Source organism: Paenibacillus cineris (assembly GCF_018333335.1).
In the GTDB taxonomy this organism is placed as follows: Bacteria; Bacillota; Bacilli; order Paenibacillales; family Paenibacillaceae; genus Paenibacillus_AQ; species Paenibacillus_AQ favisporus.
The window spans coordinates 57,672-115,342 of record NZ_BORU01000004.1; the positions used below are offsets into that span (position 1 = coordinate 57,672).

Here is a 57,671-nt window from a genome sequence, read left to right on the forward strand (position 1 = left end):
CGGCATAACTTCGGTCCAGCGTAGACAGCAGTTCGTTAACGATACTTTGGCTTTTGCCTAAATTCAAATTGGCCTTCTGCAAGTCTTTCTTCTGCAAGCTGTCGATCCCGGCACGGACGAAGCGGATCGCTCCATCATACAGCATCAGAAGCAGCTGCCCTGGCGTAGAGGTTTGAACGGATGACTGACGGTATTTTTCATAAGGAGATGTAATCAAGTGTCTTCACCCTTTACTAAAAAATTATTGGGTAGTTCCGAACAGACTGGACGACTGGGACTGCAGTTGGTTCATGGCCGTTTCCATCGCGCTAAATTGCTTGTAATACCGGTCTTCCTGATCATCTAGCCGCTTAATTAAATCACTGATGCGCGACGTATATTCCTTCATTTGTTTCCCCATGACACTCTCGTCTTTAAAAGCTGCGCTAAGATCCCCACTGAAGCGGTTCGTACCGGCACGGTCGGAGAACTTTTGGAGGGTGCTTGTCATGGTCGTGGACAGTTTGTTGACAATTCCATCTGAGCCTTGAAATACGTTTGATAGCTGTTGCGGGTTGCTCTGTAATGCTTGCTTCAGCTTGTCCTCGTCCAGATAGAGCTTGCCGCCTTCATAGTATTGGCCTGTTGTGATGCCCATAGAACTCAATTGGCCGATGCTGTTGTTAATGACCGAACGCATAGCGTTAATGGTTTCTTTAAGGATGTCATCATTTTTCAGCAGACCACTCTTCGCCTTGGCTTCCCACGCTGTGATCTCGGTTTCTTTCATGGCCGATCTTTGCTCGTCGGTCAGCGGCGGGAAGTCGCGATATTTCTCCTCGTCTACCTTGGTGTTCATGGTGTTGAGCAGGTCATTGTAGGTGTCGATGAAGGATTTGATTGTGTCAACAGCCTTGGTTGTATCGATAGTTGTCGTTACGGTAGCTGGAGTAGATCCCGTTTCTTTCAACAACGTTAAGCTAATTCCATTGACCTTTAAAGTATTATCAGTGGTTGTAAATTTATTAGTACCTATAACGGTACCGCTAGAATTCAAAGTGTTGATTTCTACTTCTCCATTCTCGCCATCCTGCACCGGAGCTCCTTTAAGATTCAGCAATCCTAATAAGCTAGAAGTCTTCGTACCGGAATTTCCGTAGTCACTCTCGCTAATGTTAACTTTCTTATCCGTTCCGTAATCTTTTGCAGTAATCGAAAACTTACCACTGACCTCGTCAAATGCTGCCACAACGTTGGCACTGGAATTATTGATTTTGCTAAGTACATTGGAAATCGTGTCTTTTGTTGAAAAGTTAAACTCTACGTCATTGACCTTAATTTGAAAGGTTTCCGGTTTATCATCGGTTGGTGCCGGATTTGTATCCGGCGTATATCCATTTAATTGGCCGATCGTAGTATTGAGGTTTGCTTTTGTAGCTGTTGTAGAACCAGAGGCAGGTTTAATATCAATTTCGCCTGTGGATTGCACAGTAGTCTTGGTAGCCAACTTCTTCACGGTCACACTCATCGGAACGCTTGAGGCATTAGCGGATGCTTCTGCTTTGATCGCATCCTTGTTCCCATCAACCACAGCGGTTTGAGCTGTCATGTTGCTTGTCTTACCAAAGAGATCCGCGGCAGATAGTTTGGTTTTAAAAGCAAACACCTTGCTATTCATTTCTCTATAGCTATCACGCTGCCAGGAAAGGTATGTTTTCTGCTGATTTAATTTATCTAGTGGAGCACGTTTAGCAGTCATTAGTTCCTTGACCATGCTGTCGATATCCATGCCCGAAAAACCGTTAATACGAAGTGTCACTTTGAGAACTCCTCCTTACACTTTAGCGTCAATCATAATGCCCGCCAGTTCCATCATCTTGGCAACCAAATCCAAGGTTTTCTCCGGCGGAACTTCTCGGATCACTTCTCCTGTTTCTTTATTGAGGACTTTGACCATGATTTCATGAGTTTTATCGTGAATACTGATATCTAAGGTTGTCTCCGGCCCTTGAAGAGATTTTACGGCCCGGTCAATGTTCCGGATCAGCTGCTCCTCCCCAATCGAAACCGAAAGGCCCTGCTTTTCTTTCAATGCCAAATCTTCGCCGTTTCGGATCATGGATACTGCTCCGTTCATGGATGCGACGGAATCTGTCTTGTTCTGAGATGACGTACTCGCAGTCAAGGAAAATTGCACATTCATCCTGGCTACCTCCGACAAAAGGATATATATACTATTATCGGCTTCTATTGCTTGGAGGTTTAGTTGATGTTGCATAATTGTAGAAAATAAAAAAAGAGCCCCGGGAAAATCCCAGAACTCTTAATGAATATTTTAAAATTAACGGAGCAATTGCAGAACACCTTGTGGCTGTTGGTTGGCTTGAGCCAACATAGCTTGTGCAGCTTGAGCCAGGATGTTGTTCTTCGTTTGTTCCATCATTTCTTTCGCCATATCAACGTCACGGATACGGGATTCAGCAGCTGTCAGGTTCTCGGAAGCTGTTCCCAAGTTGTTGATCGTGTGCTCCAGACGGTTTTGAACGGCACCCAGTTTAGAACGTGCGCTGGAAACGGTTTGAGTAGCTTTGTCCAGAACTGCGATTGCTTTAGAAGCATCTTCAGCAGTAGAGATATTCAGGGCAGCTTCGGTTTTCACGTCGTTCGTTCCGTTAGTAACGGAGTTTTCTTTCGTGAAACCAGCTTGACCAGCGTTACCAGTGATTCCAAGAGCCGCGGCACGCATGTCGTCAATTGTCAGAGACATCGATTGACCTGTGTTCGCACCGATTTGGAATTTCGTGTTGAAGCCAGATCCTTGTGCGCCAGGTCCGACAACTTGTTCGACGTTTTTGACTGCAGAAAGGTCACCACCACCAGCTGTTCCAGTAAATCCTACAGCAGCAAGAGGTCCATTTGTTCCATCAGTCAACTTAATATCTTTACCACTCTCGGAAATAAATTGGATCTCATTGTCTTTGGACAGAGAAGCAGTTACTTTACCATCCAATCCAGCTTTTTGGAGAGCAGCATTTAAGTCTTTCACAAGATCAGCAGCGGCTGCATTAGCTACATTAACATCTGTGTTTTGCGTGTCATATTTCTTGGCATCTGGACCCAAGTTAATTTCAACAGCACTTTCTGTTCCTACTTGAATTTTAAAAGTAGCATCAGCGCCAATGGAGATATCTCCTGCAGTAACTTTGTTTGTAGCTTGCAAACCTGCACGCTCAACTGTAGCTGGGGAACCAGAAACCACTCCATCACCAGCTCCAGATGTGTTCAAGTTAGCTGCTGTATCAACAGAGAAGAAGTTTGCAACCTTATCTTTATCTGCGCCTGTGCCAGCATCGATAGAGATTGTGCTGCTTGTTCCTTGAGATTTAGCGGTGATTTTCAAGTCACCATCCGCATTTTTCTCAATATTAACAACATCAGAAAGCTTTACGCCACCAGAAGTAACATTTTTCAATTCGTTAATAAAGTCATCAGCGGTACCTGCTGTACCGCCACCTTTGTAATCCGTCGACCAGTTCTGCTGAAGAACTTTCGAAATGTCAAATGACTGGCCATCAACTGTGATTTTTGCGCCAGCAGCATCTGCGATATCAGCAACAGCAAAAGCTTGGTAGTTCGTTGCACTTGTAGCAACTTCAAAAGTTGCACTAGTAGCTTTAGTAATTTTCGCTCCGTCTTGGGAAGCAATACCACCATTCAGCAACTTCTGAGTATTGAACTCAGTTGTGTTACCGATACGGTTGATTTCGGAAGTCAATTGGTTCATTTCGTCTTGCAGAGCTTGACGATCTGTATCCGTGTTCGTTCCGTTCGCGGATTGGTTGGAGATTTCGCGCATACGTTGCAGGATGCTGTGAGTTTCGTTCAGAGCGCCCTCAGCTGTTTGGATCAAAGAGATGCCGTCTTGAGCGTTACGGGAAGCTTGGTCCAAACCGCGGATTTGGCCGCGCATTTTTTCGGAGATTGCCAGGCCGGCAGCGTCATCGCCCGCACGGTTGATGCGAAGACCGGAAGACAGTTTCTCGATATTTTTGTTTGTGTTTGCTGTGTTAATGGACAGCTGGCGGTGAGTGTTCAACGCCGCAATGTTGTGATTGATAATCATTGGGTATTTCCTCCCTGAAATATAGTTAGTACCACGTCCATGTGGTAACGCTGCCTCTTTAAGGTCGGCCGCCCCGCCAAAGCAGCGTCTAAACTATATATCGACACAGCGAACAGCTCTTTTTAGACTTTTCTCGTGATTTTTTTATTTTTTATTCGGATCACGCAATTTTCCGAGGAGTGCTTCCAGCATGGCCGGTGCGGGTGCCGCCGACTCCTGGTTGCTCTCTTTGATCGAGAGGTAGATCTCTTTGCGTAAAATATCAATATGCGGCGGAGCGGAAATGCCGACTCTCACCGTATCTCCCTCCACGCTCAATATCGTGATTTCGATTTGATCCTGAATGACGATGGACTCATTTTTCTTACGAGATAATACCAGCACGATTATTCACCCGCCTTTGCTGAGGGTTGGGAGCCGTTTTCGCTCCAAAGTGGATGCCGCGTCTGATATGGAGAATGATGCAGCACTACCTGTTTGCCTAGGTTCTTCTCAGGGTTCAGCACTACCGGCGCCAGCAGGTTCATGGTAGACTGCTCAATTTGTTCTTTTAACGAGATAATGCAGCGAATCACGACCTGGGATTGAATATCAAGCTCCTCTGTATCCGCCTCCGGCAGGTCGAACTCGTACTGTGGAAAATATACAAACGGGTCACCCAGCAGGAAAGCAAAGCCCGGCTCCTTCGTCGACTGCAAATAATCAAACGGGCCGTCCTCCAGCGAAATCAGCGCGAACTCCGTTTCCTCCTCGAATCCCGGCATGCCTTTTGGAAACCGATAAATTTGCTCCTCGGCGATGTCGAGCTCTCCCCAGGATGCGGTCTGTATAATCATGGCGGTCACTCCTTGTTCATCGATTGAAATTTCTGTACCATAACTCAGGGCAAGTACGTAAAATGTCCCTACGATCACTCTTGTTTTCGGATTTCTGATTTATAAAACCAATGTAAGGTAGCAATCCGAAAGCCAAATGTGACCGCTTCGCTTCTTCGGAATCACTTTACTCCCCTGCTTGCATCGTATTCTCCAGTTCAACTTATCTCAAAATAAAAAGAAAACTATAGAAGGCGATCAAGAATCCCCCTCTATAGTCTACTCTATCATTTCATACCTGCCTAACATCAGCGCTGGGTATCAATCTCCGGCGGGATATACTGCACGGACGCGTACTGCTTCATATAAATGTCCAGCTTGCCCCGGGTATATTCGATCTCCGGCCGGTTCACCTGCACCTGGATATCCGTATGTGCCTTCCGGAACTCGATATCCGGCGGACGTGTGTCGATCTGGATGTCGACGTTATCGATGGAAGCTGGCGTGCGCGTCTCCGGAAAAGGAACCGGCTGCCAGTCCTCGCCATAAATATTCGCGATCGTGTTGCTGGCATTATGAATGGCCGCGGCGCGGTTACCTTCCTCGACCCTTCGGGCAATCCCCTGCAGGTACAGCTGCTGAAAACCTGAATAGATCCGGCTGTTCATATCGATAAAGTTGCCGCCGGTGAAGGCCGAAAATGCCTTGGACTGATCCACATGAAGCTCCGGCTTGTACTGGTGAATTTCCAGCTCCGACGGCGTAGTGTTCATGGTCACGTCAGCCTTAGGCTGGCGAATGGAATACTGACCCAGGTCGGCATCAATCCCAAGCTGGGCCCGGGTCTGACGGATTTGCAGAATAGGCTGTACCATACCTTCCTCCTACAAACGATACTATCTCAGAAAATCAACCAGGGACGGTTGAATGATTTTGGAGCCGGCAGACAGCGAGGCGTTATAAATGTTCTCCTGGATTTTGGAGTTCATGATCAGCTCCGCATAGTCGGCGTCTTCGGTTTTAGCCTGAAGATCTGTCAGGTTGATGTTAAGATCGGACAACCGGTCCTGCATCAGCTCGATCCGGTTCGTTTTGGCACCAAGCTCCGCGCGGGACGTGAGCATTTTCTCGGTGCGGCTGTCGATCAGTTCAAGCTGGGAAGACAGGCCGGCAAAGTTGCCGTCATCCAGATTTTTGGTGATATTTTCGATAATGTTAAAAATGTTATCCGGATCGCTCCCGTTCCCGAATACATCTGTACCGGTCATGTTAATCGGGAGCTTCACGCTTTCGCCAACGCTGAAATTGATCAGACCCTTATCCGTCACGATATCGGCAATCCCCATACCATTGGAGGACCCGTCCGCGTTCAAGCCGGTCGTGTTGGAGGTACCGTCATCGTTTTTCGGAAAATCGTACGGCTTCTTGTCATACGCTTCCCCGTTAAAAACATACTTCCCGTTCAGCTTGCTGTTTGCAATATCGATCAGTTGTTCCTTCAGCTGGGACACTTCCTGCTTGATACTGTCCAGGGCAGATTGCGGATTCGTGCCGTTCGCCGCTTTGGTTGTCAGCTCGCGCAAACGCTGCACGACATCTCCAGCTTCGCTGAGCACCGTATCATTAAAATCCAGCCAGGACAGCGCGCTGTCCACGTTGGATGTATATTGGTCATTGGAAGCCAGCTCCGAACGGTAGCGCAGCGAGTAAGTAATGCCCACGGGATCGTCCGAAGGACGATTCAGCTTACGGCCGGTGGCCAGCTGGTTCTGCGTGTTGTTCATCTCGCGCGCGTTGCGGTTCAAGTTCAGGAGCAGCTGGGAGTTCATCATATTGGAAGTCACTCTAAGCATTTCGTTAACCCACCTTTACCGTTATCTTCCTACAGTTCCTGTAGAGTTGATCAGTTTGTCCAGCAGCTGGTCGAACGTGGTCATAAAACGCGCGGACGCGCCATACGCATGCTGGAACTTGATCAGGTTCGCCATCTCCTCGTCCAGAGAAACGCCGCTGACCGACTGACGCTGGCTCTCGACCTGCTGTACCAGAATGTCCGAGTTTTGCGTCTGCCGGCTCGCTTCCTGGGCTTGTACCCCCAGCTGTCCCACCATCGAGCTGTAATAGCCGTCGATCGTCGTGGAACGGGTGCCGTCCGGCGAAGTAAAGTTGGTCTGCTTCATATTGGCCATGAGCAGGGCTAGCGTATTGCTTCCTTTGACAACCTTCTCGTCCGTTCCCGAACCTTCGGTTCGCATTGAGGTAGCAATCAGGGTGGGATCTTCCGCAATCTTCGTGTTCAGGCGGATATTCCCCGCCGAAATCGGACCACCGTCGCTAGATTCAAAGAAAGGCAGACCGCCCGTGGTGGTACCATCCATCGTATATCCCAGCTGGTGCAGGCCGTTCAGGCCTTTGACGGTTACGACCGTATCCTGATCGACCACCCGCCCGGTAATGCCCGGGAGGGTGACGCCGGCCGGCAATACGCTGCCTTTAGGAATCGTGATCTGGATATCGCCGTTCGCCAAGGTGTTGGCCAAGTCATTGAGCTGCTTCTGGTAATCCTTCACGTAGCCTTCGCGGGACGCAATGATGCCGTAAACCTCTCCGCCCTGCAAATTTCCTGACGCGTAGGCTGCTTCAAGAAAAGCACCCCGGTCATCCGGACCCGTACCATCCACATCCGCACTCACGGCAAACCCTTCGACGAGGGCTTGTCCGCCCATCGAAATGTTATAACCCTGGTCGGTGTCCTGGACCGTGATGTTAATGATTTTGGACAGCTTGTCCGTCAGCAGGTCGCGTTGGTCTCTAAGGTCATTGGCGTTATCCCCAAGTCCCTCAATCCGCGTGATCGACTGATTCAGGTCCGCGATGGAGTTCAGGTAGTTTTGAACCTCGCTGGCTTTGACGCCGACGTTGGCGGTCAAATCCTGGCTCATTTTATCCAATTGGCCGCTCATGTAGTTCATTGCATCCGTCAGGGCCGTTGCATTTTCCTTGACGACTTTGCGCGCCGCGGCGCTTTCCGGATCTTTGCTCAAGTTGGACCAGGAGTTCCAGAAGTTGCCGAGCACCTTGCTGATGCCCGTGTCCGACGGCTCGTTAAAAATACCCTGCAGCTTGTCCAATGTGTCCGATTTGATCGTCCAGCTGCCGTTGGCGTTGCTTTCGCTGCGGAACTGCGTATCGAGAAAGCTCTCGCGGATCCGTTCAACCGACTGGTATTCAACCCCCGTGCCCAGCTGTCCAGGCGCAGTGGAGCGGTTCATGCCGTAAGCCTCAATCGGACGGGATGCCTGCATTTTTACAGTTTGCCGGCTGAAGCCCTCTGTATTGGCGTTGGCGATGTTATGGCCGGTCGTACCCAGTGCAGCTGTCTGCGTAAACAGACTTCGCTTCGCCGTCTCGATGGAATGGAATGTGGATGTCATGCTACAAAATCCTCCTTCACGTTCGGGGGAGAGCCGGGCTCACCCATGTCTCAATAGCCCCACCTTGTGGGTCTCTGCTTCTTCGTTGGTTCATGTGAAAATCTGCGGGGAGCCCCGACACTCGTAATGCTCATAAGAAAAACAGTTTTCTAAGGTTCTAAGCCCTTGAATCGAAAAGGCCGCTCCGGGCCATGTTCCCGCTCCGATCCGCCGGATGGTGGTAGGTGACATCCTGATTCGGTCGGCCAACCAGAATATCCAGGGACAAATCTATAAACGAAAGCGACTGCTCGATCAGCTTCTGGTTCAGCTCGTTCGCCCTTTTCAGCTTCTGCAGGGTCTCCGACAGCTTCTCCTGAATGGCAAGCAGCCGCTTCTTCTCTTCCACGTCAAAAACAAGCCGCGACAGTTCCGTCAGATTCAGGTTCAATTCCGACTTGATGCCGCGTTCGCGTAAATACTGCTGGGCGGAGACCGCGCGCTTCTGTTCGAGAATTTCGATCTGCTTCACCAGCTTGGCTTCCTGGTTCATGATCTTGATGAGTGACTCTACTTCATTGGCAATGATGACTTTCTTCTTCTCCGCAGCCAAGTCCAGCATGTGGTGATGAACCGTATCCAGCTGCTCCAGCAGGTCGATTAAAGTATGAACAGACATATGGGGTCACCTAATTCCTTGGGAACTCTTTAAAATAGGGCATCAGCTTATCGGCCAGTTTACCAGCATCCACTTGATAGGTGCCGGATGCGATTCTCTGCTTCAGATCCTCGAGCTTCTTCGCTCTCTCCGGGTCATTGGCACGGCTCTGGGCCTCAAGCATTTCAATCGCCTCCGAGGAAATGGAAACCTGGTCCTTCTTGCGTGCAGGCTTTTGCGCTTCCTGTCGCTGCGTCTCCATATTCCGTTGATAAGGGTTAACTCCACCAATTCTGCCGGTATCATTAATTTTCATATCTTCCACCTTCTTTCACAATATGCGGGCTGCTCCGCCGGGTACTCACCCGGCCTCCCAAGCCGACACGTCAGCCCGTTCGCATGCAAAATGCAAACAACCGATAATCTTTACTAAGTTTATCGGTCGTCACTGAAACATTATTAATAGCTGCTGCCGTTTTTAGTGCGGCAGTCGGTTATTTGTGGAATTTATCCACGACGCGGTAGGCACCTTCACCCGGTTTTCTAGGACCGGAATCCTGATCCTGGCCTGATTGTGCAGCCTGGCTGAGCTCCCGGGTCAGACGGGTGCGGCAAGAGTCGCACATATGCCCCTCACGGATCAGCGTACCGCATACCTCGCACGGATACATCAAGTTCGGTGCATTCACGACCGAGATCCGGCCTTCACGGACAAAACTCGTAATCTGCTTGACGGAAACACCGGTGGCTTCCGACAGCTCCTGTATATTGGCACCCTTCTGCTCCCGCAGATAATCCACGCAAATCTCGTATTCGCGTTCGATCTCCTTGATGCAGTTCGGGCATATGTCTCTGAAATTGGCAGCAAACAATCTGCCGCAGCGTGGGCAATTCGCAAGTTCCACAATAACTCTCCCCTTATCGAATACCAAATCAAGCCATGATGATATGGTTCTAGATTACCTTATTCCGGCTCCCCTCGTCCATCTTAATTTACGAATTTCGGTAAATCTTGACATGATTTTTTGTCGTTATTACGACCTGGCCCATGTAAGGCTATACACTTCAGCGGCAAGCCCCAATCCTTGGTGCAAAGTATCCCGCAGCACCTCTGCGCACGCATTGATCGTGCTCCCTGTCGTATAAATGTCGTCTATTAAAAGAATTTGCATGGGCAGAAGGGCATCCTGAGCCGTTATAGCATGTCCATGGCTTTCATGACGAGTCATCTCGCTATTACTATGACTTGCTTTAGATGGCATTCCATATGTACGCATATACAACGATAAGGCTGCTGTCACCCCGTCCTCATGTACAGCAAAAACATTCTTCATCGAATGGATCCGCTCCTGACGGGATTTATAGCTCTGCTTGGCGGTGTGCTCCCTGCGGACCAAAAGCGGCATGACGGGAATTCGATGCTTGCTTCCAAGCCCTCTCGCCAACACCTCCGCCTGATTAAATCCCCGCTCCTTCAACCGGACGTCGCTTACGGGGACATAAGTTATCACGTCCGGCTTCCATAAAGCCTGCCCCGATGATTCTCTTAATCTATGGAAAAAGGGAAGCTCTGGCAAAACGGAGCTGACCCTTGAAATTAACTTGGAACTAAGCGTTGAAAAGAATCCGTTCGGGGTATGCGATTGAAACGGCTGATTTGGGGTGTCAGAGGTAAGGCCAAGCATAAACATGCCGAGCTCCTCCTGCATCTGCACAAAAGCTTGACTCAGCATATGGACAATCAGATCCGCGTATTTCTCATGCCCGCGATACTTATACTGGGCCAGCCACTCTCTCATTACCCCGTTATACTGGACGGCACTCCTGTTGCAGACAAAAGACCGCCGCCTCGTCTCTTCCCGCAGACAGTCCGGGCAGCCGATGGCGCGGCCGCAGCAGAGACAGCGGGGCTTATGAATCCAGGGGATCGCCCCCGCACAAGATCGGCAGATGCCCGGCCATTCCCGAACAAGACGGCTAACGCTGCCGCAGGTCAGGCACGTTTCACCGGGTGGAGACAGCAAATACTGCATCATCTGTAACAATGAACTACTGGACTTCAATTTATCATCCCTCCTATCAGCTTATGACTTAGAAGGCTGCTCCTTTAAATATCCGTGCTTGCCGGCAATCCGGTTCATCGCCTTGATCTGGTTTACGGCCAGCTTTTGGGACAACGTCCACTGGGACGAAGCAAAAATGACCCTTCCTGCCGGATCCTCGGAAGACCGTCCGGCCCGGCCGGCCATTTGGACGAGCGACGCCTCGTCGAACAGGCTGCTGTCCGCATCCAGGATATAGACGTCACTGCGGGGAACGGTCACGCCCCGCTCCAGAATGGTTGTCGTGACGAGCAGGCGGATGTCCTTCTTCCGAAAAGCCATGACTTTCTCACCCCGCCCAGAGTCTTCCGAGGATGTCCCTTCAACCGAAATATCTTTGAACTGGCGGCGTAAAATCTCGACGAGCGGTCCGATATGGCGGATCCGGGAGACAAATAAAAAGATCTGCGCTCCCCGGTCGATCGACCGGCGAAGCTCCGCAGCAAGCGGTCCTAGCAGCTTCGGCTGCCGCAGGCAGGTTTCCACGCTGCGCATGGCGATCCGCTTCGGCACTGGCAGCGGGTGGCCGTGATACCGGACGGGCACCTTGGCATGCGGCAGCGTGCCCCGGGATACCTCCCGCTGCAGCGGACGCGGGGGCGTCGCCGACAGATATACAAATTTCCCGTCAGTTTTGCAGGCATGCTGCGCCGCATAGGCCAGCATAGGGTCGTTATGATAGGGAAAAGCGTCGAGCTCATCGATCACTACCAGGTCGAATGCGTGATAGAAACGCATCAGCTGGTGGGTGGTCGCGAGCGTCAAGGCGCCGCTTTCCCAGCGCTCGGCGCTGCCGCCGTACAGGGTAACGATCCGGACACCGCTGAACGCTTTGGCCAGGCGTGGGGCGAGCTCGAGCACCACGTCCCTGCGCGGCGTGGCTACAAGCACGCGCCCGCCCACCGCCAGCACGGAGTCGAGCAGCGGAAAGATCATTTCGGTTTTGCCCGCGCCCGTCACGGCCCACAGGAGAAAGCGGGAGGGCGCGATGCTGGTGCCGCTTCTGCGTGCGGCACTTCGTTTCGGCCGCATCCAGCCGGTGCGGCCGCCTGCCGCGGAGCCACCTCCGGGCGGCTCCGCCAGGAACCCCAGCGCAGCCCAGGCGGCATCGCCCTGGGCTGCGCTCAACCCCCACCGTCCCGCAACGGCGGCGGTGGATTCCCCGGCCGTGCCCCGCACGGCCGGATCCGCTGCTGTGCGAAGCAGCAGCGAGCAGGCGCGGCTGCGCCCGAGCGCGAGGCATGCCTCGCAGTAGGCGCAGGCCGCGAGGCCGCACGCGGCGCATGCCGTGCGGCCCGTGGCTTCGCTGCCGCACCGGCGGCAGCGGGGGGCCTGTCCGCGGCCGGCGCGAAGCGCGCCGCGGGGCCCCTTGCGCGGGCCGGCGGCAGCCACGCCCGCGTCCAGCGCTAGCTGGCCCTGCAGGTAGGCCAGCTGCGCAGCGCTGTGCCAGGCGTCGGCAAGCCCTGGCGCCCGATCGCTCAGCAGCGAGTCAACCTCCGCTGCCAGCAGCGACCTGCCGTGCAGCCTGTCCACCAGCTGCGCGGCCTGCTCCGCAAGTACCCTGAGCACAGCCGGATCCCTTACGTCTCCTGCCCACTGCTCTTCCTCCGGCTGACGCATCAGCTCCTGCCATACGGCAGGAGGTAGCGGCTCGCCAAGCTCCCAGCGCCACATTCCTGAACAGCCATCCCCGACCTTCCTGTCATTGCCTTTTGTGTTGATTCCATCCCGCGCCAATCCTTCATTGCCCTTGGGAGTGAGTCCATTCCGCACAGCTCTGTAGTTGCCCTTGGATTTGATCCCAACCTTCGACGCCCAGTCATAGCCCTTGGTCCTGAGTCCACCCCGTACCGCTCTGTCATGTCCCTTAGCTTTGAATTCATCCTGTATCGACCTGTCATTGCCTTTGGACTTTAGTCCACCCCATGCCGCACCGTCATGGTCCTTGGGTTCGAAACTGTTCCAAACTCCCCTCCCCCGAGCCTTCATTCCCCGCAAACTGCCCTTTGTCCTAGCATCATGTCTTTCCCCGTCAACAGACGTCCACCCATTCTTTTCCGCGTGAGACCTATCACCACCGGTCTGTTCCCGCTCCATCTCCTCCCTCAGCTCCGCCTCCAACCACCCCTTCCACTGCTGTAGCTTCCAGCGCGCCATGTCCGACGTACCCACAAAACCCTTAGCCACCTTGCATGCCCAGCCTAAAGGCATCTCATTTGACAGCAAAACCATCGTTCCATTCACTCCAGCATTCCTGCACACATACTCCCACCATACGATATCAATACGCAGGTCCAGCGAAATCTTCATCCTCCACCGCTGCCCTTGCCGGATGGCATATACGGCCACACGCATGCGCCCGCCTCCTTTCTCCCTTCCCGTTTCGGTGAAACGTAAAAGCCGAATGTCCTGTCCTCTTACGGAAAACCTCAATTTCTTCAAGAATCTTTTCAGCACGAGTGATATGTAAATCTACATAGAACGAAGAAATGAAGAGAAATGAATGTTATAGGCTGCTATTGGGCGATCTAAAAGGAAGTTCAATGCAAAATTTTAGTTCAATCTATACAAGTCCTTAGAATTCATAAATCAGCGACGATTTTTCGCCCAACGCAAAAAAGCACACCCCCGGCTTGTCGCCTTTGGAGTGTGCTTCACTCTGTATTCTGCATTATGCCGCCTCCCGGCATGAACGCAGTTCCCTGCGTATTAGACATAAGGAATGCGCTCCGCTTCATGCGGCTTTCTCAAATCAATCATTTCGGAAATCATGCCGTCAGCCAGCACCAAGGTTCCTTCGATGTCTCCGTTCTCCACGGAGGACTGCATCGGGACGACGGATAATTCCATACCCGCGGTTCCGTGCATTCGGTGGACAATCTCCACGGTCTGATCCGTGGAAGCTGCATCCATCACCGTTAGACGAAGCTTCTTGCCTGAAATGAACGAATACCACCCGAATGCCCGGATGTACCATTCGATCTGTCCTTCATGGTTGGACGTCACCAGCGTATAGTGAACCCAGGGTGAACTTTTGCGCTTCTGCCAAGCATGAAATAAGTGAACCGCCGCAGCCGCCAGCACGTATACCGCCGTGATCCACAAAAGCGGAATCATCATGCAGACTCACCTCCTGTATACCCACACTATATGCGGGTACAAACCGGACGGTGAATGATAAAGGCCGGATCGCCCACACCTCTGACGAAAGGGGCATGAGCGAGCGTACAGTGGAATTTTTCACAAACTTTGGCAAAGGCAAGCAGCCATCCCAAAATTATGGTATTCGTATTAGAGCGTAACCCAACCGTATTTAATCGAGTTGATAACTGCTTGCGTACGGTCGTCGACTTCCATCTTCTGCAGGATGCTGCTGACATGGTTCTTGACCGTTTTCTCGCTTATGAATAAAAACTCTCCGATCATCTTGTTGCTCTTGCCTTCCGCCATCAGGCGCAACACTTCAGCTTCCCGCCGGGTCAGCGGATTGTTCTCGCCGGCCACGAACTTGACGCCTGCTTCGCGGACGCCGCTCTCGGTCATGGCACCCGTTTCGTTCAGGAAGGTCATGCGCCGCAGCTGCTGAATCAGCTTGCCGGTCACTTTAGGATGAATAAATGCATAGCCTTCCTGAACCGAACGGATCGCATTGATCAGCGACTCGGCTTCCATATCCTTGAGCAGGTATCCGTTCGCGCCCTTGCGGAGCGTCTCGAATACGTAACTCTCATCATCATGAATGGATAGAATAATGACCTTTACATCCGGAAACAGCTCGCGGAGCTTCTCCGTGGCCTCCACACCATTTTCCACAGGCATATTAATATCCATCAGGACAATGTCGGGTTTGATATCGTTGCAAAATTCGAGCACCTGGATACCATCGCCGCATTCCCCGATGACCTCAATGTCTTCCTCCATGTTCAAAATACGCTTCAGACCCTCGCGAAACAGTTGATGATCGTCAGCCAGGAGGACCTTAATGGTTGTTTTGCCGGAATCTCTCGTTTCCATCCAACTACTCCTTTCCCTTTTCCACGTTCGTTGGGATATGGATAATGATCTTCGTACCCTGGTTCTCGGCCGATTCGATCTCCATTCTCCCTTCGAGAAGCTCTACCCTCTCGCGCATTCCGATTAAACCGAAATGATCCTTGCTCTTCTGTTCCAGAAGCTCGACTCGGAATCCAAGTCCATTGTCTTGAACGACAATTTTAACCATCTGCGCTTGATATGTAATCTCAATTAACACATAGGTTGGGTGGGCATGCTTCGCCGCATTGCTCAGTGCTTCCTGGACCAGACGGTAGATCGCCGCCTCCATTGCAGAAGAAAGACGATGCTCTTTCCCTCTCGTTTCGAACATGGTACGGATCTTGGTCTTCTCCTCGTAATCGTGCGCGTATTTGCGCAGCGTCGGGATCAGTCCCAAATCATCGAGTGCCATAGGACGCAGATTAAAAATGACCTTGCGCATTTCTTCAAGGCTGGAGCGTACCTGCCCCTTCAAATCTACTATTTCGTCCTGCACCATCTTAAATTCCTGCTTCAGCAGCATTCTTTCCACAATTTCGGTTCTAAGGACCAGGTTAGCGAGCAGCTGCGCCGGACCATCATGGATTTCACGGGCGATGCGTTTGCGCTCTTCTTCCTGCGCCAAAATAATTTTCAGACCGATCACCTGGCGGTTCTTGGCCGTCTCGATGATCCGGGTCACTTGTCCCAGCTCTCCCGACAGGTATTCCATGACAACGCCCATTTGCGATCCGATGGATTCGGCACGTTCTATCGAATTTTCGACACTTCTCACCCGCTTCTGGAGTTCATCGCGTCTGGCCTTCAAATACATTTCCTTCTCGCGATAAATCATCACATCAAGCTGCAGCTGCGTCGCTTTCTCGTAGGCCTGCCTAATATCATCCTCTTTGTACCGGACGAAGTCCCGGCTGACCTCGGTCAGCCGGATCCGGGAACGCCGGTAGTTCAGCTCCAGCTGATCCACCTTCTGCAGCGTCTCCACGGTTTCCTTCATCACTAACTGCAGTTCCTGATTCAACGTGAGCAGCTCGTCCCGGGCCGTCTCGAGAATCTCGAACATCTGATATTTGCTGTTTTCAACCACCTGGATGGCATTCTTAATGACTCGGTCTATCGCATCGGCTTGAAAATCCACGAATGTTCTACTCCATTTCTAACCATTACAGTTCTACATAGAATGAGCTGCAGTCGCATTTCCTAAGTTCAATTCTATACATATCATACCATATCATGATTGGATGGTAATGGTCTTCGTGTTTTGTTCCCAATTTACTTGTAATCCTAATTGCTCGGAAACGAGCCGAAGTGGGACTAAAGTACGACCTTGGGTAATGAATGGAGCAACTTCTGCGCTTTTACGCTTGCCGTTTAGGATATATTCCTTTTTGCCGACCGTCAAGTCCATCAGCTTGCCGCCCCGCAGGACGCTGATCCGCTGATTGGCTGAATCCCATGTCGCTTGTCCGCCAAATGTATCCAGTACGTATTTCACCGGAATATAGGTCGTACCGTTCTTCATGACCGGCGCAGCGTCCATGGATTTCTTCTGACCATTCGACATATAAGACTTCTGCCCGACCGCCATGATCACCTTGCCGGTTGGAAGGCCGGCATCGCTGGACAGCGAAGGCATCGTGAATTTAATGTTGTCAAAAGCAACCGTACCCGTCTTCGCCCGCTCGTCCTGACCCTCTTCAACATTGACGACGTAGAGGCGCTTCAGTTGGGCCGGGAAGGAGATGCCCAGGCTGCTCAGATCCACGTTGATCGTCTTCCATCCCGTCCAGTCAATGGCTTTGGCCAGGTCGACGTACACCGTCTGTCCTTTTGCGTCCGTCAGCTCGGCACGCATCCAGTTCAGGCTGTTGTCGCCCATTGCGTCGATCGACATCGACGTGGCCGCTGCATTAATGCCTTTGCCCGAAGTGCCGTTCAGTTGTGCATAAGCATACATTTTGCCGCTGCCGGCCGTCATGTCATACTGCAGCTGAAGCACTTTGGAATTGGCATGGTCGCCGGTTCCCTGCGTCACCTGAGCCGATCCGGTAACCTGGCTGCCGCTGTTCGTCGTAAAATCGACCGGGTATGTGACATTTTCAAAGTTTTCCCACATGTCTTCGCCTGCCGCCGACAGCACGACCACTGTGCTGAAGCCGTTATAACGGGCGATGGCATAACCAACCTTCGTATTCACATTTACCGAAGCGACGGTCAGCTTGTCATCCTGCACGCTGCCTTTAAAGCCAACGAATTCCCACTTCAGGGATCCGGCCGGAACCGTGATGCTCTGCCCGTCCTTCGTCACCGCCGTAACGGGTACCGATACCGTGCTGCCTGCCTTCAGCGGTGCCGTTGCCGTTCCGACGTTCAGGGCGGACAGGTCGTCTCCGCCGATCACCTTCACCTGCATGCTGGCGTTGGCTTTGCCGCTGACCGCGGTAATCGTCGATGTTCCCGGCTTCACGCCCTTAACCGTCTGTCCGCTCACGACGATGTTGCCGTTGCTCGACTTCCAGGTCGGCGTAATGCTCGACACGTCGATCGGGTTGTAGTAGGTGTCATAGCCTTTCAGCTGGAACGATGCCTGCTGCCCGATCAGGATCGCGGAAGAGCCGCTGATTTTCAGCCCGAGCAGGCTGCCCTGCGGCGCCTCGGTGTACACGCCGACAGCGTTGACGACGCTGCGCTGGGTCGTTCCGTATTCCGTGTCGAACGTCAGCTTCGTGCCCGTTTCGCCGAGCGGCCGGTCGACCATCGTTGTGGAGCCGCCACCGTCCAGGTTCATGCCTTTCCAGACGCCGACTTTGACCATAAAGGTCTGCAGCTCGGACAGCGACATGCCGGAGCTGCTGTCATTTTTCTCAACGGCTACGATATATGCGTAGCGCTGATCCTTCGAATATCCGAGTGCCGTACGGGCGCGGTAGCCTCCGATGCTGGATACGTCGCGCGAAAAGGCCGATGCCGCTCCGTTGTTCACGAGAATCGTATGCCCGCCGATCATCATCTGCAGATTGGCCGGATCAAGCGACTGTCCGGACGTTTTGGACAGCAGCTTGTAGTCGGTTGTGATCGTTTGGCCGACTGCCATATGGTTCGTTACGAACTGCGCTGCCGTTCCGTGGGTCCGCAAAATGTACCCGTCCTCCGGCACTGCGAAATCGAAGCCGCCCGGCTCGGAAATTTGCGTAATCACGTTATTTTGCACCAGAACCTCAACCGGTGTAGTGGAGCTGTTCTTCGGACGAACCGGCGACTTCCAGGCGCTTGTATAAATATACATGGCATTCGCATGGCTGTAATTTGAAGTACCGCTCTCCGGCGTGTAAGATGCCTTGTTGACGCCTGCCAGCGGGAACGTCGAGCCGTCTTGGGCTGTTACCGTTCCGTCAAACGAAAACTGATCGATAACCGGCGTTCCGCTCTTGGTAACCGCAAAGGAATACATCCCCTTCAGATCCGAAGGCGTCGATACCAGTTCCCCGCTGGTGACCTGACCCCCGATCGGTGCCCCGTCTCCGGCCGTATTAAAATAGTCCCCGTTCACGCCCGCTACCGCACCGGTCTCTTTGACCATGCCGCCGGTGCTCTGTTTGGTGGTCAGCTGACCGTCCTGGCCGTTCATGACGTCAATCTTGACGTTCGGATTCTGCAAATCTACTTTGATGACGTCCGCCAGTGCCGTCGCCTGTTTGCCGGAGCGGGTCGTCGTAAATTTGTACTTGGTCATTATCGCCCCAGACGTAACCGGGCTCTCACTAAGCTTCGTTACGGTCGCCGCTGTGGCCGCGCTGGCCACCGAAGCAATAGAATGTCCGTTCAGCGGGATGCCGCTGCCGATAACCGGTGTGATAAACAGCAGGCCAGCCAGTGATACGACCATCCACTTCTTGCCTGCACCCTTCTTGTGCTCGTTCCCCATGCGATCATTATGCCATTTCATGTACTGTTAACTCTCCCATCTTCTTCATACGCAATGCTATTCTATCGTTGCTCGTTCATAAACAGGACCAACCGACTATTCACGTTACAGCATGAGTTCACAGACTCTATGATCTAGGTCCAGTATGAACTCCCTATTAAATAGACTGAAATTATCCAAAAAAGTTACGGAAAATTAATCTTTTTAGCAAAATCCACCGAAAAATCCCACAAAAAAAGCCCCACCGAAGTAGGGCTGACGTACCGAAATGGAAACTCTATGATTTTGTGAGAGATTTTGGCCTGTTCACTGCTCTGGTTACATGTACCCGATTTTCTCCAGCAGACGCTGCAGCATGACAGCTGCCTGGGCGCGGGTTGCATTTCCGCGGGGCTGGAACGTGTTCGCCGTGACGCCCTGGATAATGCCTTCCTTCAGCACGCGTGCTGCAGAATCCGGATACTGGATTTGCTTGCTGTCCTTAAAAACTTTCAGGTACGTGGACGCCGGATAGCTCAGCGTCGAGTTGTATCCCGCATAGTTCATGGCACGGACCATCATGATCCCCATCTGCTCGCGCGTGATCGAGCTGTTCGGTTTGAATGATCCGTCCGTATTGCCGGTGACGATGCCGGCTTTGGCCGCCGCCCCGATATAGGCGCTGGAGCCGATGTTGACCACGTCATAGAAGCGGTCCGCGCTCTGCGCATCCCCTTCCAATCCGAGGGCTCGTGCCACATACTCAGCGAACTCAGCGCGGGTTATACTCTGATCCGGGGCAAACAGCGTATTGGTGCGGCCCTCGATGACCTGCTTGGCGGACAGCGTGCTGATCGCGTCTTTCGCCCAGTGGTTACCAAGATCGCTGTAATACTTGTAGAACGTCGCTCCGAAAACGGTGAAGTTCCCCTTTACCTTGCCGTGGAATACCCGGCGGCTGCCTGCTGTGTCGATCACTCCCGGAACGTAGGTCAGCTTGTTGGCTCCACTGTCGAAGCGGACCAGGCTGGACCGGCTGTCCTGCAGTGCGCTGCTCGTCCGGACGAGCACCTCCCCGCTGAGCTTCAGCTCACGCGGATTGTTCGGCGAACTGTTGTTTACGGCAGATACATAGAAGTCTACTGGCTCGGTGATCTTTTGGCTGGAACTGGTATTCAGCCTCTTGCTCAAATCCGCGGCTGCCTCCGTCGACAGCTTCTCTACCGTGATGTTAAGCGTGACGGAAGAGCTGCTCGCATTCAGGCTGCTGGCAATGTCCGGCAGGTTCATTTTGCTAAAAGGTACCATATATACGGCGTCCCCGGCTTTTACCGCCAGCACCGCACTGCGATCGATATTATAGACTTGCTGCAGCGCATCCAAAGGGAACGTAACCGATGCTGAGCTCAGCCCGACGGCCGCATCCACAACGAGCGTGTGCAGCTTTTCACCGGAATTCAGCATATATTGGTAGGCCTGCTTCAGCTTCTCTCCATCGACCCGGTACTGCTTGATATATTGGTTGTTGCGGGACTTTACGTCCGACACGGCCGTCGCCTGATTGCCCAGCGCAAACATGGCCTGTCCAAACTCTCCCGCTTCCATGAGTGTCAGGTAGGAAGGACGGTTCGGATCGGTCGATCCGCTGCCGGTTGTCGTGCCCGTGTTGCTGACCGGGACTTTGTTAAAATACTTCAAATAAGTGCCTGCACTGTCTCTGAGCGGCGTAGCCCCTGGAATGTAGGACAGCTCCACCTTTTGGCCATTGATGACCGGATTGCTGAGCTTGATCGTCAGCGTGCTGCCATTAACCGAGGCGTTGGCCAGGGAGCTTGTCGTTCCGTCGACCAACACCTGAAATTGGGTTACTGTGACGGAAGACTGGGACACCAGCGTTTTATTGAACACGACCTGGATCGTATCTCCCTGCACCACCGCCGATTGGATATCACCCATATCGAGCAGCGTTGTAACCGTAACCGGCTCCAGATTCAGATATCCGGCCGCGTTCCCGTTCAGGTCTGTCAGGCGCGCCGTACCGGGCACGTACGAAATCGTCACCTTGTTATCTTTGCTCAGCGCAGACGTCAGCGTCAGCGTTACCTGGCTGCCCTTGATCTCCACTGCTGTCACGTAATTCGGCACATTGTTGACCAGTACGGAAAACTGGCTTTTCATCGGCACATTTGTCGTGCTCAGCAGCTCGTTATACGTAAGAACCAGCTTGGTGCCGCCGCCTTCCGCCTTGTCCAGGACCGGGGGCTTTGTGTCCCAATAGTTGCGGACGATGTAGTCGGTGAATCCGGCGATATTTTGTCCGCGGTAATCCTGAATCGGATACGCCCCCGGCTTGTAGCTGACCCGCACTACCTGCCCGTCGCCGACGGACGTGTTCAGGGACAGCGTCAAAGACTGGCCGCTCTGAGTCACGTTTTTGACGCCCATGCTCGTTCCGTCCGCCGTCACGGTGAACTGCTCGTAGGCATAGGCAGAGGGGCTTTTCAGCGACTGGCTAAAATACAGCACCACCGTGCTACCCGAAATCGTGCCGCTGGTTGGCTTCGGCAGCGCAGAGTCTACTCCGTTCACGACCTCGCGGGCCCCAAAAGCCGCCGCCGCATTCCCCGCCGTATCGCGGATCGGGCTGGAGCCGCCGCTGTAGCTGATTTTCACATTTTGCCCGACGGCGACGCCGGTCTCCAGAATGACATAGACGCTGTCACCGGAAGTATACACGTAGCTGATCCGCCGTGCTTCATCGTTCACCGTAACGTTAAAATTGGCTGTCGATGGCCAGGAGTCCGAATACAACGCTTCATTATATACGAGCCGGATGGTCGTGTTGCTGTACATCTCACTGCTCTGCAGCACTGGAGCTTGCTTATCCGACGTGTTCGTCTGGAACGTCCACCCCGTACTGCTTGTAATTCCGGCATAATTCATGCCAGGGTTCTGTTTGTCGTAAAAAGCCCCCGGATCTACAGTCACGTAATAGGACGCGTCTCGGTCGAGCGTGTAACCGGACTGCAGCTGGATTTTGGCCTGGGTCCCGCTCACCGTGACCATCACCGGAACACTGGCACCATTAGAGGATTTGCGGAGCAGTACATTCCCCGAACCGCGAACTACTTCCCGGTTAAAATTCATATACAGCGTCGTGTCCACCGCCACGTTCGTGCTTCCGCTTGTCGGGGACAAGCTGGAAACGGATAGCGGAGTCGTGCTGCCCGGCGCCGCTGCCGTCGTGAAAGTCCAAGCTGTGGTCGAAGTAATGCCCGTCACGTTACTGCCTCCCCGGTCCTGAAAAGCTCCTGTAGGCACAATCACATAATACGACATCCCGTACGCCAACACGCTCCCCGGATCGATCGTCACGACCGTTGAGCCTCCGCCTGTCACTTGGGTGGATTGGACATTAATCGAAGTTACCTTGGTACCGTTCGATTTATACAAATCAATTGTTCCCTGCCCCGGATACACCGGGTTGTTGAACGTCAGCTGGAGCTTGCCGTTCGTGGCGATCCCGGTCGCAGCGCTTTGCGGCGATTTGGCCGTAATGACGGTATCTCCCTGCGTCGTAAAATACCACTGCCCGCCCGTCGTCAATCCGCTAAACGATTGCCCATCCAGCGTGGTGATCACACCTGCTGGGATATAGACATAATACGTCGTGTTTTTGTCCAAAGAACGGGACAACGTGAAGCTTACCTTTTTCCCATCCACTTGAACCCGCGAATTCGTCTGCCCTTGCGTCAGCGTGATGGAGTCCACTACTTGGTTATCGGACACGCGTTTGATCTGCACGCTGCCGCTTCCCGTTTGGATTTCTTCATTAAAAGTCAGCTGCAGCCCGTTGGAAGGACTGGCCCCGATGGAACCCACTTGTGGCGCGTAGTCCACGACAGCCAGGTTGCTTAGCGTGGTAAACGAAAACGTCGACTCGTCTAATGGTTGATCTGAAGCGTCTTTCAGAGCCCCCGCCTCGACGATCACCTGATATTCCGTCTTGTAGGACAGCCATTTGCCCGCAGGCAGCTGGAAGGTAAGTTTATTGGTGGGTGCTGGATTCGTTGAATTCATGACCTTTAAATCGCTTAGGCTGAGCTTGATCTGATTGGCCTCTTCGGGATGAACCGGATCGATGATCCTCACCGCTGGGTCCAACGCTGGATCGGCGGATGGATCGGCAATATGTACGTTTTGGTTAAAGGTCAGCTGAAAATCCGGACGTCTCCCAACCTCCGCGGCCCCATCTGCCGGCAGTGTGGAGACAAGCGGTCCGCTCATTTGAGCCTGCACGGCCGTTGCTGCAGCTGATACGGGACTTCCGCCCATCCCTCCTGTGATTCCTATGTCCAATGCCATGGCGAGTGCTAGCATGCATGCCGTTATTTTTTTCATAGAATGGCTTAAACCTACCTTTCCTCGTATTCCGACCTGTGAAATGAAACATACCGCGCCCTTTTCACAGGCACACGCTTATACTTCTATGTCGGTTAAAATGGAAAGGAAGTTTAGCCTAAGGCTGGAAACGCTAGGTGATAGGCACGCAAAAAAACCTCAGCCCGGCCATTTGGCCAAACTGAGGTTTAAAAAAATATCTTCTATTATAAGTAGTTGCTTCGATTACAGACCGGCTTGCGCACGCAGCTCTTCCGCTTTGTCCACGCGTTCCCAAGGCAGATCCACATCCGTACGGCCAAAGTGACCGTATGCTGCGGTTTGCTTGTAAATCGGACGGCGCAGATCCAGCATGCGGATGATGCCGGCTGGGCGCAGATCGAAGTTGGAGCGAATCAGCTCAACGAGCTTCTCGTCGCTCACTTTACCCGTTCCATACGTATCGACGTTGATCGATACCGGAGTCGCTACACCAATGGCGTAAGCCAATTGGATTTCGCATTTATCAGCCAGTCCTGCAGCGACCAGATTCTTCGCTACGTAACGCGCTGCGTATGCGGCGGAACGGTCCACTTTCGTCGGATCCTTACCGGAGAAAGCACCACCGCCATGACGGGCATATCCACCGTACGTATCCACGATAATTTTACGTCCTGTCAGACCAGCGTCCCCTTGAGGTCCGCCAATGACAAAACGCCCCGTAGGATTGATGTAATACTTTGTCTCGGCGTCAAGCAGTTCAGCAGGAACCACCGGCAGAATGACTTGCTCTTTCACGTCTTTCTGGATTTGCTCCAGCGTCACGTCTTCCGAGTGCTGCGTCGAAACGACGATCGTATCGACACGGACAGGCTTATCGTCCACATACTCGATCGTCACCTGCGTTTTACCGTCCGGACGCAGGTAGTCCAACGTACCGTTCTTGCGCACCTCAGCCAAGCGGCGGGCAATGCGGTGGGACAGCGCGATCGGAAGCGGCATCAGTTCTGGCGTCTCGTTGGTCGCAAAACCGAACATCAGACCTTGGTCGCCGGCACCGATGTTTTCGGTTTCCTTGTCGACCTGGGCAGGATCACGGCTCTCCAGGGCAGCGTTAACGCCATGCGCGATGTCGGCCGACTGCTCGTTGAGCGATGTCAACACGGCCATCGTGTTGTAGTCGAAGCCATACTTAGCCCGAGTATAGCCGATTTCTTTTACCGTATTTCGAACAATTGCGGGAATATCCACATATTCGGATTTCGTACTGATTTCACCGATGACGAGCACCAGGCCGGTCGCAACCGACACTTCGCACGCCACGCGGGCATTCGGATCATTTTCCAGAAAAGCGTCAAGAACCGCATCGGAGATCTGGTCGCAAATCTTGTCCGGATGTCCTTCCGTAACGGACTCGGATGTGAACAGATGACGTCCTTTTACAGACATTGTATCAACCTCCTATAAGGGTATTATAACAACGGCAGATAAGTTCTAAACAAAAAATGAACCTTTTCCGCAAAGGAAAAGGTTGTTCTACAATCCTCGTATGTCATATTAACGTATTTGTCAACCCATGTCAATCAATGCAAAGGGAACATGGGCCTCGAAAAAAGCTGCATGAGTGCTTCTCTGATCAGCGTTGAAATGGCTGGTTACAGCAGGTTTTGCTGCGCCAGACGAACGAGGCGTTTCGTCATTTCGCCGCCCACCGAACCGTTCTCCCGGGATGTCAGATGAGCACCGTTCACACGGCCAAATCCAACGCCTCCAGTTTCACCCAGGTCGGATGCAAACTCAGTGTCCGCACCGCTAAATCCTGCAGATCCGTACGCTGCACCCAGCCCAAACTCGGCAGCGATTTCGTATTTCATTTGATTCAGCATATTCCGGCTTTCCGGTACCACTTTACGATTACTTCTTGCCATGATGGATACACCTCCTGCAAATATGGTCTTGCAAGAGTAGTATTTGTCATCCGGCCGTCTCTAGACGTATAAATCATTGTTACTTCTGGCAAAAATAAGCTTATGTAGCGCGATTATTGGATCGAATAACCGCCACGAACCATAACCGTCAGGCTGGATTTCACGCCGTCTTGAACCATGATACCGCGTCCAGCTCTCGGAAAGGACATCAGATGGTTGTTACCGACTGCTTGTCCATTGGTTACGTCTTTGCCATCCGTAAGGTCAGCAACGCCATTGGAGTCGGCACTGTAGATGACAGCATGTCCATTGCGGACGATAAACTCGGCACCTGCAGCGGCAATCAGCTTCTCGCCTGGTTTAACGGTGACAATGGTGACTTGGTCACTAGAAGACGATGAATTATTATTCCCGGAATTGTTGTTTCCATTATCCGTTGGTGCCGTGGGATTGGTCGGCGTCGTAGGTGTTGTTGTTCCTCCGCCCAACGCTTTTTGAATCTGTTGGTCAACGTAGCTCTTCGTCACGACCGGATCATCGGCTGTGCCAGCTTGGCCTGTCACACCTGCGCCTTGCGCGGTGATGTCAAAGATGGAGCCAAGGGCTACACCTGCACCGAGGACAATTACGGTAAGGGATAGTTTGGTGATGGATTTCATGGGTGGCCTCCTGTAATTCAACTTTTATTAGTAATAATATATCTAAATAATAATAGATTTCATTGTTCAGCGATATATAAAGCAACATAGTTTTTTAAATTAAAAAAGAGCTAGCCATTTATCGGCTAGCTCTTTAGACAAATAATTTTACTTAACCGCGGTTGCAGCAACTGCTGCCGCTTTGTTACCAGCTGCGTCTGCAACATTACCAGTTGCAGCGTAAGCTACTTTAGAAGTGGCATTGAAGTCACCATCTTTAGCAGCAGTGATAACAATTTTATTGCTATCTTTGTCATACTTTACAGATGCGGGAGTTACAGCTACATCGGTAGTACCATCATTTGTAGTTACTGTGAACCCATCAACATCAGCATTGTCAGCCAAATTCAATGCTTCGCTTACATTGATTGTGATAGTTTCAACGTCAGTGGCATTCGGAGCCAAATCATAACCACTCAATGTAGGAGCCGTTGTGTCAGCATTTGTATCGACAATGATCGATCCAGTTGCTTCATGAGTGTCAAATCCTTCTGCAGCAAGGTCTGTTTTTGCAGTTTTATCTGCGTTAGATGCACTAGCATCAACCACATTACCATTGCCGTTTTCAAATACTACAAAGACTTTGCCTGAGTAGTCAGCATTAGAAAGATCCAGAACGATTTGAGCAGTTCCAGCTGCTTTAGTCAAATCAGCAGTGTTAGAAACAGTGAAGTCTTTGCCGTACTCAAGACCCAAGCCATTTTCTTTAACAACTTTAACGTTATCAACCAGTTTTGCTGCGTTTTTAACTGTCACAGCTTCTTGGAAGTTGATTGTTACAGTTTTGGCAGTGTTCTCAACAGAACCACCAGTACCAATCCACAAATCACCAGCAGTGTTTTTAACTACTTGAGGAGCAATTGCATCCAATACATTTTCAGTAATAGCTGTGTTGCTTGCACCCGCAAGATTTTTGATGGCGCCTGCTGGCACTACAACACTAATTCCTGCCACATCAGTGGAAAGAAGTTTCGTTCCCAAAGTAAGTTTGAGCAATGTGCTGTCTGTAGAATCAACAACAGCATTAGTTACTTGGTTACCGTCAACTTTAACTCCATTAAAGTTAACAACATCAGAAACTGGCTGGTTCAATTTCAGGTAAACAGTATCTTTAGCAGTTGCGTATGCAGATGCCGCCTTGAAATCGGTAGTAATATCGCCAGCTCCAAATTTTTGTGCATAGCCGTTGAGGTAAACACCGGAAGCACTCTTCACGCCTTGGATTGTAATTTCAGAAACATTAGTTACGGAAGTTGGGAGTGTAATGATAACTCCTTTGTTTCCGTTAACTGGAACAATGTTTGTACCAGCAGGCAGTTTACCAGTTCTAGTGTTTCCGTTTTGCGTGTAAGTCAGATAGTAGTTCTCTGGCTCAAGAACAGATGCCGAAGAAGAAATATCCATAGCTCTGTCGAATGTTACATAATAAACATTTCCACTTCCGTTAACATTTACAACCTTTGGAGCTGCTTGATCTTTAGCAACCAAAGTTGTTGTATATGGCAACAGAGTATTTTGAAGTGTTGTTGTATCTCTCAAGCCGGAAACTTCGATTGTGTAAGTACCAGCATCAAGAGCTTTAGAGAACTTCAATGTCAAAGTCTTGCTGGATCCTGAAGACCCTTCAACTACAGTATAACCAACGCCAGTTACGACTTTGCCGTCAGCATCTTTAAGAACTACGTTTGATGTTTTGAATGTGCTCAAATCGATTGCTTTGTTAAAAGTCAATTTGAGTTCATTAGAATCATTAAAGATTTCGCTAACTACTTCAGGACGAGTTTGGTCGATTACTGGATTCACAGTAACTTTCGTATTGTCAGCAACAACGTTACCGCTGTAGTCAACAACGTTAGTTACAAACAGATCAGTGGCAACCGCTGGAAGCTTGTGGGAGCCAGTGAAAGTCAGCTTGTAAGTTCTGCCATCAACCGCCTCAACGCTTGCTGCAGCGTGTTTTGTTGTGCCGTTCATCCAGTAGTAGTTGCTAGCTGTTTTAGCTTGAAGTTCTTTTACATCTTCACTAAATACAACAGTAGCACCTTCAAGAGTTACATCTCTAACTTCAGCAATCGTAGGAGCGGTTTTGTCTTCTACAACTGTGAACTTTTGATTTGTTGTGATCAGGTTGTAATTAGCAAAGTCCTTAATGTTGTTGTTGATTGTAAGAGTATGCTCAGCAGTAGAAAGCGGGCTGAACAGTTCTACAATCAGAGTGCGAGTTCCGGATCCGGAAATAACGCCAGAAACCACAGAATCGTCAAGCTTGAAAGTTCCAGCTACTGTAGAAGTGCTTTGTACTGGTTCGGAGAACGTAATTTTGATCGCTTTGTTACCCAGTCCTTCAACGCTTGTTACTGTAGGCAACTCGGAATCAACTGGTTTAAATGCAACATCGGTAGCCGATACTGTTTTTGTAGTATCAGTTCCTTTTACATTTTTAACCGTAAGTTTGTAGTTCTCTTGGTTTTGAAGATTAGTAGTGAGTGTCAGCACCACTGTTTTGTTATCCGATTGAAGTTGAGCGGACTTAATGTTTTGAAGAGCGTCACTGTCATCTTCAATTGTATAAGAAGCAAGAGTTTCAGCAGAGTTTTTGTTCACAGTACCATCGAACTTAACTACTACTTCTTTAAGGTTTGTGGCAGATACGCTGTCAACTTTTGTAGCAGTTGTTACTACATAAGTTACTTTTGCAGTGTATTCGTTACCAGCTGCGTCCTTGAATTTCACTTCAGTTTCTTTGTTAGCTTCAAGCGGTTTGTCAAGTTTAACCTTTACTACTTCACCAGTAGAAAGTGTGAACTCAACGTTGCTTGGATCAACGACTTTGTAAGTGAAAGTGATGCTGTTAGCTTGGTCGATTGCGTATGCAGCTTCAACCAGTTGGGAACGGCTAGCGTTCGCTTTGAAGTTAGCATCTTTAGAGATGAGGCCTTTGTCGATTGCTGCTTGAACATATCCTTTAGCCCAGTCAGCTGCGTTGTTGTCTGGGTTTGCAGGAACTTCAAGTTTCAGCGCACGAGTCAGAACAGTCGCCATTTCTTGAATGGTTACTTTTCCGTTGTAGTTGAAGATTTTCTTCACGCTGTCTTGACCTTGCATGATACCAGCAGCAGTTACTGCTTCAATGTAAGGTACTGCCCAGTTCTTGGCGTCGTAACCTTTATCTTTGTAAGAAAGAGTTCCAGTTACTTCTTTCAGTCCAAGAAGCTTCGTGATGACTTTCGCGAACTCAGCGCGAGTCATTTCTTTTTCAAGATGAGCAGATCCGTCTGGGTAGCCGTTGAAAATACCTTTAGCTGCCAGAGCGTCGAATTTTTGTTGTGGAGTTACTGCGGTATCACCGAATGCTACAGATGCAAACATGGAGAATGCCATTGCTGTAGACAGAGCGACTGTCAAAATTTTCTTCATAACCTTTTTTTCTCCTCCTTGAACATTCATCACATTAGAGTTTTCTTTAAATGGGTAGCTCGTGTTACTCATTAGCCAATGCACCCCCTTTCCCGAGTTGAGCATAGTTCATATAAATGATGTCTGTGACGATATCACAGAAACTGGTAAACATATCAAAAAAAGCGGCAAAAAAAAGAGTAGATTCCTAATCCTACCTAAGTATTATACAATGGGCCCCAGACAGCGTAAAGATAATTTTTCTAAAAAATAGACATCTTTCTTGCTGAGGTGGATATTGGTTCAACACCCATCGTAATTGACTCTACATCTTAGACGCGTGTGTTTCTAAAAAGTTGCACCTTTTTTAAAAAAATTTCAAAATTGTTACCGAACCATAATAAAAGACGTCAGAAGGCCTGTTTGTCCAAGAAATATCTGGAAAACATTAACCTTTCCTTACTTGCTTGAAACAAACAAAACAAAAAAACAAGGCGCCGATTGGCACCTTGTTGGACGATGTAAATGAGTCAAAGGTTACAAAATATTAACGAATTTTCATGGCAAGCTGAATGATCTGAGCGCGCATTTCCGGGCTTGTATTGAGGTTCTCGTACATTTGCTCAATCGGCTGCTTATTCTCACGATAAGTCTTTTCGTGTTTGATTGTCGAATGGGACCACTCAATCAGTTCGTTTTCGGAAATGACCAGCTCGTTATATGCATCATGGAATCCGGTCTCCATTACAAGACCCTCCATTACTTCCTGCGTAACTTCTCTCGTTTTCCGAGTGGTTTCGATTTTCTTCTCCAAAATGCTAGCTTTATTCTCAAATTTAGTCTTCGCCTTCAAATAATCCAGCTGCGCCTTCGAATAGATCGGTTTCATAAGATTGCCTTCACCCTCTAAGATAAAATATCGTTCTACGCCATTGTATCCTAATTTCCGACAAATTACAAAGAGTTGAAATTGGAAAAAGATAGCCTCTTCCCATAAATTAAGGGTAAGAGGCTTCTCCGTACTAGCTTAGATTTTTAGGGAAGATGCTGGTGCTCTTCTTGAGCAGCTCAACGGCAATCTTACCGGCTTCCGCACGCGTCATGCTGCTTTGCGGGTTAAAATTATAAGAAGGTTTCTTCTGACCGGTAATCGTAATTGGCTGGCCAGCCATGATTTTAGCGCCCACAACAGCTGAAATACCAGGGCGTGCGTAAATATCAATTTTCCCAGAATCCTGGAACTGCTTATCTAACGAAGCTTTAAGCTTAGCGTCATTCGCAGGCATTTTCAGTTTCAGTGCACGTGCAACCATCACAGCAGCCTGTTCACGGGTAATCGGTTCTTCGACACCAAAGTACCCTTCGCCAATACCTGTGACGATGCCGGCTCTTGAAGCTGTCTCAATGTATTTGAAATCCCATGTATCCGTCTTGGCTCCAGGTACGATATCGAAATAGGTCTGCACATTGCTATCATAATTCAGCGGGATGTCGAGGCCCTTGACCAGCAATGTGGCAAACTCACCACGAGTCGTCAGATCATCTGCACCGAAGGCGTCAGCCTGAACGTTGGACATGATGCCTTTGGCATAAAGAGCATTCAGAATGTCTCTTGCCCATGGATGCTTCGTAATATCACTAAATCCGCGGCTTTGCTTCATGACGACATAATAGCCCGAGTCATCAAAAGGAACGGTAATGGTGTGAGCCTTGGTGTTCACGGCTCCTCCGACATTTTCCCATTCCGCTTTGTCCGTAAACCGGAATACGGTCACGGTTGTTCCTGCCGCATCCACCACGTCAGGGTTAAACGCAATGGTCAACGATCCCCGTTGGGAAGGTACAATTTTTCTCTCTGGCTCGAGGATCGACAGATCCCTGAAGTTACCCTCAATAGAGTATGGCGCCAAACCATTTGTCGATGGCTTATAACCAGGCGTATCTGGAGATCCCGACTCCCCTAATCCGGCGCTGATCCAATATACATTAGATACACGTGTAAAGTTATACGTCCTGGCTGTAGAGTTGAAGAACTCCAGCAGGTCGACCGGCAGCTTGATCGTTTCCTGTCCATTCGGCGTTCTTTGGTCTTTGTTCAAGCCGATCACGTCTCCGTAATCGTTCTTTCTTTCCAACACTCCGTCTTTCGGGTCGGCAATACCGAACAGATACTTATTATCAGGATAGAACTTAGCCACTTCGCCTACGCCGACATTCGCCGATTTCAACACGGTTCCTTTCGGGAAGGAAAGCTCCAGGGCTTTATTGAACGCACTGTACTTGGTAGCCGGTTTTTCCGTCATGTACTGGGAATCAACGGTCACAGCGCTGGTGTAGTACACATTCACCGTTTGAGTGACGCTCGTCGTGCCTCTCACAATTTCAATTTTGATGCTGGTCGACTTATCTGGTTTGAGGCCTACGAAGTCATAGAAGAAACGGTCATTCATATCCGTTCTCTTAGTGGCCGGGTTTTTGTTAATCAGAACCTGAGTGGCTCCTTCTGCCTCGATATCGAAACGTACAAAGTTCTTATTCACTACAATTTGATCCCCTACCGTTGCTTTCGGGGACAAAATTCGGAACGGTGCCACGATACGCGTGATTTCTAGACGCTGGCTGGAACGCGCTCCAGTACTGTTGATCAGCTCCAGATTGTAGACATGACTTCCCGGTGCTTCAAATGGTATGTTTCGGATCCGCAGCAGGAACTTCCCGTCGATCATGGCCAGATCATAGTCATAATCTTTACCGTTGTACTGAAATTTGTCTGTTTTAATGACTGTTGTTCCAGCGGTTGCTTGTGACAAATCAATATTTTGATCCAAAGACGAGAAGAATTTTTGCGATCCGAGGTTCAGGTTGATGATTTTCGCACCGCCACCTTGAATCACCAGGTCGTACTTCAACTGACTCGTCTCATAAATGTTATCCTTATATTCGAACAGCGGCGAACGTTCCAGAATCTTATCCAGCTTAGGGTTGCTTGTCGTCTGTCCCAGGTTCAATTGGCTGAACGATTCGCGGTTTGCATCATCTGCAATAGAAGGCTGGAAGGTTGTAATATTCGAAACATTCGTATCTACGATATAAATCCGGAGTTCCTTGCGGACGCTGCGCGTGTTGCCTTTGCCGTCCATTGAAGAACCTGTCAGAACGATCCGGTTCTCTCCATAATAAAGAGGGCCCGAAACATCAACAGTCAGATTAAGATCAAAGGTTTTTTTGGTGTTATTAATTACAAAAGGCGTGCTGAGCTTCAAATCGGCTCCCGTAAGACCGTTGACGAACAATTCAGCATTCGAGATGTTTTCAAAATCGCGGTATTCGCCTTTCAGACGAATCGTTGACGTTCCCTTGCTGGAGTCGATTTCAAAGGTCTGCCCGTCGTAAAGATTCTCTACATAAATATAGTTCTTCGTGGCATAGGTGATATTCACCGTATAGTAAGCACTGGAGTCATTAAAATGGAATCTCACCTGCTGCTTACCGTTGGAGAACCCGGTTACTTTGTATACGACTTCGTTCTTGGCCAAATCAGATGGTTGCGAGCCAGCCTTAGTTACATTAACGCTGCCCGTAGGAAGGTACTCGGCCTTCAATACCGGCTCCGGGGTGATGCCATCTAAATTCTGGTCTGCTTGGACGAGCACGTAGAAGGAGTCGGACTCGAGTTCCGTTCCATCCAGCGGGAGCACACTTGTTGCGGCCAGCGTATTACCTTCCTGATAGCCCTTCAGGTATTTCATATTCGTAATGCCGACCTCACCAGGCAGGTATTTGAATATCAAATCGGTTGCGGCATCAATCTTGTTATCGTAGGAAACACCGAGCTTAATTTTTTGTGCTTCGACACCAGCAGCAAAGGCTATCGAATTCACTTTAAACGTAACAAGACGATAAGCCGGTGTTACTCCGTCTGGTGCTGGAATTGCAACTTCATCTAATACAGAGTAGTCCGTATTCGGAGTTAAAATATTGTTATCAATCAATACCGTACCGGCATCTTTAAACGGCTTTCCTGTGTCATCAAGTAGAACTCTTGCGGTTAACGTACCCGATGGCGTTCCATTTTGGCCATTGTCGGTAACGGTTGGCGTGTTATTCAACAGATTGTAGTCCTTACCGTTATAGTTCATGTCCAACGTTACAAACGGACTGTTCTTGTCATAGTAATAGACTTCCCGGGTAACGGAGACTGAGTCAGAGCCATTCTTGATCGTAATCGTCAGCGTGTTAAGACCCGTTTTCAGTTTCAGTGCAGGAGAAAAGAACTTACCTGTTTGCGTTAATGTCGATACCAGCGGCGTATCACCATTCACGGCAACGGTAACATCCGTTGCGTTTTTAACATCCCCTTGAAGAGTTACAGACTGCTTGTCCGAGACAACCTGAGTCCCTTCATTTAGATAAATTTCCCCGAGACTGGATCCCAGCAGCTTCAAGTTTTGGACATAAGGTACTTGGTCAAACAAAACGTAGAACACGTCAGAGCGTGTAATTCCGTTTTGCGAGCCTGACAAGGTAATCTTGTTGAATCCAGGGAACAGGGACAAGTTCGTCGCTTTAAATTTTTGGGCCGAAGACGAGGTATCTTTCGTAATATTCCCGTCTTTGAAATGAGCTGAATCCGTTATCCACTCAATACCGCCGCCCTGCAGAGTTTTGGAGCTCAACTGCTCCACCTTTGCTTTCAGCGAATCTTCAGTAACATACGCATATGTACCAGTGATTGTAAGGGTAGGACTGCTGGATACATATACATTATCTCTGCTGATTTGCGTACCGGAAGTATCGGTCGTTAGTAATGAAGTTTTCCGCAGATCCAAGTCATCCGGTATAAAATAAGTGGCCGGCTGCGCGGGCGCTGCATGCGCAGGCTGAGTTAACCCTGCTGGAAACAATGAAACGATCAATGCCATGAGCATGATCCAGACATACGTCTTCTTAATGCGGTGCATAAATGTTTGATCTCTCCTTTTCGCCTAACTTTTGTGAGATTTCCGGTAATCATGACTGGAAATTCCAATTGATTCTCTTACTCTTTCTATCGGATACTTTCTTCCTATTTTTTAGGTAAAACTAGAAAAAAAGTCCCCCCCTTTAAAATTAGAGAAGGACAGACTTTTCTAATGAATGTTAAAGACCCTATCCAAAAAGAAGGACAGGGTCTTAATTTAAAACTATTATAACAATTATTATTTTACCCGGTAACCAGCATCCTTAAGGTCTTGTTTATTCAAATAAATAGCTCCGAGTACTTTTTCAATCTTGATCTGTTTGTTCTTATTGTCGGTTATAGCGCTGTAGTCCCCATCTTTCATTTCCGAACCATTAACCTTAAAGAGTGTCGCTCCTCCACTCAGCACTTCATATGCATTAGGAATGCCTTGTTGTTGTTGCACAGTCAAGTAATCATTTGCTGCTTGAAAGTCATAGAGTGTAATCCATGCATCATTCGAATTATCAGCGGATGTAAAGGAGATCGCCTTTGAGTTGTTATCAAAATTTGTTGTGTAGTTAAACATAGTAGCAAGATCGCGTATCGGAACGTACGTGGTTCCTTTATACAAGAGCTGTGTTGAGGTTCCTGTTTTCGGCACACCATTAATAGCTACTCTGAATTTTGTCAAAGTCGCCTGCACTGTATTCGTAGCAGCAAGCGCCACCGTAGACGAACCAAGCAGCATTCCAACCGTAAGACCAATAATCAATTTTTTCATATGTACCCTTCTCCCCTTTTAAATTACTTACACTCATGTTTATTACCCAGCTAGTTAGCATTTGACTAAACAAACTTTATTTATTTTTTAAATTATTCTCAATAGGCTGTTCATCCTGATTTTGGATAGGCAGGAAGCCTTATTACTGCTCCATAAGTAATAAAAAACGCCGCACCCCAAGGTGCGACGTTCCACTTAACAATATATATAATTGCATAACGCTTCTTATCTTACCCTAATTATGACGGTTCTCACTAACCTTCATCCGCAGCCGGGCGATCAGATTCAGGATCGGCCGCTTCGTCTTGCCGACAAGGCCGATGATCTCTGCACCAATTTGCAGGAAGAACATCATGACACAGATCACGACGAACGTGACCCAGTTCGCTTCATACATCGCAGCTGAGGACTGGATGACCGCCAGCACGCCGAAGAATGCGGCGATACCGTACACGATCAGCACCGACTGGCGGTGGCTGAAGCCGATTTCGCGAAGGCAGTGATGCAGGTGGCCCTTGTCCGGTGCGAAGATCGGTTTCTTCTGCATCCAGCGGCGGATGATCGCAAAGAACGTATCCGACAGCGGCACGCCGATGATAATCAGCGGGGTGATGAACGAGATGATCGCGATCTGCTTGAATCCAAGCAGGGAGAGCATCGCCAGACAGAAGCCCAAGAACAGCGACCCCGTATCCCCCATGAAAATCTTGGCCGGGTGGAAATTGAAGTACAAGAATCCGACGATGGCGCCGAGAAGCAAGAGACACAGCATAGCGACCATCATGTTGCCCATCAGCAGGGACATCACAAGGATGGTGCCGATCGCGATGCCGGATACGCCGGCTGCCAGGCCATCCAGACCGTCGATGAGGTTAATGGCGTTTGTTACGCCGATAATCCAAATGATGGTCAGCGGAATGGAAATCCAGTTTTCCAGCGAAGAATAGTTATCAGCAAAAGGAATATTTACAAAGTCCACTTTGATATCGAATCCGAACACGACCACGCACGCAGCAATGATCTGTCCGAGCAGCTTCACCTTGGCCGACAGTTCGAAGCGGTCGTCGAGCGCGCCGATCAGCACGATCAGCGTTCCGCCCAGCAGGAATGCCTTAATAAAGTTGGAATCCCGCATCGAGAAATGATCGGCGACAAACGGAAGCACTGCGAACATGGCTAGTATAAAAGCAAGATATATGGCTAAACCGCCAAGCCGGGGCATAATTCGCGTATGCACTTTTCGGGCATTCGGTACGTCCACTGCTCCGATCTTCACCGCCAGCTTCTTGACGAGCGGCGTCAGGACCAGTGCCAGGATGAGCGACACGATACATCCGATGATGGCTAGCATTAACATGTGATTGTTCAACCCCCAATTGTTCTACCGGATTGAATTATACTCTGATCGAAAAATAAAACCAATCCCGTTTTTTCGCAAAATATCGGGTTATTCAAGACGATTTCATCTTTTTATCTGGGTTTTGTCAGGTTTTCTTTATCCCGCAGCACTTTCACTACGAATTTCGGCAGCGCAAGCATTCTTTTGGCTCGCGTCGGCTCCTTTAACAGGCGGTATAACCACTCCGCCCGCAGCTGCTGGAACAGCTTGGGAGCCCGCTTGGACTTGCCGGAAATGACGTCGAAGCTCCCGCCGACGCCCATCATGACCGGTACGCCGAGCTGCTCCTTGTAACGCGCGATCCAAGGCTCCTGCGTATCTACGGCGCGTGCCACGAACAGAATGTCCGGCTCCGCTTCGCGGATCGCCGCGATCACTTCGGCGTCCTGCTCTTGGGAAAAGTAGCCATCACGAAATCCCGAGATTTGAACCCCCGGATACTGCAAATGTAACCGCTCCACCGTCGCCTGAATCACTTCGGACGTCGATCCGAGCAAATACACTTTCCAGTGATAGTCTTCTCCGACCTTCATCAATTCATGTAGGAGGTCAAAACCTGCAACGCGTTCCTTCACGGGCGATCCGGCTTTTTCCGCCGCCCATACCACTCCCGTCCCGTCCGGGACGAGCAGATCGGCTCCCCTCATGACGTCCATGTAAGCAGGGTCCTGAAGGGCCGTCATCACCATAATGGGATTGGCGGTAATGATCTGATGCGGCCGGCGCTCACCCGACTGGATGAGTCCGGTTAAATATTGAACGGTATCGGTCATGCCCCATCGGCTCACCGGGATGCCGAAAATCGGCACCGTGGGCACTTGGCTTGGTTGGTTCACGCTATAATCACCTTATCCTTTATTGCTGCTGCAAAAAATCAATAATATGCTGTGCCGGAGCCTGCGCCTCTTCCTTCAGCACCGCGATGCGCTCACGGTTCGCCTCCTGCCAGAGGCTGTTCTCGCTCAGCAGGCGGGACACCTCGTTCTTCAGCGCCTCAGGCGCCAGCGAAGCGCTTGTCCCTACAGGCTCCAGATCCAGCCGTTTCAAAAAGTTATCGATCTTCGGATCATAGGACACGCCGATCATCGGCACCAGCTGATTCGCGGCATAGATGAGGCTGTGCAGCCTCATGCCGATAACGACGTCACAGCGGCCAACTTCAGCCAGCATCTCCTGCGGATGTACCGCATCGCGGCACACCGACACGACGCTGCCGCTCGCAGATACATCGCCCATCCGGTCGATGATTTCCTGCGATGCTTTCACATCGTCCGGCAGATGGAACGGCAGGAAGCGCAGATGCACCGCCTGCTCCTGGCACAGCTTGCTCAACCCGTCGGCGATCGCCTGCAGCTCCCGGCGCTCCGGATCCCAATATCGGACCGAAATGCCGATTACCGGCAGCGGACGTTCGGCGTCCTGCTGCAGCGATTCCGGCTTCTTGCTGCCGGTTGTCAGGCCCATCACCGGGTCAGGCACGACCTGAACCCGGTTCCAGCCCAGCCCCATGCGCTCCAGCAGGCGTGCCGACTCTTGATCCCGAACCGATATATATTCACATTGGTTAAATACGCTTTTGATGAACGGGTGAAACAGCTTCCGGTTGACGGGCCCAATCCCTTGAGAGTAGATAAAGACCGGCTTTTTCAACCACTGGGCCAGCTTGATCACCCCGAGATAATAAGGGATCGTCTTGGAGCTGGTGGCATCCTGCAGCAGGCTGCCGCCGCCGCTGATCAGACCTGAGCTTTCCTTCAGCGCCTGTCTCACTTCGCCCAGCTTCATCCGGTGTACCGCGTCCACGCCGTAGGTGGCCTTGGTCCACTCGGGATCGATGGAGAGAACCACCGGCCGAATCGAAACGCCGGCTGCCTTCCCCCGCTCCTCCAGAGCGGTCAAGATCGATTGGAGCACCGCCTCATCCCCGCTGTTCCGGAACCCGTAGTATCCGGAGATGACTACGGTCTTCTGAGACGTGGTACCCATCGTTTCCAACACCCTTCCAGTACTTGCCATACGCCAATGGCGATCAGGCCAAAGATAAATCCGAGACCCAGGCCGAGCAGGTCACGAACGAACGAAATTTTCATCGGCGAGTGGATATGCGCGAACGTATCCACCATCGACAGCTGGCCGATAACCGCAAAGATCATCAAGTAAACGACGTTGCGGTATCTAAGCGACACGAAGATGCCCAGCAAGAACAGTGCGTGTGCAACGAGCTCCTTGTTCCGAGGACGAACGTGGAACGTGTTTTCCAGAACTGTGCGTAACGTCATTTCAATCGAGCTGACGCTTCCCCCGTTGCCGGTGCGGCTCAGATAATATAAGCCTAACACACCAATGACCCCTGCTGCCACTACCCAGGTCAGCGTAATCGGGGTGCGGAATAATTTACCGATTTGCTGCAGCGGTTTGCCGCCGCGGTACAGCACGACATAAATCGCGATGAGACCGATTGGGGCCAAATGCAGCAGGCTGACGCCGCGGAACTGATTCAGCACCAGGCTGTAGGTGATGTTGTTCAGCAGCGCGATGACAAAAGGAATCGCACTCAGCGAAATAATCGCCGTCTTGATATAAATCACAACCGCATGAGCAAACCGGCGTCCAGATGTAAGCCCGGCGTTGGCCGCGTTCATTTCGTTCAGCTTTCTCACTGCCAGCAGCACGGCAATCGTCGGTGCGCTGATGGCCACGAGCAGAGCCAGCGCCTGCTCAAACAGCGTCGGCTTGAGGACATATAATCCTGCGCTGCCGATTAACCCAAGCACAAACGCGATCAGGGTCAGTGCCGGGATAAAGTAAGAAACGAGGAGCGCAACGAAGGCAACCCCACCGAGCACGACGACCATTTTGAAATAACGCTGTCCGGCCGAATCATAAATATGGAATGCTCCCGCTTGTCCCATCTTGAAGCCGTTGTTTTCCATCTGCTTGATGGCATTTCCCGGCTCCTGCAAGGTTTTCACGATGTTATCCACGGAATCGGTAATCGTGGCCTTGGTCATGTTGCGGGATGGAGCGACGTTGATGTACAGCATCCGGATGTTCCGATCCTTCGTCGCCAGCGCAAACCGGTCGGCGATCGTCTCCGGACTCAGCGCCGCAGCATCACGGTCGCTCAGGGAGTACAGACGGGCTACGTTGTAATCCGTATCGTAGGCCAGCTTGGACAGCCCCTTTTGCGGCTGCTTCAGGTTCTCGATGGCCGCAATGCCGATCCCGTATTGGTTCAGCAGGTTGGCAAAACCCTGCAGGCTGTTCATATCCTCATTGTCATTGAAGCCTTTAACGGAATCGCCCTCAAACAATACGCGTTTGACGCCGTTCGCCTGATAGTAGGCCAGCAGCTTGTCCATCGCTTCCTGGTTGTAAGGAAGGCTGTCGGACATCCGCGGCACGATGTTGAATCCTTTGCTGCGCAGCATTTCGAATGCAATCGGATCTGGCTGCATTGGCTTGAGCACGGCATCCTCCGGTGAAGTTTCTAGAATCAGGCCCTTCTGCCCGTTGAATTCCCATGGCTTGACGCCGATGCCGATCCCCGTAAAGGTGTCTTCGATCAGGGGAGACAAGCGTCCCGCATTCTCTTCGTTCGTAAACAGAATATAGGTATAGTTATCGTTGGTCGGGATGACGCTCTTCGTCATCGAGGCGACGTCCCCCGCATTAAACATCATGATGCGGCGGGATTTTTTAAAATCGTCCAGCGTACTCTCGAACATCGCCATGCTCGTCACGCCCGCCGCCTTCAGCTGATCCAGCTGCTGCTGAAGGTATTCCTCCGGATGAGCTTGATACGAAGCCGTCTCCACCAGTCCGCGATAGTTATACACCAACTCTACGTTATTGGAAGATGACTCCGTCCGGTAGCGGTCATAAATCACCGGAATCGCGGCGATTATGCCCAGCACGACGAGAATCCACAGCCATTTGCGGGATGCCGTGTTCCAACGCTGCCATTTCTGATGCACCAAAAGTACCTCCTCATAATAACTCCGGGAATCCGCAGCGTTCATCTTCGAACACGCGGCCTCCCGGAATATCCATTTCTTAAATGTTAGGCGTCAACCCTTGCCATCACTTCATCCGACAATTTCTGAATACGCGCATTCGCATCATCCAGAGAATCGCCTCTCACGGCAAAGTATACCTTGATCTTCGGCTCTGTCCCCGATGGACGCAGGCAGAACCATGAACCGTCTTCCAGCATATATTTCAGCACGTTTTCCTTCGGCAGGCCGTCCAGCCCTTTCGAATAATCCAGCACCTGCGTGACGGCTTGTCCTGCCACCGTCTGCGGCGGGTTGCTGCGCCAATCGGACATTTTCGCCTGGATTTGGGCCAGGCCGTCTTTGCCTTTCAACGTGCGGGACTCCAGTTTCTCCTGGAAGTAGCCGAACTGCTCATACAGCTCCTGCAGCACTTCGTACAGCGTCTTGCCTTGAGCTTTATAGTAGGCACCCGCTTCACAGATGAGCAGCGAGGCCAATACGGCGTCCTTATCGCGGGCATAGTTGCCAGCGAGGTATCCGTAGCTCTCCTCGTATCCGAACAGATACGTATGGGAGCCGGTCTTCTCGAACTGGGTCATTTTCTCCCCGATGTATTTAAAGCCGGTCAGCGTGTTGAATACTTCCGCCCCAAAATACTCGGCGATCGTCGCTCCCATCTCGCTGGTCACGATCGTTTTGATGACCGCCCCATTGTTTGGCAGCTTGCCTGCTTCTTTTAATTGGCTGAGCAAATAATAAATCATGAGTGCCCCGGACTGATTACCGGACAATACAACGAATTCTCCTGCCTGGTTCTTAACTACCGCACCCATGCGGTCGGCATCCGGGTCGGTTCCGATCAACAAATCAGCACCGATCTCCTGCCCTACCTTCATGGCCAGCGTGAACGCTTCGCGTTCTTCCGGATTCGGAGACTTCACAGTGGAAAATTCGGCGTCCGGCTGCTCCTGCTCCGCTACAATATGCACGTTCGTAAAGCCGACTTCCTCCAGCACGCGGCGGACCGGAATATTTCCCGTTCCATGGAGCGGCGTGTAGACGATTTTAAAATCTTGGCCGAGCGTCGAAGCAATCGCCTCGCGGTTAACGCTGACATCGGCTACGGTGCGGATAAACGCATCGTCATCCTCCTGGCCGAGCCACACGAGCAGCCCCTTCGCTTCCGCTTCCTGCTGATCCAGCCGCTTCACCGCAGCGAAGGAATCGACCTGCTGGATGTAAGAAATGACCTTCTCCGCTTCGTCCGGCACGAGTTGTCCGCCCTCGGCGTTGTACACCTTGTACCCGTTATACTCCGGCGGGTTATGGCTCGCCGTAATGACGATGCCGCCGGTCGCTCCCAAATGGCGCACGCTGAACGACAGCTGCGGCGTCGGGCGCAGGGATGGGAACAGCTTGGCTGTGATACCGTTGCCTGCAAGCACCAGAGCGGCCTCCAGCGCAAACTCCGGCGAGAAGTGGCGGGAATCATGGGCGATCACGACCGAAGGCGTGCCTTCAGCCGAACCGTGCTGCTCCAGTATGTAGCGTGCAAATCCTTGCGTCGCCTTGCCGACGGTGTACCGGTTGATGCGGTTGCTTCCTGCACCGATCACGCCGCGGAGACCGCCTGTGCCAAACTCCAAATCTTTGTAAAAACGGTCTTCCAGCTCCAGCGGCTGATCGGACAGCCCTTCGAGCTCCCGTTTCGTTTCTTCATCTATAGAAGGATCTTGAAGCCATTGCTTGACATTCTCACTTGCTTGAGTGCTGAGTTGTTGTGTCATTACTGCTTCTCCTTTCCATAATAAGAATGATGGTTACTTAAGATTGTGCAGGGTCGGACAGAGCGAACATGATGTCGCCTTCCGCGACGACTTTATCGTCGACCTTGGCTACGGCGTGTCCCTTCCCGATGCTTCCCTTCAAGCGGGTAATTTCCACCTCAAGGCGAAGCGTATCGCCGGGTACCACTTGTCCACGGAAGCGGAAGTTGTCGAGACCGGCCAGAAAGCCGATTTTGCCCCGGTTGCTCTCTTCCTTCAAAATAGCGGCTGCTCCAACCTGTGCCAGCGCTTCGGTGATCAGCACGCCAGGCATGACCGGATATTCCGGAAAGTGGCCGATGAAGAAAGGCTCATTAATGGTTACGTTCTTGATTCCGACCGCGCGCTTGCCGACTTCCATCTCGATGATGCGGTCCACCAGCAAAAACGGAGGCCGGTGCGGGATGATCTCCTGAATTTCTTTCACGTTAAGCACGTCTCTCAAACTCCTTTCAAAATAGGCGAATCACCGCAACTTTCAAGGGTTATACTGCATAAAATCCATAGATTTCGGAAAAAACTAAACTATCCTTCACCCTCTGCAGAAGTGAAGGTTCAGATAAGGGGCCTTTCTCCGGTATGCCGATCCTGATGAACGGCACGGGGGAGGCCCTTTTGTATGGGCTTCGCAAGTCCCCCATCATTATACATTTTCCGAGCAAAAAAAGAAAACTCCCGAATGGAAGGAGTTTTCTGTCAAAAGTCAGCGGTTAGACGCCCCGTCAGGGCGCAAATACCAAATCGATCACATGCTGCCAAGTCTTCCATTGAAACACGTCGGACAGGCTCTGTTTGCCGATAAAGACATAACCGAAGGTCATCCCGCCAACCAGAGCGAGCAGCAAAAACAGCGGAATCATCCAGCGGATGACGATTCTCCATCTTGCCGTCTTCCGCACGGCCGGTTTCGCTTTGCCAGCTGCTTGGGTTTTCTCACTCATTGCAGAACTCCTATCCACGGATATTGTTCGCCAGATTCATCATCGTGTCGCTGGATGTCAGTGCCCGGGCGGATAGCTGATAAGCGCGCTGCGCCTGCATCATATCCGTTATTTCTTGTGCATAATCGACATTCGACTGTTCCAGATATCCCGAACGGATGGTTGTCCCGGAGGCGGCTGGGGTATAAGGGGCGTTGCCGAATACCTGAGCTTTCGTCAGGTTGCCGGGAATAACAAACAGGTTGCCGTCCATCTGCACCAGCGCATCCGGGCGGACCGGCGATGCCAGCTGAATGGTAGCCACGGCGTTTGTCCCCGCCGCATTCTTAACAATGACCTGTCCGTCCTGATCGACGGCCACCTTGGCATTGTTGGCGACGGAGATTTGTCTGCCGTTCGTATCAAGAACGAAGTAACCCTGATTGTTGACCAGCACCATATTCTTCGGCTTGGCAGGGTCGGGATCGGGCACAAAATGGAAGGCGCCTTCCCGGGTGTAGGCCGTGCGTCCGTTCGCCTCAACCGCAAACAGGCCCGTGCCTTCAATGGCGAGATCCAGCGGGTTGCCGGTCTGATTCAGCGGCCCCTGCTGCATATCCCGGGTGATTTCCGTCATCCGCATGCCAAAACCGTTATTGTATCCAAGCGGGGAAACCCGTCCGTTCTGCTTGAAGCCGTCCGGCTGCTGCGTGACCGTGGTCAGCACGTCTTCGAAGGAGCTCTCCTTCCGCTTGTATCCGTCCGTATCGATGTTGGCGATGTTATCCGCGATAACGTCCAGCTTCCGCTGCAGCGCATTCATGGATACCATCGCGCTGATCATGGAGTTATTCATTTACGTCCACCCTCCCTAGTCCGTAGCATCCTATACCTTGCCGACCTCGTTGACAGCCTTGTCCAAACTTTTATCATAAAATTGCACGACCTTCTGATTGGCCTCGTAGGCCCGAAGCGCCGTGTTCATGTCTACGACCGCCGCGGAGGAATCCACGTTGGACTGCTCCAAATAATGCTGCCGCACTTCTACGCGGTCGGCGTTACCCAACGCGCGGACACCGGCAGCTGCGGTATCATCCACCTTGAACAATCCGTCACCCGTACGCACCATCTGGCCGGGCTGCCCCACGACGGCAATGCCAAGCCGTGTTCCGGGCACACCCGTTGCGGGATTCAAAATAAACCCCTGCTCGTTCACTTTAAGGCTGTCCACCGAGCCTGTCAACCGAATGGGCCGATTATTGGCATCCAATACCTGGTACCCGGCCGAAGTCAGCAGCAAACCGTCCGGAGTCACCTTGAAACTGCCGTCTTTCGTATACCCGATTTCCCCATCCGCATTGCGGACGGTAAAATACGCCTCCGGCTTGTAGGTCACATTGCCGTCCGGGTCAACATACTTGCCGGATTGGTCGAACGGAATGTTCTGGCCCGTTGCCGGATCGGTGACTTCAATATCGGACACCAGCGCAAAATCGGTCGGCTTCTCGCTCTCCGTGATGACACCCTGCAGGTACATAGACAAGCTTTCTTCAGCAAAAACGCCCGTGTTCAGCTTGCCGAGCTGCGGGTTCGGATTCTCCGCACCCCCGCCGATCATCGAAATCAGCACCTCGGGGAACGAACGGGCAACGCTGTTGACCTGCTTGTACCCAGGGGTGTTGATATTGGCAATATTTTGGACGTCGGTATCGTGGCGGCTCTGCTGCGTCATCATGCCGGCAGCGGCGGTGTAAAGTCCTCTCAGCATTGAGATGGGGTCCCTCCCTGTTTCATGTGCTTGTTCATTGGGTAATAAAAATTTTATCTTCATATAATATAGAATACATCGCTGATCTATATGAACGGGCTCCTCAGAGCCCGCGATCCATAGTACATATATCGGACATAGGCCCGGGTTTTTTTAGGGTTTTGCCGCAGCCGGCTCAGGGGCCGGCCATACGTCATTAGAATGCTTTCTTGGACACCTTGTCCAAGTGATCGAGCATGAGTCCCGTGCCTTTCACGACACAATGCATCGGGTCTTCTGCGATTAATACCGGCACGTGCAGCTCTTCGGCGAGCAGCTCGTCCAATCCGTCAAGCAAAGCACCACCGCCGGTGAGAATGACGCCGCGGTCGATAATGTCGGCGGACAGCTCGGGAGGCGTCCGTTCCAGCACCGACTTGGCAGCGGCCACGATCATCGAGACCGGTTCCCACAGCGCTTCCTGAACTTCGTTCGAAGAAACCGTCACGGTAAGCGGCAGTCCGCTGACCATATCGCGCCCGCGGATATCGATCTCATCCTGGCGTCCGCCCGGACGGACGGTGCCTACCTTGATCTTGATATCCTCCGAGGTGCGTTCACCGATCAGGAGCTTGTACTTATTTTTAATATATTTCACGATGGCCTCGTCGAACTTGTCCCCCGCCATTTTAATAGAAGAGGCGGTAACGACGTCGCCCATGGACAGGACGGCTACATCCGTCGTTCCGCCGCCGATATCGACGACCATATTGCCGCTTGGCTGATAAATATCCATACCCGCGCCAATGGCTGCGGCTTTCGGTTCTTCTTCCAGGAATACATCCTTAGCTCCGCTTCGCTCGGCGGCTTCCCGGATGGCCTTCTGTTCAACAGAGGTAATATTCGTAGGCGCACAGATCAGAATCCGCGGCCGGCTGCTCCAGCTGCGTCCTCCCACACTGCTGATGAAGTACTTCAGCATCGCTTCCGTAATCGCAAAATCGGCAATAACCCCATCGCGCAGCGGACGAATCGCCACGATATTCCCAGGCGTGCGGCCAACCATTCTCCGGGCTTCTTCCCCGACGGCAAGGACTCTTTTGGTGTCGCTTTCGATCGTCACGACAGAAGGCTCGTTGAGTACAACCCCCCTCCCTTTGACATGAATCAGCACGTTGGCTGTGCCAAGATCAATTCCAATATCCTTGCTAAACATCATGAAAAGAGCCCCCAAAGTATTATTTTATGGTAAAAGAGTCCCTGTTACCGCTTATCGAAGTCCCATTTCGACAGGATGTGGCAGGAAGTTATGTATTTTTGGGAAAAAGGGATCACATTTGTCGACCTTATACCATCTTTTAACATATCATACTTCAGGGGAGGGATACAATGGGCACAGGTGTGCCCTGCCGCAAGATCATATGAACCGGGCCCGGAAGCCCAGATGGTCAGGCTTTGGCGGAAGCGACGGCTTCCCGTTTCTTTCCGCTGGTCTTTTTATACTTAATCTTGGTCGCTTCGCCTCCCCGGAGATGACGGATCGATTTGTGGTATTCAAGAATGTGCTTAACCTGGTCAGCCAGATCGGGATTGATTTCCGGCAAACGTTCGGTCAAATCCTTATGCACTGTGCTCTTCGATACGCCAAATTCCTTGGCAATGGTTCGGACCGTGTGTCTCGTTTCCACGATACAACGACCAATTTTAATGGTCCGTTCTTTGATGTAATCGTGCACGCTCCCGCCTCCCTACTGTGGATAGTTTGGTACATTATATGAGGGGCGTGCCTATATATTCGCGCTTTCCAAGCCTGACAAGCTCCGCAAGGCCCATTTATTTTACGGACAGCGCAAAATAACCCCGCAAATCGAGGGGGCTTCCCACAGCCCTTTCCCGCCATTTACAAGGGTTTGCACACAAAAAGGCAGGGATTGTCCCTGCCTTTAGGCTTATTTTTTCTTCACGCTTTTCGGTTATTGCTTCGGAAGAACCGTTTCCGGATTGACCGGTGTTCCATTGTCGTACACTTCGAAGTGTACGTGGTTGCCCAGTTCCTTCTCGATTTCGCTGCGGCCGGCGGTGCCGATCGTATCACCTTGCTTCACGGTGTCGCCCAGTTTAACTTTGGCGTCCGAGAGACTTTGGTAAACCGTCTTGAGATTGTTGTCATGGGTAATCTCGATCACGGTTCCAGTCAGCGGCGGGTTCAAATCGACGCGAGTGACTTTTCCGCCGAGAGCGGCTTTGACGTCAAACGCTTGGTCATCTGCGCGGGCCAGGTCGACACCGACGTTCGGCGTGAACGTGTCATCGTACTGAACCATCGCGGCTTGATGATTTTCTTCGGTACCATTTTCATCATAGAACGGCTTCACGACTTTAACGTCTTTGGCATTCGCAACCGGCCATACCATACCTTCGGCATTGGCGGTTACTTCAACGGCATTGTCCTTGGCGTCTGTGGCAGTGTCCTTGCTTGCTGCAGCATCCGAAGCGGTAGTAGATTGCTCCGTTACTTTAGCGGGGTCTTGGGTAAGGTTCTTCTGGCTGGTATCCTGGTAGACCCACACTAAGGTTAGTATAATTGCTGCTGCGGCCACGTAAGCTGCCGGGTATACCCACCGTTTGGACAACAGCTTTTTCCACGAAGAAGGCTGATTTACAGGCTCTCCTTGCACTTTTTTAGGAGCTTCGCCGTGGCTTTGACTACTTTTGTTTTGTTCATTCATATGTTTATCACCTCAGTAACATTGTTACCGGGGCGGAATCTTTTATACGTATCTCTTTATATTATTTTTTCAATCTTTAGAGAGAAGTTTTGAAGCTTGCGTAAAGTCGATGCCCGTATAGTAGTGTTTGAGAATTTGCGTGGCGGTCGACCCTTCCTTGGCCATCCCGTCCGCACCCCACTGGCTCATCCCGACGCCATGCCCGTATCCGTACGTGGTGATCTGGATGTCGGCCCCCGAGGTCTTCCAAGTAAACTCGCTGGACCGCAGGTTCAGCTTCTCTCTCACTTCCCGGCCGCTGAACACATGACCGCCGATGGAAATCTCTTTAATCCGGTGCCCCTCCGTCGTAGACAAGACTTGAATGAAAGGCTGACCCGTCGATACCGTGATAGCCTGTCCGGCCAAACCGAGCTTGGTGATAAAATCTTTCCGGCTGATCGTGACCGTCTCCTTGTACCCCGGCGCCAGCTCCTTGTCCCATGGACTCGCTACACTGCGGAGGTACGGAATGTCATCCTTCCAATAATCTTCCGAATTTTCGGTATACCCGTTGCTGGTAGAGAAAAAGGATGCCGTAATCGGCTTTCCTTTATAGGTCATGATCGTATTGCGGGTTTCCTGCACCGCCCGCTGCAGCTTGGCCAGCTCCGCGGATTTCCCCTGCGCCTTCCATTCCTTCTCCAATACTTCTTTGGAGATATACGCCTGATGACTGACCGTATCAGTCACCATGGCCTTGCGGTCCGGCACGCCGCTCATGTCGCCGTCAACGAGTCGGCGGACGATAAAGGTGCGGGCCGCGATCGCCTGCGCTTTGAGCGCCTCCAGCTCAAAGTCCGCCGGCATCTCGGCTGCCAGCACGCCGGTGACGTAGTCTTCCATCGGCAGCACTTCCACTTGTCCCGTCTTCGTCAGATAGACGGACACGTTCGGCAGCTGCGCCTCCGCTTGCGGCGCAGCGGGCTTGGCCGGTGCCGGCGCCGGAATGGGCGCGGGCACCGGTGCGGGGTGGTGGTTCGTCGACACCACCACCAGCGTGGGCAGCAGCAGCGCCAGTGCGAGCACCCCGCCCGCCCCCCACAGGGCGGCTGGGGGCACCTTGCGGGCGCTGCCCGGGCGGCGCGGCCCTTTGGCCGGGCCGCGGCTTGGCGGCGGCGTCCATGGGCGCCGCCCGTTGGTGTGCCGGGCGCCGCCAGGCGCGCCCGGGGCCTCGGGCCGGAGCGTGCTCTGGCGCTCCGGCCTGGCCGGCGCTGCAGCCTCTGGCGGCTGCGCAGCATGGCCGGGCAGCAGCGTCAGCTGCGGCCTGCCCGGCTGTGGGGCCGTGCTTCTCGGATCATCCGGCGAGAGCGCTTCGCTTCTGGGAGCGACGGGAATTTTTAATTGTGTGCGTGGATCCTTCATATTCTCTCAAACCTCCGTCCATGCTTCGTCCTTCGTTACTAGACCTTCCGGATACCGGCTGCGCGGCGGGCAGATATCGATGGGACGCGGCGCTATCGTCCGCTCCCCTCTTCACCGTTCACATCCGATATTCATACATATGAGAGGCTTGAGAGTGATAGAACCCTTTTTAAGAGAAACAGAGATTGTGCCTTCCAAGCAGAAGGAACCTTCCATTCCTTAAGAGAACAAATAGGCTGGGTCAGAACCCGATGCCCTGCATCGTATAGGAAGAAGTATGAACTGGCCCAGAGCCGAAACGGCTTAGGGATATCGGCAGGATCGTTTTATTCACTCGGGAAGTTCCTCTTTATAATAAGAAAGACTTTGATTGGGGTGACGAAATCGAAGAGAATGGTGGATCGCAGACCAGTCGACGACAGAAAAGACCAGGCCGCAACGGGCCTGGTCTTTTCTCAGCTGCTTATGGTGGATGGCCGCGTAGCTCCGGCCATTTGTTTGTTTACAGTACAATGAATCGTTTCCAGTAAAATGTTCCGCCTATCACAAGATCAAATAAGGACTTACACCCAAGTCGGCTGCACATTCACCAGCTTGACTTCCTCTTCCTTGCTGTCCGCCTCTTTCTTGGCCGCTGCCGGCTGAGTCAAGGTCGGCTCATCGACGGAAATCCGCCAAATATCGGCTCCCAGGCCTTGCAGCTTCTCCGCCAGGTGAACATAGCCCCGGTCGATATGATGCGTACCGCTGACCTCTGTCGTTCCTTCCGACACGAGGCCCGCCAGAATCAAGGCTGCTCCGGCCCGAAGGTCGGTAGCGCACACCTTGGCGCCTGTAAGCTTGGCACCGCCGGTTACGATGGCCGTACGGCCCTCTACCTTGATCTCCGCGTTCATCAGCTGGAACTGGTCCACATGCATAAAGCGGTTTTCAAACACCGTTTCGGTCACGACACTCGTGCCCTCCGACTTGAGCAGCAGCGCCATCATTTGCGACTGCATGTCGGTCGGGAAGCCCGGATACGGCAGCGTCTTGATATCAACCGCTTTGAGCGGATGGTTCGCCTTCACGCGTACGCCGTTTTCGCCTGGTTCGATTTCAACGCCCATCTCTTCCAGCTTGGCAATGACTGGACCTAAATGATCCGGAATCGCGCCTTCAACGTACACGTCTCCGCCGGTAATCGCGGCCGCCACCATGTAAGTGCCTGCTTCGATCCGGTCCGGAATGACCGTATGCTCGGTACCGTGCAGCTTCTCCACGCCTTCGATCCGGATAATACCGGTACCGGCGCCGCGCACTTTCGCGCCCATGCCGTTCAGGTAGTTCGCCAAATCGACAATTTCCGGCTCTTTCGCCGCATTTTCGATCACCGTCACGCCTTCAGCCAGCGTGGCGGCCATCATAATATTTTCAGTAGCGCCTACGCTGGCCACGTCCAAATAGATCTTGGCCCCGCGCAGTCTGCCATTACTTTTCGCTTCAATGTATCCTTGTCCCAGGCTGATTTCGGCACCCAGCGCTTCAAAGCCCTTCAGATGCTGATCGATAGGTCTTGTACCGATGGCACACCCGCCCGGCAGTGAAATCCGCGTATGGCCCATTCTCGTAAGCAGAGGACCCATGACCAGAAAAGACGCCCGCATCTTCCGCACCCACTCATAAGGTGCCTCACATGAGGAAATCGTTTGGGCATTGACCCTCATTACATCCTTTTCATATGTAATGACTGCACCTATGGATTCCAATACTTTACTGATTGTAATTACATCGTCAAGAGGAGGCGCATCGATAATGATGCTTTCTCCTTCTTCCCCAAGAAGAGAGGCAGCGATGATCGGAAGAACAGAATTTTTTGCCCCGCTGACTTTCACGCTTCCGGTCAGTTTATTGCCACCGCGGACGATAAATTTGCTCATCATGATTCCCTCCGCGTCCAATTTTTCCTTTATTTCTGGATATTCAAGAAATTACATTGCTAATTCCCTAACTTCCATCATAACACTGACCTTTTGACGGATACAAGCGTTTTTTGGCGAATATGCTCCGGAGGAACTATCGCTTCAAGCCGGCCGGCATCAGGGCACGCTAAGCGGGATGAGTTACGAAATCAGACTTTTTCGGCTCCAGGTCCACATCTTTTTTAAACGTGTAAGGCTTTCCTGCCACCATCGGCAAGTGGAGCCGTCAGCCTTACCTAAACTGTTCTTTTTCATTGTTGACATAAAAAAATGTTATTATTCGACATCTTTCAACCATGTTCAGTTGCTGAAGTCCTACAAGCAGCCTATCAGTGATATAACCAAACGTTGACCGGTTAAAACATATACCGGATCATGTTGCTCCAGCCAATATAATCGAGCAGAAACTTAGCGACGAAATGCCCCAGCACTACCGCCAGCAGCAGCTGCAGCAGCTTCCCTTGAGCTCCCTTCGGATGCCTGATAAACAGGTCCAGCTTCAAGTTCTGGAGCGCCCACCAAGACAAACCGATGCAGAACAAAGACACCACAATGGACATCAGACCGCTGACTCCGATGGTGCTTGATATGTTCTGTGATACGTCCGAATCCATGCCCTTACCTCCATCATCACTTGATTTAAAAAAAGAATAACGATGAACGCTGGGTGTCCCTTCCAGCAACCAAGCTCATCAAGGGACTATTATATAATACTTGCCTTGACCTCAAGAATCCAGTTCCAATTCCTTTATTTTTGAATAATTTATCGTAAAGCGCTTTCTGTCTAATTTCCTCGGAAATAAATAGGTCATTTGGACTAGTCAGCACCAATATTCTATATGGAATGTGGGGATTGTATGACAGAAGAATCCCCTGGTTTCATAGGAACGATACCTTTGGTTTATCCCGTTTCAATAAAAAAGCCTGTCTCTTTAACGAGACAGGCTCTCTGTACTATTATTTACGACCGGCCACATTGATCCGGTTAATTGCTTTTTGCAGGGCCATTTCCGCACGGCGGAAATCGATCTCATCCTGCTTGCCCGCTGCCAAACGGCGCTCGGCACGCTCTTTGGCGGCACGTGCACGTTCAACATCGATCTCTTCAGGAAGCTCTGCGCTCTCAGCCAGAACGACAACCTTGTCTTTACGTACTTCAACAAAGCCGCCGTTAACCGCGATCTCGGTGGTTTTCTTGCCGCTCGTCACGGCAATCGGAGCAACCCGCAGCGGGGTGACCAACGGAATGTGGTTCGGCAAAATGCCGAGCTCACCCTCCACACCGCGTACAACCAGGCTGTCCACCTCTCCGGAATAAGCCACGTGGTCCGGTGTGACGATTTCCAATAAAAAGGTGCTCACTTACATCCCTCCCTGAATGCTCACTTCGGAAGCAGTTAGCTCCCGGCAGGACACTATTCCAACGTCTTCGCTTTTTCTACGGCTTGTTCAATCGTTCCAACGAAGAGGAAGGCTGCTTCAGGAAGGTCGTCGTGCTTGCCTTCGAGAATTTCCTTGAAACTGCGGATCGTTTCTTTAACCGGTACATAAATACCCGGCATGCCGTTAAACGCTTCGGCCACGTGGAATGGCTGGGACAAGAAACGCTGTACGCGGCGGGCACGGCCTACGATCAGCTTGTCGTCCTCGCTAAGCTCATCCATACCGAGGATGGCGATGATATCCTGAAGCTCGTTGTATCGGGCCAGGAGACGCTTAACGCCTTGAGCGACGTTGTAATGCTCTTCGCCTACGATTTCAGGCGTCAGGATCCGGGAACTCGATGCCAGCGGATCCACCGCCGGATAGATACCCATCTCGGAAATTTTACGCTCCAGGTTGGTCGTTGCGTCCAAGTGGGCGAACGTAGTAGCTGGAGCCGGGTCCGTATAGTCATCCGCAGGCACGTAGATCGCCTGGATCGACGTAACGGAACCTTTTTTCGTGGAAGTGATCCGCTCTTGAAGCTGACCCATCTCGGTTGCCAGCGTTGGCTGGTAACCTACCGCGGAAGGCATCCGTCCGAGGAGGGCGGATACTTCGGAACCGGCTTGGGTAAAGCGGAAAATGTTGTCGATAAACAGCAGCACGTCTTTGCCTTCTTGATCACGGAAGTATTCCGCCATCGTCAGACCTGTCAGTGCCACGCGAAGACGGGCGCCCGGCGGTTCGTTCATCTGTCCGAATACCATCGCCGTCTTGCTGATAACGCCGGAATCGCTCATCTCGTGGTACAGGTCGTTACCTTCACGGGTACGTTCACCTACACCCGCGAATACGGAAATACCGCCGTGTTCCTGAGCGATGTTGTTGATCAATTCCTGGATCGCAACGGTTTTACCTACGCCGGCACCACCGAAGAGACCGATTTTACCGCCCTTTTGGTAAGGAGCGAGAAGGTCGATAACCTTGATCCCTGTCTCCAGCATTTCTGCTTGGGTCGACAGTTCGTCGTATTTTGGTGCTTCACGGTGAATCGGGCTGGAAACTTCGGAAGTCACTTCGCCCGCTTCGTCGATCGGCTGTCCCAGTACGTTAAATACGCGTCCGAGGGTAGCGGATCCTACCGGAACAGTGATTGGGCCGCCCAAATCCACTGCTTCCATACCACGAACGAGTCCATCAGTGGAGGACATGGCAATGCAGCGCACCATGTTATCGCCCAGATGGTTTGAAGCTTCCAGAGTCAAGTCAATCTGGCGTCCGCCAGCGACTGTGCCCTCAACTTTAATTGCATTGTAGATTTCCGGTAGTTGACCTCTTTCGAATTCGATGTCGACAACCGCACCCATAATGCTGACAACGCGTCCTTTGTTCATCTTTTTTGTTCCCTCCTACAAGTCTGCTGTATTCGCAAACCTAAATCGTAAGCCATGCGGCTTAACGGTATGCTCCGTGCAAGGTTCTATTATGAAATATAGATCATGTCTATCGCAGGTAACCGAAGCCGACAGACCGATTAAGGATGAGTTTGCTGCTGAAAACCAGGCGGGGCTTCTCCATACGCGGACAAGCACCCCCGGGTTATGAAAACTGTTATTCGAAAATAAGACACCGTCTAAAAATCTTATACCTGAGCGTTCGCACCAGATACGATTTCCGTAATTTCCTGCGTGATCGCCGCCTGACGCGCACGGTTGTAAGACAGCGTCAATTCGTTGATCAGCTTGGTCGCATTCTTCGTCGCCGCGCCCATCGCCGTCATCTTGGCACCCAGCTCACTGGCTTTGGCGTCCAGCAGTGCGCTGAAGATCAAGGTTTCGGCATATTTAGGAAGCAGCGCTTCCAGAACGGCTTCCGGGGACGGCTCGTATTCGTAGCTGGCCACCGGAGAAGCCGCGGATTCCATGCTGTCCATCGGCAGGAGCAGATTGGCTTCCGGAATTTGCGTCAACGCGTTCACAAAGCGGTTGTAGATGACGTACAGCTCATCGATTTTGCCTTCCTCAAACTCGCGGACCGCTGCGGAAGCGATCGACTTGATGTCGGCAAACGATGGCGTATCAGACAAGTCCGTAACCTCTTTCACAATCGGAAGCTCTCTGCGGCGCATGTAGTCGCGGCCTTTCCGTCCAATCACGAATAACTCGTATTCGTCGTTGGACTTATGGCGTTCCTTAATCATCGTCGAGACAAGCTTCAACACGTTGGCGTTCGAACCGCCCGCAAGACCGCGGTCGGAGGTGATGACCAGGTAACCGGTTTTCTTCACGGGACGTTTCTCAAACATCGGATGCTTGATGCCTTTGGTACCGGACGCGATGCTGGAGACCACTTCCTTCAGCTTCTCGGAGTAAGGACGGGAATGCTGCGCCATCTCCTGGGCTCTTCTCAGCTTGGAGGCAGCGACCATTTCCATCGCCTTCGTGATCTGCTTCGTGCCTTGAATACTTTTGATCTGACGTTTAATTTCGCGTAATCCTCTTGCCATGTTTTCACCACCTTCAAGCTTTGACGTAGTCAAAGCTAACTTCGTAAGCGAAACTGAACTTTAGCAGAGCTAAAGTTACTTCGAAAGCATTTACTGAGCTTTGACATCGTCAAAGCAGACTCGATGCGCATATCTAAAAAGATGAACCCGAGCCTTGCGGCCCGGTTCACGTCCAGGCTTACGCCATCACAGCAAAGCCTCTTTTAAATTTATCAATAGCCGCTTTCAGAGCCGTTTCGTTGTCGGCAACCAGATCTTTGGTATCGCGGATGGACGCCATGATCTCAGGATGGTTGCTTTCAAGGAACGCCAGGAATTCGCTCTCGAAACGACGGATGTCGCCGACAGGAATGTCGTCCAGGTGTCCTCTGACTGCCGTGTACAAGCTGGCTACCTGCTGCTCAACGCTGAGCGGCTGGTTAACCCCCTGCTTGAGGATTTCCATCAGTCTCGCACCACGGTTCAAACGGGCCAGCGTGGATTTGTCAAGGTCGGAACCGAATTGGGAGAACGCTTGAAGCTCGCGGTACTGGGCCAAATCCAGCTTCAAACCGCCGGCGACTTTCTTCATCGCCTTGAGCTGAGCGGAGCTACCTACCCGGGATACGGAAATACCTACGTTGATCGCCGGACGCTGTCCAGCATAGAACAGTTCGGACTCAAGGAAGATCTGTCCGTCCGTGATCGAAATAACGTTGGTTGGGATATATGCGGATACGTCAGACGCCTGTGTTTCAATGAAAGGCAGAGCGGTTAATGAACCACCGCCGAGTTCATCGGACAGCTTCGCCGCGCGTTCCAGCAAACGGGAATGCAGATAGAATACGTCACCAGGATAAGCTTCGCGGCCTGGAGGACGTCTGAGGAGCAGGGACAATTCGCGGTATGCCGCTGCCTGCTTCGACAAGTCATCATAGATGATCAAGGCATGCTCGCCTTTGTACATGAAGTACTCACCCATTGCACAGCCCGCATAAGGAGCGATGTACAAGAGCGGAGAAGGCTCGGAAGCCGATGCGGTAACGACGATCGTGTAGTCCAGAGCGCCATGACGGCGAAGGTTTTCCACGACGTGCGCAACCGTCGATTGCTTTTGGCCGATGGCGACATAGATACATTTCACGCCATTGCCTTTTTGGTTAATGATCGTATCGATCGCGATTTGGGTTTTACCCGTTTGACGGTCACCGATGATCAGCTCGCGCTGTCCGCGGCCGATTGGCACGAGAGCGTCAATCGCTTTGATACCGGTTTGCATTGGCTCATGAACCGATTTACGGTCGATAACGCCTGGTGCGCTGCTCTCAACCGGACGATAAGCAGAAGCTTCGATCGGTCCTTTGCCGTCCACTGGCTGACCTAGCGGGTTGACAACGCGTCCGAGCAGGGCTTCCCCAACAGGAACCTGCATGATGCGTCCGGTACGTTTTACTTGGTCGCCTTCTTTGATTTCCGTGTAAGGTCCGAGGATAACGACACCTACGTTGCTTTCTTCCAAGTTCAGCGCAAGGCCTACAACACCGTTGGCGAACTCGACGAGCTCACCGGCCATAACATTGTCGATCCCGTGAATACGGGCGATACCGTCGCTTACTTGAATAACGGTGCCGACTTCGGCCACTTCGATGTCAGATTTATATTGTTCAATTTGACTTTTAATCAGCGTACTGATTTCTTCAGGTCTGATACTCAAGTGTCTTCACCCCTATCTACTGTGCTAGTCTGTTAAAAGACTTTTCAAGCCGTTCCAGCTTCCCTGCCAAACTGCCGTCGTACAGCATATCGCCGATGACGACTTTTACACCGCCGAGCAGATTTTTATCAATCACGTTGGTTACGCGAATTTTCTTCTTCGCCAATGCTCCAAACTCCGCAGCAACCGTTTCGATTTCCTGGTCGCTCAGCGGATAGGTGGAGTACACCGTGGCGTCCGCAAGTCCAAGGCTTTCGCCTTCAATCCGGACGTAGCTGTCCAGCAGGTCGGCGAACAGATCCGCTCTGCCCCGCTCAATCAGCATATCAACGGTGTTCATGACCGGCTGGGATACTTTGTCTTGAAGGGCCTTCTTCAGCACATCCAGTTTCACCGATACGGCAATGTTGGGCGTGGAGATAAAACGGCGGATCTCGTCATCCTGGGTAATGGCCCCAACGACGGCCTTGAGCTCCTGCTCCACTTCCAGCGTCTTCTGCTGCTGCGCAGCCACTTCAAACAGCGCCTTCGCATAACGCTTGGCTGCTATTGTCTCCCGGCTCATGGTCTGCCCCCTACCTCTTTAAGGTACTGGTCCACGAGCTCTTCCTGAGCTTTGTCGCTGCTGACTTCCTTCTCAAGCAGCTTGGATGCGATCTTCACGGATACGGCGCCCAGCTCGCTGCGCAGCTCCTGAACCGCCTTGTTCTTTTCGCTTGCGATATCGCGGACAGCGTCCTCTTTAATACGAGAAGCTTCCACCTTGGCTTGTTCCATAATTTGGTCAGCCTGCTTGCTGCTCGTTTGTCTGGATTGCTCGATAATGTCGTAAGCCTCTTTGCGCGCATTTTCCAGAGCTTTTTTCTGCTCTTCTACGTAAGCAATGGCTTGTTCGCGGGTTTGTGCCGC

Annotated in this window: 47 protein-coding genes (2 of these 47 cut by a window edge); all 47 read right to left on the reverse strand. The window is 51.6% G+C overall.

Annotation, left to right across the window (positions count from 1 at the left end):
* Positions 1-217: the 5' portion of a flagellar export chaperone FliS gene (fliS, locus tag KI379_RS27055; RefSeq protein WP_212985555.1), read on the reverse strand. 182 nt of this gene lie to the left of the window's left edge; 217 of the gene's 399 nt are visible here — the first part of the coding sequence; its start codon is at positions 215-217; the stop codon falls past the left edge of the window.
* A 24-nt stretch (positions 218-241) separates the two neighbouring features.
* A complete protein-coding gene (gene fliD / locus KI379_RS27060; protein WP_244879464.1) occupies positions 242-1,798 on the reverse strand; it encodes a flagellar filament capping protein FliD in 1,557 nt (518 codons plus the stop codon).
* A gap of 15 nt (positions 1,799-1,813) precedes the next feature.
* Positions 1,814-2,182 (reverse strand): flagellar protein FlaG, encoded by a 369-nt coding sequence (locus KI379_RS27065; protein WP_212985556.1) that lies wholly within the window; start codon positions 2,180-2,182, stop codon positions 1,814-1,816.
* Between the two features lie 138 nt (positions 2,183-2,320).
* The gene (locus KI379_RS27070; RefSeq protein WP_212985557.1) at positions 2,321-4,102 is read right to left on the reverse strand and encodes a flagellin N-terminal helical domain-containing protein; all 1,782 of its coding nucleotides are present in this window, start codon (positions 4,100-4,102) and stop codon (positions 2,321-2,323) included.
* A 144-nt stretch (positions 4,103-4,246) separates the two neighbouring features.
* A complete protein-coding gene (gene csrA, locus KI379_RS27075; RefSeq protein ID WP_105444837.1) occupies positions 4,247-4,486 on the reverse strand; it encodes a carbon storage regulator CsrA in 240 nt (79 codons plus the stop codon).
* Between the two features lie 2 nt (positions 4,487-4,488).
* A complete protein-coding gene (gene fliW / locus KI379_RS27080) occupies positions 4,489-4,938 on the reverse strand; it encodes a flagellar assembly protein FliW (RefSeq protein ID WP_212985558.1) in 450 nt (149 codons plus the stop codon).
* A gap of 287 nt (positions 4,939-5,225) precedes the next feature.
* Positions 5,226-5,792 (reverse strand): DUF6470 family protein, encoded by a 567-nt coding sequence (locus KI379_RS27085; protein ID WP_212985559.1) that lies wholly within the window; start codon positions 5,790-5,792, stop codon positions 5,226-5,228.
* 21 nt (positions 5,793-5,813) lie between these two features.
* A complete protein-coding gene (gene flgL, locus KI379_RS27090; protein ID WP_212985560.1) occupies positions 5,814-6,770 on the reverse strand; it encodes a flagellar hook-associated protein FlgL in 957 nt (318 codons plus the stop codon).
* A 21-nt stretch (positions 6,771-6,791) separates the two neighbouring features.
* Positions 6,792-8,351, reverse strand: coding sequence for a flagellar hook-associated protein FlgK (flgK, locus tag KI379_RS27095; protein WP_212985561.1), 1,560 nt, complete (start codon positions 8,349-8,351; stop codon positions 6,792-6,794).
* Between the two features lie 157 nt (positions 8,352-8,508).
* Positions 8,509-9,009 (reverse strand): flagellar protein FlgN, encoded by a 501-nt coding sequence (locus KI379_RS27100; protein ID WP_145139537.1) that lies wholly within the window; start codon positions 9,007-9,009, stop codon positions 8,509-8,511.
* A gap of 10 nt (positions 9,010-9,019) precedes the next feature.
* On the reverse strand, positions 9,020-9,304 hold the full coding sequence (gene flgM / locus KI379_RS27105; protein WP_076174595.1) for a flagellar biosynthesis anti-sigma factor FlgM: 285 nt from the start codon (positions 9,302-9,304) through the stop codon (positions 9,020-9,022).
* A 178-nt stretch (positions 9,305-9,482) separates the two neighbouring features.
* Positions 9,483-9,893 (reverse strand): TIGR03826 family flagellar region protein, encoded by a 411-nt coding sequence (locus KI379_RS27110; RefSeq protein WP_212985562.1) that lies wholly within the window; start codon positions 9,891-9,893, stop codon positions 9,483-9,485.
* Between the two features lie 129 nt (positions 9,894-10,022).
* Positions 10,023-11,051 (reverse strand): ComF family protein, encoded by a 1,029-nt coding sequence (locus tag KI379_RS27115; RefSeq protein WP_212985563.1) that lies wholly within the window; start codon positions 11,049-11,051, stop codon positions 10,023-10,025.
* Between the two features lie 21 nt (positions 11,052-11,072).
* On the reverse strand, positions 11,073-13,445 hold the full coding sequence (locus KI379_RS27120) for a helicase-related protein (RefSeq protein WP_244879465.1): 2,373 nt from the start codon (positions 13,443-13,445) through the stop codon (positions 11,073-11,075).
* 354 nt (positions 13,446-13,799) lie between these two features.
* Positions 13,800-14,210, reverse strand: a complete 411-nt coding sequence (locus tag KI379_RS27125; RefSeq protein ID WP_089549740.1) for a hypothetical protein — start codon at positions 14,208-14,210, stop codon at positions 13,800-13,802.
* Positions 14,211-14,381: 171 nt separating this feature from the next.
* Positions 14,382-15,104, reverse strand: a complete 723-nt coding sequence (locus KI379_RS27130) for a response regulator transcription factor (RefSeq protein WP_076174607.1) — start codon at positions 15,102-15,104, stop codon at positions 14,382-14,384.
* A gap of 4 nt (positions 15,105-15,108) precedes the next feature.
* Entirely contained in the window at positions 15,109-16,263 is a 1,155-nt protein-coding gene (locus KI379_RS27135; protein WP_076174609.1) for a sensor histidine kinase, read from the reverse strand.
* A gap of 93 nt (positions 16,264-16,356) precedes the next feature.
* A complete protein-coding gene (locus tag KI379_RS27140) occupies positions 16,357-19,071 on the reverse strand; it encodes a stalk domain-containing protein (RefSeq protein WP_212985564.1) in 2,715 nt (904 codons plus the stop codon).
* A 297-nt stretch (positions 19,072-19,368) separates the two neighbouring features.
* Positions 19,369-23,364: an Ig-like domain-containing protein gene (locus KI379_RS27145; protein ID WP_212985565.1), complete on the reverse strand. Its 3,996-nt coding sequence runs from the start codon at positions 23,362-23,364 to the stop codon at positions 19,369-19,371.
* A 291-nt stretch (positions 23,365-23,655) separates the two neighbouring features.
* The gene (metK, locus tag KI379_RS27150; RefSeq protein ID WP_212985566.1) at positions 23,656-24,858 is read right to left on the reverse strand and encodes a methionine adenosyltransferase; all 1,203 of its coding nucleotides are present in this window, start codon (positions 24,856-24,858) and stop codon (positions 23,656-23,658) included.
* A 206-nt stretch (positions 24,859-25,064) separates the two neighbouring features.
* The gene (locus KI379_RS27155; RefSeq protein WP_212985567.1) at positions 25,065-25,337 is read right to left on the reverse strand and encodes an alpha/beta-type small acid-soluble spore protein; all 273 of its coding nucleotides are present in this window, start codon (positions 25,335-25,337) and stop codon (positions 25,065-25,067) included.
* A gap of 113 nt (positions 25,338-25,450) precedes the next feature.
* The gene (locus tag KI379_RS27160) at positions 25,451-25,996 is read right to left on the reverse strand and encodes a hypothetical protein (protein ID WP_089549733.1); all 546 of its coding nucleotides are present in this window, start codon (positions 25,994-25,996) and stop codon (positions 25,451-25,453) included.
* 147 nt (positions 25,997-26,143) lie between these two features.
* Positions 26,144-29,524, reverse strand: a complete 3,381-nt coding sequence (locus KI379_RS27165) for an S-layer homology domain-containing protein (protein ID WP_212985568.1) — start codon at positions 29,522-29,524, stop codon at positions 26,144-26,146.
* A gap of 454 nt (positions 29,525-29,978) precedes the next feature.
* On the reverse strand, positions 29,979-30,320 hold the full coding sequence (locus KI379_RS27170) for a hypothetical protein (protein WP_212985569.1): 342 nt from the start codon (positions 30,318-30,320) through the stop codon (positions 29,979-29,981).
* Between the two features lie 133 nt (positions 30,321-30,453).
* Positions 30,454-34,392, reverse strand: coding sequence for an S-layer homology domain-containing protein (locus KI379_RS27175; RefSeq protein ID WP_212985570.1), 3,939 nt, complete (start codon positions 34,390-34,392; stop codon positions 30,454-30,456).
* A gap of 237 nt (positions 34,393-34,629) precedes the next feature.
* Positions 34,630-35,154, reverse strand: a complete 525-nt coding sequence (locus KI379_RS27180; protein WP_212985571.1) for a stalk domain-containing protein — start codon at positions 35,152-35,154, stop codon at positions 34,630-34,632.
* Positions 35,155-35,389: 235 nt separating this feature from the next.
* On the reverse strand, positions 35,390-36,511 hold the full coding sequence (locus tag KI379_RS27185; RefSeq protein ID WP_145139566.1) for a glycosyltransferase family 4 protein: 1,122 nt from the start codon (positions 36,509-36,511) through the stop codon (positions 35,390-35,392).
* 113 nt (positions 36,512-36,624) lie between these two features.
* On the reverse strand, positions 36,625-37,389 hold the full coding sequence (locus KI379_RS27190) for a WecB/TagA/CpsF family glycosyltransferase (protein ID WP_244879466.1): 765 nt from the start codon (positions 37,387-37,389) through the stop codon (positions 36,625-36,627).
* Positions 37,390-37,408: 19 nt separating this feature from the next.
* The gene (gene csaB / locus KI379_RS27195; protein ID WP_212985572.1) at positions 37,409-38,539 is read right to left on the reverse strand and encodes a polysaccharide pyruvyl transferase CsaB; all 1,131 of its coding nucleotides are present in this window, start codon (positions 38,537-38,539) and stop codon (positions 37,409-37,411) included.
* The gene (locus KI379_RS27200) at positions 38,512-40,530 is read right to left on the reverse strand and encodes a DUF5693 family protein (RefSeq protein WP_089549727.1); all 2,019 of its coding nucleotides are present in this window, start codon (positions 40,528-40,530) and stop codon (positions 38,512-38,514) included. The genes csaB and KI379_RS27200 overlap by 28 nt, the downstream gene beginning before the upstream one ends.
* An 86-nt stretch (positions 40,531-40,616) precedes the next feature.
* On the reverse strand, positions 40,617-42,338 hold the full coding sequence (locus KI379_RS27205) for a phospho-sugar mutase (RefSeq protein ID WP_212985573.1): 1,722 nt from the start codon (positions 42,336-42,338) through the stop codon (positions 40,617-40,619).
* A gap of 37 nt (positions 42,339-42,375) precedes the next feature.
* Positions 42,376-42,813, reverse strand: coding sequence for a 3-hydroxyacyl-ACP dehydratase FabZ (gene fabZ / locus KI379_RS27210; RefSeq protein WP_076174644.1), 438 nt, complete (start codon positions 42,811-42,813; stop codon positions 42,376-42,378).
* Between the two features lie 286 nt (positions 42,814-43,099).
* Positions 43,100-43,318: a DNA-directed RNA polymerase subunit beta gene (locus tag KI379_RS27215; RefSeq protein WP_076174647.1), complete on the reverse strand. Its 219-nt coding sequence runs from the start codon at positions 43,316-43,318 to the stop codon at positions 43,100-43,102.
* A 10-nt stretch (positions 43,319-43,328) separates the two neighbouring features.
* Positions 43,329-44,153, reverse strand: coding sequence for a flagellar hook-basal body protein (locus tag KI379_RS27220; RefSeq protein ID WP_212985574.1), 825 nt, complete (start codon positions 44,151-44,153; stop codon positions 43,329-43,331).
* Between the two features lie 30 nt (positions 44,154-44,183).
* On the reverse strand, positions 44,184-45,065 hold the full coding sequence (locus KI379_RS27225) for a flagellar hook-basal body protein (RefSeq protein ID WP_212985575.1): 882 nt from the start codon (positions 45,063-45,065) through the stop codon (positions 44,184-44,186).
* Positions 45,066-45,261: 196 nt separating this feature from the next.
* Positions 45,262-46,260 carry a rod shape-determining protein gene (locus KI379_RS27230; RefSeq protein ID WP_163882780.1) on the reverse strand — a complete coding sequence of 333 codons (999 nt, stop codon included), beginning with the start codon at positions 46,258-46,260 and terminating at the stop codon, positions 45,262-45,264.
* A gap of 232 nt (positions 46,261-46,492) precedes the next feature.
* A complete protein-coding gene (gene spoIIID / locus KI379_RS27235) occupies positions 46,493-46,780 on the reverse strand; it encodes a sporulation transcriptional regulator SpoIIID (protein ID WP_089549722.1) in 288 nt (95 codons plus the stop codon).
* A gap of 237 nt (positions 46,781-47,017) precedes the next feature.
* Positions 47,018-47,773 carry a M23 family metallopeptidase gene (locus KI379_RS27240; RefSeq protein ID WP_212985576.1) on the reverse strand — a complete coding sequence of 252 codons (756 nt, stop codon included), beginning with the start codon at positions 47,771-47,773 and terminating at the stop codon, positions 47,018-47,020.
* A 69-nt stretch (positions 47,774-47,842) separates the two neighbouring features.
* Positions 47,843-49,177, reverse strand: coding sequence for a stage II sporulation protein D (gene spoIID / locus KI379_RS27245; RefSeq protein ID WP_212985577.1), 1,335 nt, complete (start codon positions 49,175-49,177; stop codon positions 47,843-47,845).
* Between the two features lie 563 nt (positions 49,178-49,740).
* Entirely contained in the window at positions 49,741-51,096 is a 1,356-nt protein-coding gene (gene murA, locus KI379_RS27250; RefSeq protein ID WP_089549719.1) for a UDP-N-acetylglucosamine 1-carboxyvinyltransferase, read from the reverse strand.
* 398 nt (positions 51,097-51,494) lie between these two features.
* On the reverse strand, positions 51,495-51,752 hold the full coding sequence (locus KI379_RS27255) for a DUF1146 family protein (protein WP_076174666.1): 258 nt from the start codon (positions 51,750-51,752) through the stop codon (positions 51,495-51,497).
* 343 nt (positions 51,753-52,095) lie between these two features.
* On the reverse strand, positions 52,096-52,500 hold the full coding sequence (locus tag KI379_RS27260; protein ID WP_076174668.1) for a F0F1 ATP synthase subunit epsilon: 405 nt from the start codon (positions 52,498-52,500) through the stop codon (positions 52,096-52,098).
* A 53-nt stretch (positions 52,501-52,553) separates the two neighbouring features.
* Positions 52,554-53,957, reverse strand: a complete 1,404-nt coding sequence (gene atpD, locus KI379_RS27265) for a F0F1 ATP synthase subunit beta (protein ID WP_076174670.1) — start codon at positions 53,955-53,957, stop codon at positions 52,554-52,556.
* Positions 53,958-54,205: 248 nt separating this feature from the next.
* Positions 54,206-55,069, reverse strand: a complete 864-nt coding sequence (atpG, locus tag KI379_RS27270) for an ATP synthase F1 subunit gamma (RefSeq protein ID WP_076174672.1) — start codon at positions 55,067-55,069, stop codon at positions 54,206-54,208.
* Between the two features lie 178 nt (positions 55,070-55,247).
* A complete protein-coding gene (atpA, locus tag KI379_RS27275; protein WP_076174674.1) occupies positions 55,248-56,762 on the reverse strand; it encodes a F0F1 ATP synthase subunit alpha in 1,515 nt (504 codons plus the stop codon).
* A 16-nt stretch (positions 56,763-56,778) separates the two neighbouring features.
* Entirely contained in the window at positions 56,779-57,327 is a 549-nt protein-coding gene (locus KI379_RS27280; RefSeq protein WP_089549717.1) for a F0F1 ATP synthase subunit delta, read from the reverse strand.
* Positions 57,324-57,671 carry the 3' portion of a F0F1 ATP synthase subunit B gene (gene atpF, locus KI379_RS27285; protein WP_105444861.1) on the reverse strand. It continues 141 nt past the right edge of the window, so the window shows 348 of its 489 coding nt (coding positions 142-489); the start codon falls outside the window, past its right edge; it ends in the stop codon at positions 57,324-57,326. Before atpF ends, KI379_RS27280 begins: the two co-directional genes overlap by 4 nt.

Excerpts from the sequence above, each read along its gene's own strand:
- KI379_RS27230 (WP_163882780.1), bottom strand. The coding sequence starts at position 46,260 with ATGTTTAGCAAGGATATTGGAATTGATCTTGGCACAGCCAACGTGCTG.
- spoIID (WP_212985577.1), bottom strand. The coding sequence starts at position 49,177 with ATGAAGGATCCACGCACACAATTAAAAATTCCCGTCGCTCCCAGAAGC.
- flgM (WP_076174595.1), bottom strand. The coding sequence starts at position 9,304 with ATGAAAATTAATGATACCGGCAGAATTGGTGGAGTTAACCCTTATCAA.
- KI379_RS27170 (WP_212985569.1), bottom strand. The coding sequence starts at position 30,320 with ATGAAACCGATCTATTCGAAGGCGCAGCTGGATTATTTGAAGGCGAAG.
- KI379_RS27065 (WP_212985556.1), bottom strand. The coding sequence starts at position 2,182 with ATGAATGTGCAATTTTCCTTGACTGCGAGTACGTCATCTCAGAACAAG.
- KI379_RS27225 (WP_212985575.1), bottom strand. The coding sequence starts at position 45,065 with ATGCTGAGAGGACTTTACACCGCCGCTGCCGGCATGATGACGCAGCAG.
- csaB (WP_212985572.1), bottom strand. The coding sequence starts at position 38,539 with ATGGGTACCACGTCTCAGAAGACCGTAGTCATCTCCGGATACTACGGG.
- fliW (WP_212985558.1), bottom strand. The coding sequence starts at position 4,938 with ATGATTATACAGACCGCATCCTGGGGAGAGCTCGACATCGCCGAGGAG.
- metK (WP_212985566.1), bottom strand. The coding sequence starts at position 24,858 with ATGTCTGTAAAAGGACGTCATCTGTTCACATCCGAGTCCGTTACGGAA.
- KI379_RS27130 (WP_076174607.1), bottom strand. The coding sequence starts at position 15,104 with ATGGAAACGAGAGATTCCGGCAAAACAACCATTAAGGTCCTCCTGGCT.
- KI379_RS27085 (WP_212985559.1), bottom strand. The coding sequence starts at position 5,792 with ATGGTACAGCCTATTCTGCAAATCCGTCAGACCCGGGCCCAGCTTGGG.
- flgK (WP_212985561.1), bottom strand. The coding sequence starts at position 8,351 with ATGACATCCACATTCCATTCCATCGAGACGGCGAAGCGAAGTCTGTTT.
- KI379_RS27215 (WP_076174647.1), bottom strand. The coding sequence starts at position 43,318 with ATGAGTGAGAAAACCCAAGCAGCTGGCAAAGCGAAACCGGCCGTGCGG.
- KI379_RS27165 (WP_212985568.1), bottom strand. The coding sequence starts at position 29,524 with ATGAGTAACACGAGCTACCCATTTAAAGAAAACTCTAATGTGATGAAT.
- flgL (WP_212985560.1), bottom strand. The coding sequence starts at position 6,770 with ATGCTTAGAGTGACTTCCAATATGATGAACTCCCAGCTGCTCCTGAAC.
- atpD (WP_076174670.1), bottom strand. The coding sequence starts at position 53,957 with ATGAACAAAGGACGCGTTGTCAGCATTATGGGTGCGGTTGTCGACATC.
- KI379_RS27125 (WP_089549740.1), bottom strand. The coding sequence starts at position 14,210 with ATGATGATTCCGCTTTTGTGGATCACGGCGGTATACGTGCTGGCGGCT.
- murA (WP_089549719.1), bottom strand. The coding sequence starts at position 51,096 with ATGAGCAAATTTATCGTCCGCGGTGGCAATAAACTGACCGGAAGCGTG.
- KI379_RS27175 (WP_212985570.1), bottom strand. The coding sequence starts at position 34,392 with ATGCACCGCATTAAGAAGACGTATGTCTGGATCATGCTCATGGCATTG.
- KI379_RS27220 (WP_212985574.1), bottom strand. The coding sequence starts at position 44,153 with ATGAATAACTCCATGATCAGCGCGATGGTATCCATGAATGCGCTGCAG.
- KI379_RS27280 (WP_089549717.1), bottom strand. The coding sequence starts at position 57,327 with ATGAGCCGGGAGACAATAGCAGCCAAGCGTTATGCGAAGGCGCTGTTT.
- KI379_RS27255 (WP_076174666.1), bottom strand. The coding sequence starts at position 51,752 with ATGGATTCGGACGTATCACAGAACATATCAAGCACCATCGGAGTCAGC.
- atpG (WP_076174672.1), bottom strand. The coding sequence starts at position 55,069 with ATGGCAAGAGGATTACGCGAAATTAAACGTCAGATCAAAAGTATTCAA.
- KI379_RS27160 (WP_089549733.1), bottom strand. The coding sequence starts at position 25,996 with ATGAAATCCATCACCAAACTATCCCTTACCGTAATTGTCCTCGGTGCA.
- KI379_RS27155 (WP_212985567.1), bottom strand. The coding sequence starts at position 25,337 with ATGGCAAGAAGTAATCGTAAAGTGGTACCGGAAAGCCGGAATATGCTG.
- KI379_RS27100 (WP_145139537.1), bottom strand. The coding sequence starts at position 9,009 with ATGTCTGTTCATACTTTAATCGACCTGCTGGAGCAGCTGGATACGGTT.
- KI379_RS27180 (WP_212985571.1), bottom strand. The coding sequence starts at position 35,154 with ATGAAAAAATTGATTATTGGTCTTACGGTTGGAATGCTGCTTGGTTCG.
- KI379_RS27185 (WP_145139566.1), bottom strand. The coding sequence starts at position 36,511 with ATGTTAATGCTAGCCATCATCGGATGTATCGTGTCGCTCATCCTGGCA.
- KI379_RS27205 (WP_212985573.1), bottom strand. The coding sequence starts at position 42,338 with ATGACACAACAACTCAGCACTCAAGCAAGTGAGAATGTCAAGCAATGG.
- KI379_RS27120 (WP_244879465.1), bottom strand. The coding sequence starts at position 13,445 with ATGCGTGTGGCCGTATATGCCATCCGGCAAGGGCAGCGGTGGAGGATG.
- KI379_RS27240 (WP_212985576.1), bottom strand. The coding sequence starts at position 47,773 with ATGAATGAACAAAACAAAAGTAGTCAAAGCCACGGCGAAGCTCCTAAA.
- KI379_RS27140 (WP_212985564.1), bottom strand. The coding sequence starts at position 19,071 with ATGAAATGGCATAATGATCGCATGGGGAACGAGCACAAGAAGGGTGCA.
- KI379_RS27145 (WP_212985565.1), bottom strand. The coding sequence starts at position 23,364 with ATGGGCGGAAGTCCCGTATCAGCTGCAGCAACGGCCGTGCAGGCTCAA.
- KI379_RS27070 (WP_212985557.1), bottom strand. The coding sequence starts at position 4,102 with ATGATTATCAATCACAACATTGCGGCGTTGAACACTCACCGCCAGCTG.